The following is a 57,671-nucleotide window of genomic DNA, read 5'->3' as shown; positions in this document are numbered from 1 at the left end:
AGTGCGCCGTCCGGCCCTCGGCCGTCGCGGAAGATGTAGCGAGACCGCTGCGGACTCCCCGGCGGCGCGGCCAAAGCCTCGATGAACCAAGGATGTTCGCTACTGGTGTGGTTCGGCACCAGGTCCATGGTCACCTTGATGCCGCGGTCGTGCGCCTCGGCGATCAACTCGTCCAGCGCGGTCAATCCGCCGAACATGGGGTCGATATCGCGCGGGTCCGCCACGTCGTAACCGCCATCGGCCATCGGCGACCGCATGACCGGGCAGATCCACAGCGCGTCGACACCGAGCAGCTCGAGATAGCCGAGCTTGTCACGCACGCCGCCGAGATCGCCGATCCCATCACCGTTCGAATCGGCGAACGATCTGGGATAGACCTGATAGAACACGGCCGACCGCCACCACGACTGTGCTTGGCGATCCACCGGCGCCGGCACGGCAGATGTCTGTGTCACAGTCGTTATATTGCCAGGGCGCACCGACAAATTCCCGCATCGTCAGCAAACTTGTCCGGTTTCCGCAAATAACCAGCATTCCCGGGTGTCAAGCCGAAAACCCTAGGGGCATCGGGTTACTCGGCCGAAACGGCACCGCGCGACACCGCCAGCAAATTCATGATCGCTCGGCGCGTCGCCAGCAAACAAGTCCCTCCGCGACCGGAATCCGCCCCGCACAGGCGGATCGGCACAGTCAGAAGGGCGAGTTGACCAACGAGTTGGCCGCCATCTCCAGGTAATCGAGCAGCGCCCGGCGATGCTGATCGTCCAGTACATCCGGCTCGATCTCGGCGACCGCGATCCGCATACAGCGCAGCCAGGCATCCCGCTCGAGCGGACCGATCTTGAACGGCATATGCCGCATGCGCAGGCGCGGATGGCCGCGCTCATCGGAATAGGTGCGCGGACCGCCCCAATACTGTTCCAGGAACATCCGCAACCGCCGCTCGGCCGGACCCAGATCCTGCTCCGGATACAGCGGGCGCAGCAGCTCGTCGGCCTTCACCTCGCGATAGAACGCCGCGACGAGCCGCCGGAACGTATCCGCACCGCCGACCGCGTCATAGAACGACGTAGCCGTTTGTTCACCCGAAGTCATTAGGCCCTTTCTGTTTGGCCGTTCTGTTTTGGCCGCGCTTCGCGCGGCGTGTTCGCCGCCCCGGGGAGTCTCGCGTCTCAGCGGTCGAGACTCGCGCCTTCGGCGCATGCGCTTCGACCGCTGAGACGCGAGACGGGCGGCGAACGTCGCTCGTAAGACTCGCTCCCGAGCTGGTTGCGTCGGATTCGAACCTCGCCCCTGTTCATTGTGCTCTGTTCAATTGGTTGGGCTCGAGTGGCCGCCTGGTGAACGTCACGCGGGCCGATTGAATGTGGGCGAGACCACAGCGGTCGGCGGTACAGTCGGAGGGGTCGGCAACACTCTCGCGATTGCCTGCGGAGCGGGGTCGGCCGGTCAGTAGGGGATTCGGGATTACGAACCAGCGGCTCTTCAACCAAGGTTCACCGGACATTGCGCGAAATCACCGTGCATTCCCCGCCGTTCCATGGTCAACTGGGTGGCAGTCTCTGCCCGAATACCACATGATCCTGCCAATCATGAAACTGAGGTCCAGATGAAGCAGCGGCACGGCGCCAAGTCACATGAGGCGCGCACGCATCGACAACTCCAGCCCGCCGACGTCCACAATCGTGGGTCGGGGGCTACTCCGCTGCACATCTTGTCCGATCATTATCCCGGCGCCCAACACGGGCAGCCCGAACATCGCACCACCCCGCAGGCCGGAACGACGCACACCAGTTGGTTGAAGCGCCGGGTGCTGCTGTTGAACGCCACCTACGAGCCGCTCACCGCTCTCTCCGCCCGTCGCGCGGTAGTCCTGCTCATCTGCGACAAGGCCGACGCCGTCCACCACGACCCCGAGGGTTCCGTGGTCCACTCGGCCGGGTCCACCGTCGCGATTCCGTCCGTGATCCGGCTGCGCACCTACGTGCGCGTCCCCTATCGGGCCCGGGTTCCGATGACCCGCGCCGCCCTCATGCATCGCGATCGCTACCGCTGCGGATACTGCGGCGGAAAGGCCGAAACCATCGACCACGTCATCCCCCGCAGCCGCGGCGGCGAACACTCCTGGGAAAACTGCGTCGCCAGCTGCGCGCCCTGCAACCACCGCAAGGCCGACAAACTGCTCAGCGAGCTGGGCTGGACCCTGCATTCGCCGCTGGTGTCCCCGAAGGGCCCGCACTGGCGGCTGCTGTCCACCACATCCGAGCTCGACCCCGTCTGGTTGCAGTACCTCGGCGAGGGCGCGGCCTGACGTAGACTCCGTCCCCAAGTCTTGTCAGCAAGGGGGGCGCGGTGCGCTGGTACGTCAAGCTCGGGATGATCGGTGCGGTCGTCCTACTTCTGGCGCTCATCCCATTGGGGTTCTATGTGCGCGAGGCCGTTCGTGGCGAACATTGCCCCGCGGACAGCTCCGGCCTCATGTGCTATCACGGCGAGCTTGTCACCTATCGAGAACTCCGCATGAAGCAGCACACCGAACGTCGACTCCTCCGGGTGTCGGCGGCCGCGGGCGGAATCGGCGTCGCGATGATCGGCATCGCGGGCTTCGAGTCGTATCGCGCTCGGCGGCGCGGCAGTGCGTCGGCGACCGGGCTCACGGGTATTCGTTGACCAGGACCGCCCAGGTGCCGGGTTCGAGTGCTTCGAATACGTGCGGGACGTCGGCCGGATACAGGATGTAGTCGCCGGGGCCCAGCTCCACCGGGTCATCCATCAGGCCGACCAGGGCGCGGCCCGCGGCGACCATCACATGTTCGAGCACCCCTGGCATATGCGGCTGGGAGCGGCGGGCATGTCCGGGTTCGGCGGTGATCCGGAAGATATCCCGGCGCGAGTTCGACATACCGGCCGCCAGCAGCGTCGCCTGGTAATCGGCGTGTTCGGCGGCCACCACGCGGCCCTCGCCCGAGCGGATCACCTGAACGCTGGGGCGCGGTGGATCCAGCAGCCGGGAGAACGGGATGTCGAGTGCGACGCAGAGCGCCCACAGCGTCTCGATACTCGGGTTGCCCGTACCCGATTCCAGTTGGGACAGCGTGGATTTCGCAATACCGGCGCGATTGGCCAGTTCGGTGAGCGAGATACCGGCGCGGACGCGTTCGCGCCGCAGCGAGGTGGCGATGACCGCCTGTGGGCTCTGCTGCGCGGTCTCCGGTTCGAACCGGGCCACCGGGGCATAGCGATCCGCCGGAACCCATTCGTCGTCGCCCACATACCCTCCCGCCACGGTGTGAATCGCTCAACAGGAAACCATATTGACGAATCCGATCGCCATGTTCACTATAAACAACATGCGTTCGATATGGCGAACACTCGGCCGCGACGCCGTCACCGGTATCGGGGGCGTCCTGCTCGCGGTCGGTGTGATGGGAGTTTCCTACGGAGCGACGGTGGTCGCGTCCGGACTACCCGTCTGGCTACCTATCGTCCTCAGCTACATCGTGCTCGCGGGCGGCGCCGAATTCCTGTTCACCGGGATCATCGCATCCGGCGGCAATCCCATTGCCGCTATGTTCGCCGGGCTCCTGGTCAATGCCCGGCACCTGCCGTACGGATTGTCGGTGCCCGATGTCGTCGGTACCGGCTGGCGGCGGCTGATCGGCATCCACGTGATGAACGACGAAGCCGTGGCGGTGGCGCTGGCGCAGCCGGATCCGGAACGCAAGCGCGCGGCGTATTGGCTGTGCGGGTTGGGGGTCGGCGTGGTCTGGCCCGGCGGCGCCGCGATCGGCGCGCTCATCGGAGCGCTGGTGCCCGATACCGGGGCGCTCGGACTGGACGCGGTATTCCCCGCGATACTGCTGGCCCTGGTGATACCCGCGTTCCGCGATCGAATCACGTTGCGCGCGGCGCTGTTCGGCGCGGTCGTCGCCGTCGCGGCGGCGCCTTTCGTACCCGCCGGGCTGCCGGTGTTGCTAGCCCTGTCCGGCCTGCTGGTCGCGGCATGGGAGCTCACCCGCCCGAGCCGTATCGCGGAAAAGGTGGCGGCACAATGATGTTGGCGATCGGCATGGTCGCGCTGAGCCTCGGCACCTATGCGTTCCGCTGGGCCGGTCCGGCGCTGCGCGACCGGATCCGCTTTCCGGAGCGCGCGGTGCGGCTGCTGGAGATCGGCGCCATGGTGCTCCTCACCGCGCTGGTCGCGGTGACGACAATTCCCACCGGCACAGGCAAATTCGGCTTCGCGCTACCGGCGGGCGTCATCGTCGCGGGCGTGCTGGCGGTGCGGAAGGCGCCGATGCTCGCGGTGATCGTCGCGGCGGCGGCAACGACGGCGGCGCTGCGCCTGTGCGGCGTTTCCTGACAGCGCCACCGTAAACCGCTGCCGCCCAGCATCTTTGCGGACTCAGTCGAAGGTGTTGAAGGTGTCGCAGCTGTCGGGGTCCGGTTGCGGCGACACCGCCGCCAGCCAGCAGGTGATGCCGTGGATGAAGCCGGAACTGCCGGTGCCGAGGTTCGTCAGCAGATCGCCGCTACCCGAGGAACTGCCCGACGCCGAACCGCTGGCCGCATCGGCCAATGGGGCGGTCGGAACTACGAAAGCGGCCGCCACCAGCGCGGTAGCGGCCGCCGAACGAATGCGCATATCACTTGCCTCCCTCTGGATTCCGGCCGTGCCGCGCGGTAGACCAGCGGCCGGGATCCAGCCAGGGAGTCTAGCGTCCCGAACGTTTGGGGGGCCGAATACACGCGCAACTGGGGAAATCAGCCCCAGTTGCCGCAGGGTGCCGAATCCGGCTGCGACATAATGTTTTTCAATAGGCAGATAATGCTCTTGCTGAAAGTGGCACTACCGGAGGCGGATCCGGTAGCGAATTGGGCGCTGCCCGAGGCACTTCCAGAGGACGAACCGGTGCCCGCATTCGCCATCGGCGCCACCGCGATCAGGCACGCCACGGCCATCGCCGTACCGGCGACAGACCTGCTGAACTTCATGAAAACCTAACCCTTTCACTGCATTCCGCCCCCGTCGCAGCGAGGTTAGTTGCGGACCATGCCGCCACCCAGCCCTGGTTTCCGATGCCCCGAATTCAATGGGCACGCGGTGCGGATTTCGTTGCGCAGCTTGGTAACCGGAGGCTCAGCTCGGAAACAGCGGAATGGCGCCGCCGCGGCGGCGGGCCACCGAACCGTAGCGGGCGTCCAGGCGCAGCCAGGTCTTGGTGGCGCGCACCCGCACGATCTCGTCGGCCGGAATGCGCCGCGCCACCGCCCGCTCCCCCGCATGCGGGATGAAATCCATCGCGGTGAGCGCGAATACCACCCGCATCGGCACCCCGACCTCCATGCCCGCACCGGAGACGGTCAGCACGGTCTGCTCGAGCAGCGAGGCGGGCGGACCGTGCCCGCTGCCGTGCTCCTTGGCCAGCCGCGCACCCTGCTCGGCCAGTTCGACCAGGGTGCGCGCCGGCACATCGTCGACGTGCACGAAGCCGTCGACCGGCGGCAGCGCGCCCCGCCACGCCGAATCCATCGAATACCCGAGATCGATCGGGCTGCCCGAACCCAAACCGGCCAGCACCAGGTCGGCCCCGACGGTGACATCGTCGACGCCGAGTTCGGCGACCACGGTGCGCACCGCGAGCGCCTCGAAACCCGTTGCCACCCAGGCCGATACGTACCGATCCCCGCGGCGGCGCAACCGGATCACCGCCGCGGGATCCAGCCGGACGGCCCTGGTCAGAAAGGTGGCCAGATTCTCCCGTTCGGCCGGATCGGACACATGCAGCACCCGCTGCTCTGCCATCACGAACGCGCAGTGATCAGTCGGGCATCCACTCGCTCAGATATTCACGTTCCGGACCGGTCAGCCTGCGCAACCGCTGCGTCTCGATATCGAACGCGGCCATCTGCGTCGACGCGATCACCGCCGGCGGCGAATCCGGTGCCGCGCCATTGGCCCGCACCTCGTAGCCGACGGTGAAGTCGACCGCCCGCAGCTGCTCGATCCACATCGCGATATCGAGCGGGGTGTCCTCGTGGCGGAGCTGGCCGCGGTAGCGCACGCGCAGATCGGCCAGCACACATCCGTTTCGCAGTGCGGCGGTCGGGCGTCCGTCGTCGAACAGCCACGGGATCCGCGCCTCCTCCAGCAGCGTCACCATGCGGGCGTGATTGACGTGCTGGAACACGTCCATATCCGACCACCTGATTTCCACCTTGGCGTGAAACCGCTTGGGTAGCACGATGCTGCCACCCTGTGCCTTCCCGTGACCGTTCAGCGAACCGACATCCGTCAACGTGGTACCTCCGACTGGGCGCCCACCCCGCTCACCATGCTCCGCACCTGCCGCGCCGCAACGGACAGCGTGGCGAGATCGTGGGTTCCGGACTCGAACAACTCCGACAGCGCGGCCCTGGCACGCCCGAGCCGAGACTGGTTCTTCGACTCCCAGTATGCAATCTTCTCGTCGGCGGTCTCCTCCGGGTCTCCCGCGGAGAGCACGTCGAGGGTGAGCGAGCGCAGCGAACCGTACATATCGTCGCGCAGCGCGAGCCGGGCCAGCGAATGCCAGCGGTCGCCGCGCTCCAGGTGGCTGACCGCCTGCAACAGCCAGTCGATCTTGAGGTGCTCGTTCAGCGCGTAGTACAGCGCGCCGACCTCGTCGCCGGAGCGATCGGTGATATCCGCGATATCCAGCACATCCAGCAGCGGGAACAGGTTGAGCAGCCCGAACACCTCGGTGGCGAGGTCGGTCGGCGCACCGCGAGCGATCAGCTCGGCCGACTGGGCGGTCAGCGTCGACACATGGTGTCCGCGCAGCCAACCCGGCACCTTGGGCGCCAATTCGCGCACGCCGCGGCTGTACCGGTTGATCTCCGCGCCCACCGCGATGGGCTGCGGCCGGTTGGACAGCAGCCATCGCGAGGCCCGGTCCAGCGTCCGCTTGGTCTCCAGCTCCAGCGAATCGCGCACCCCGGTGGAGGTGTCGGCGGCGCGGATGCGGGCCCACATATCCTGCAGATCGAAGATCTCGCTGGCCGCGGCGAAGGCGCGCACCGCATCGGTGGTCGTCGCGCCGATCTCCTCGCTGAGCCGGAAGGCGTAGGTGATGCCGCCGTAGTCGACCATCTCGTTCACCAGCATGGTGGTGACGATCTCGCGGCGCAGCCGATGCCGTTTGATCGCATTGCTGAACCGATCCCGCAGCGGTGTCGGGAAGTACTGCGGCAGCCGGTTGGCGAAATACGCGCTGTCCGGCAGGTCGGCGGCGAGCAGATCCGCCTTCAGCGAAAGCTTCACGTGCGCCATGAGATTGGACAGTTCCGGCGAGGCCAGCCCGGAGCCCTCCGCCATCCGGCGCTGCATCTCCGACTCCGACGGCAGCGCCTCCAGCTCGCGATCCAGGCCGCGCCGCGCCTCCAGATCGTCGATCAGGCGCATGTGCACGTTCAGCATATCCGGTGCGTCGGTGCGCGAGATGCCCATCAGGAAGTTCTGATTGACGTTGTCCTGCAACACCATTGCTGCGACCTCGTCGGTCATCGAGGCCAGCAGCGGGTTGCGCTCCTCCTGCGGCAGCAGACCGCTGGAGACGACACCGTCGAGCAGGACCTTGATATTGACCTCGTGGTCGGAGCAATCGACACCGGCCGAGTTGTCCAGCGCGTCGGTGTTCATCTTGCCGCCGCTGCGGCAGAACTCGATCCGGCCGAGCGCGGTGGCGCCGAGGTTACCGCCCTCACCGATCACCTTGACCCGCAGCTGATTCCCGTTCACCCGGACCATATCGTTGGACTTGTCGCCGACATCGGCGTTGGATTCGGTGGACGCCTTGATGTAGGTGCCGATACCGCCGTTCCACAGCAACTGCACCGGAGCCAGCAGGATCGCGCGCACCAGCTCGGGCGGTGCGAGCGCGGTGACATCGTCGGCCAGCCCCAACGCTTTTCGCGCCTGCGGGCTGATCGGCACGGATTTGACGGTGCGATCCCAGACGCCGCCGCCCTCGGAGATCAGCGACAGGTCGTAATCCGCCCACGACGACCGGGCCAACCCGAACATCCGCTGCCGCTCCCGGAACGACACCGCCGCATCGGGATTCGGATCCAGGAAGATGTGCCGATGATCGAACGCGGCCACCAGCCGAATGTGCTCGGACAACAACATTCCGTTGCCGAATACGTCACCGGACATATCGCCGATGCCGACCACCGTGAAATCCGTGGTCTGCGTGTCGATATCCATCTCCAGGAAGTGCCGCTTCACCGACTCCCACGCACCCTTGGCGGTGATGCCCATCGCCTTGTGGTCGTAGCCCGCCGAGCCGCCCGAGGCGAACGCGTCGCCGAGCCAGAACCCGTACCGCTTGGCCACCTCGTTGGCGATATCGGAGAACGTCGCGGTGCCCTTGTCGGCGGCGACCACCAGGTAGGTGTCGTCGCCGTCGTGCCGCACCACCCGCGCCGGCGGCAACACCCGGCCCGTCGCGTGATCGACGTTATCGGTGATATCCAGCAGACCGGAGATGAAGGTGCGATAGCAGTCGACGCCCTCGGCCCCCAACGCCTGGCGGTCGGCCACCGGATCGCCCGTCGCGGCCGGTGGCTGCTTCACCACGAATCCGCCCTTGGCGCCGACCGGCACGATCACCGCGTTCTTCACCGCCTGCGCCTTGACCAAACCCAGGATCTCCGTACGGAAATCCTCGAGCCGGTCCGACCAGCGCAACCCGCCACGCGCCACCGGACCGAATCGCAGATGCACGCCCTCCACCCGCGGCGAATACACGAAGATCTCGAACTGCGGCCTGGGCTTGGGCAATTCGGCGATTGCGTGCGGTTCCACCTTCACCGAGACGTAGCCGCGGGATGTGCCGTCGGCGTCGGTGATGTAGTAGTTGGTGCGCAGCGTCGCCTTGATCAGGCCGAGGATGGCGCGCAGGATGCGGTCGGCGTCGAGGCTGACCACCTCGTCGATGCGGGCCCGCACCCGGGTCTCGAGTTCGGCGGCGTGATCGGCCGAATAGGTATCCGGATCGAACCGGGCCGCGAACAGGTCGACGAAGAGCCGCGCGACATCCGGATAGGTGAGCAGCACCCGCGAGATGTTGTACTGGCTGTACGGAAAGTCGGCCTGCTGCAGGTATTTCGCGTATGTGCGCAGGATCGACACCGCGCGCCACGGCAGCCGGGCCCGCAGCACCAGCTCGTTCAGCCCATCCGCCTCGGCCCGCCCGTACCAGACCGCCTCGAACGCCTCGATGAACCGCTCACGCAGCCCGCGCACCTCGGCCTCCAGGGCGTCGGCGCGGGCGGATGCTTCGAGTAGTTCGGCGTCCAGATCGCGATCCAGCGCGCTGCGCAGCAGCTCCGGTCGCGCCAGCAGGCCGAAATCGTAGATCCAGCGTTCGACGGTCTGATCACTGCCGGGCAGCGGATCCAGCTTCAGCTGGTACGGCCGTTCGTCCACTACCTCGACGCCGAGGCTCTGCAGCACCGGAAGCACCTGGCTCAGCGATACTCCGGTGCCGCCGATGTAGAGGCTGAACCGCCATGAGCCGGGCGCGGAATCCGGTCTGCGGTACAGGTATTGGTCGATCGAGCCCTCGGCCAGCCGCTCCAGCCGGACGATGTCGACCAGTGCGCGGCCGGGTTCGAAATCCTGTTTGTAGCCCTCCGGGAACGCGCCCGCGTACCGCTCGACAACGCTCGGGTCGAGCACGGTCGAGGTGCTCACCTCGTCGGACAGGTGGTCGTCCCAGGTGCGGCTGGCCTCGGCCAGCAACTCCTGAATGCGCAGCCGGTTCACCTCGGAGGTATCCGCGGTCGGGGCGGCGAACCGCGGCGTGCCGTATTCGGCCTCCGGCATCCGAACCGTGAAATACACGCTGGCGAGCTCGCTTTCGCTGACCCGCGCCGAGTAGTCGATGGAGACGCCGCCGAGCTCGCGCACCAAAATGTCCTGCATCTCGAGCCGCACCCGCGTGGTGTAGCGGTCGCGGGGCAGATACACCATGCATGCGACGAAACGCCCGTAGCTGTCCGAGCGCATGAACAGCCGAACCTGGCGGCGCAGGCCGACATTGAGCACCGCGGCCGCGGTGCGGCGCATGGTCTCGACATCGGAGGAGAACAGTTCGGTGCGCGGGAACGACTGGATGATCTCCAACATCGCCTGCCCGGAGAAGGATTCGAGATCGAAGCCGCTCTCCTCGATCACCGAGCGCACCCGCCGCTCGATCACCGGAATGTCGAGCACGTTCTCGTGCACCGCCGTCACGGTGAAGACGCCGATGAACAGGTGCTCGCCGATGATCGCGCCGGAATCGTCGACATCTGCGACACCGACGAAGTACGGGTACACCGAGCGGTGCACGGTGGCGGGCACCAGGCCCTGGGTGAGCATCAGCAGCGGACGGTCACCACTGTTGACCGGCACCCGGAAATCGGTGCCGACACCGGGACGCAGCACGCCGAGGCAGGTGCCCGGCATCGCGTTCGAGGTCTCTTGGCCCAGTTCGGTGGTCAGCCGGTAGCGGGCGTAGCCGAGTACGGTGAAGTTGCCACTTGCCAACCAGCGCAACAGATTCGCCGTATCGAGCAGATCGGTCTCGTCGAACGGCGAGGTGCCGGATTTCGCGCTCTCCTCCAGGTCCGCGGCCAGTTGGCTCTGCACCGCCGTGATGGCCTCGGTGTCGTCGATGACCTGGCGGACGTCGGCGACCACGTCCGGCATGGCCGCGGCGACCCGGTCGAGCAGCGCCCGGCTGGTGGACGGATGCAACTGCAGATGCATCCAGGACTCGCGCAAACCGCCGTTGCCGTTGCCGTCGACCTCGTGGGCCGCGGCGTGGATCAGCTGTCCGGCCGCATCGCGCTCGACCTCGAAGATCGGATGGATCACCTCGCTGACGCTGACGCCCATCCGGCTCAGCGACGAGGTGATCGACTCCACCAGCAGCGGCATATCGTCGGTGACCAGTTGCACGGCGGCGCCGAGGCCGGAGCCGTCATCCGGGTGGTACACCCGGACCAGCGACTTGCTCGCCTGCCTGGTCATGGCCAGCTCCAGGTGCCGCCGGAAGATCTGGGTGATCCCGGTGATCGCGCAGTCCACATCGCCCGCGTCGACGTGGCGGAAATACGCCTCTTCGAGCGTCGCGAGCTCGCCGCGCAGCACCTGCGGCAAGCTCGCGGCCCACGCCGCGCTGGACAATTCGGACGAGACCGTCATTTTTTCGCCTACTCCTCGGATATCGGTTCCGCAACAAAGTGACGCCGGTCCGAGAGTAGCTGTGTGCCGGTGGCGCGGGGGTGAAAACCCTTCTAATCCTGGGTTGTTCACGCGACCGCACGGTTCGCCCACGGGTAGCCGTGATCACGGAATGATCTCGGCGCCACAGCGATCGGACCGCCGGATGTCAGGTGAGTGCGTCTGGGCGCCCGGGCGGCGGCAACGGCGCCGATCCGGCCTCCGGAATCAGCTCCGTGACGATGGGTAAAGCAATGACCTCACCGGACACGGCTGATTGCTCGGACTGCGCCTTCGCATTCACCTCTCCACCCTAACGAGATCTACGGAGAAGTGTGGCCGTCTCGTGACATGAACTGTCTTGCCTACGGGACGGTTCGGCGATCGATGCGGCGGAGCGCACGGGGCGCTCCGCCGGTCCGACGGATCAGTCGCGGGTCAGCTTGCGATGCGTAACCCGGTGCGGCCGAGCCGCTTCCGGGCCCAGACGCTCGACCTTGTTGGCCTCGTACGCCTCGAAGTTGCCCTCGAACCAGAACCACTTGGCATCGTTGTCCGAATCGCCCTCCCACGCCAGGATGTGCGTGCAGGTGCGGTCCAGGAACCAGCGGTCGTGCGAGATGACCACGGCACAGCCCGGGAAGTTCTCCAGCGCATTCTCCAGCGAGGAAAGGGTTTCCACGTCGAGGTCGTTGGTCGGCTCGTCGAGCAGGATCAGGTTGCCGCCCTGCTTGAGGGTCAGCGCCAGGTTCAGCCGGTTGCGCTCACCACCGGAGAGCACGCCCGCCGGCTTCTGCTGGTCCGGGCCCTTGAAACCGAATGCGCTCACGTAGGCGCGCGACGGCATCTCCTGCTGACCGACCTCGATGAAGTCCAGACCGTCCGAAACCACCTGCCACACCGTCTTCTTCGGGTCGATGCCCGCGCGGTTCTGGTCGACGTAGCTCAGCTTGACCGTCTCACCGATCTTCACCGTGCCGCTGTCCGCCTGCTCCAGGCCGACGATGGTCTTGAACAGCGTGGTCTTACCGACACCGTTCGGCCCGATGACGCCGACGATGCCATTGCGCGGCAAGGTGAACGACAGATCCTTGATGAGCTGACGGTCGCCGAAACCCTTGTCCAGGTGCTCGACCTCGACCACCACACTGCCCAGGCGCGGGCCCGCCGGAATCTGGATCTCCTCGAAATCCAACTTCCGCATCTTCTCGGCCTCGGCGGCCATCTCCTCGTAGCGGCCGAGACGGGCCTTGTTCTTGGCCTGGCGGGCCTTGGCGCCGGAACGCACCCAGGCCAGCTCGTCCTTGAGCCGCTTCTGCAGCTTCTGGTCCTTCTTGCCCTGCACCTCGAGGCGCTCGGCCTTCTTCTCCAGGTAGGTGGAGTAGTTGCCCTCATACGGGTAGGTGCGGCCGCGGTCCAGCTCGAGGATCCAGCCCGCGACATTGTCCAGGAAGTACCTGTCGTGGGTGACCGCGAGGACGGCGCCCTGGTACTGGGCCAGATGCTGTTCGAGCCAGTTGACGCTCTCCGCGTCGAGATGGTTGGTCGGCTCGTCGAGCAGCAGCAGGTCGGGCTTGCTGAGCAGCAGCTTGCACAGCGCGACCCGGCGGCGCTCACCACCGGAGAGCTTGTTGACCGGCTCGTCCGGCGGCGGGCAGCGCAGCGCGTCCATGGCCTGCTCGAGCTGGGAGTCGATATCCCACGCGTCGGCGTGGTCCAACTCCTCCGACAGCTTGCCCATCTCCTCCATCAGCTCATCGGAGTAGTCGGTCTCCATCAGCTTGGCGACCTCGTTGAAGCGGTCCAGCTTCACCTTGATCTCGCCGAGGCCCTCCTCGACATTGCCGCGGACCGTCTTCTCCTCGTTCAGCGGCGGCTCCTGCTGCAGGATGCCGACGGTGGCACCGGGGGCGAGCCAGGCGTCACCGTTGTTCGGCTGGTCCAGTCCCGCCATGATCCGCAGCACGCTCGACTTACCGGCGCCGTTCGGACCGACGACGCCGATCTTGGCGCCGGGAAGGAAGTTCAGGTTGACATCGTCGAGCACGACCTTGTCGCCGTGCGCCTTACGAACTTTCCTCATTTGGTAGATGAACTCAGCCATATCCTCACCCTATCCATTCCGCGCCGTGCGGACGCATCCGGGCAGGGTGCATCCGTCCAGCTACGCAGCCGTTTTCAGTCATTGGTCACCGTCTCCCCCACGCTCGTTGTCTCCCGCACCGCGCTCGCCGGAATCCGCGTCGGGCCGTGGCGGTTTCCGCCGGGCCGAACATTGCGTCCGTCGCGGCATGGGATCGTTCGTCGCTCGACGGGATCAAGTGAGTGTAGATACGCGACGCGGGTGCCGGATCAGCGTGCCCCACGAACTCCGCCAACTCCCGAAACGGACCGCACCGGCAAGTTGGTTCGACATATAAATATGCCGGATCCGACGCCGCGCGTACCTGATTGCGGACGGGCTCAGGCCTCGACGGGTGCGGGAGTGTCGGCGGGTTCGGGCTCGGTGTCCGGCGGCGCGATATTCGCCGACTCCCCCTGCGCGACGCCGTTGACGCCCGCCCGGTAATCGGCGCCCGCACCGTCATGGGGATTGCGCCGGGTGACCTGGGCGGTGCAGCGGGACAGGTCCGGGCCGACCGCGTATGCGCGCAGTTCCAGGTCGCGGCGGGAGCCGCCATCCCTGGTGGTGTATTCGTAGCTGCGCAGCTGGCCGTACGCGATGACCGGATCGCCGCGCCGCAGCGACGGCTCGACTCCGGCGCCGAGCCTGCGCCAGCAGGTGACCGTCACGAACATCGCGCCGTGCTCCAGCCACTCCCCCGTGCCGTAATCGAGGCGGCGCGGGTTGCTGGCGATCCGCATGGTCACCACGTGCTCGCCATTGCCGATGTCACGCCGGACCGGCGTTGTCACCACGTTGCCGACGATCGTCACAAATGTCTCGTACACGGTTATGCCCCTTCCCATTTCGGTCCGAGCCCGCATCCCTTCGGCGGGGACCGCTCCAGCCTGCGGCACGCGGCGGCCGATTGGACCGGTCGATTCGGAAATGGGGATAACTTTCGTGTTTGTGGACATCTTGCGCTTCAGACGTCCACATGCCGGATCAGACGGTGATGTCGGCGGCGCGCGGCAATTCCGCCACACTGGTGCCGACGTGCACCGTGAACGTGCCCGGCTCCACCCGCCAGCCGCCGTCCCAGTGCGCGAAGGCTCGCCGCGGCACCGTGATCAGCACCTCCCGCGCGGCGCCGGCGGGCAGTGTGACCGTCGCGAATCCGGCCAGCCAGCGCACCGGACGGTCCACCGCGGAATCCGATCGCGAAAGATACGCCTGCACCACCTGCTTGCCCTCGCGAATTCCGGTGTTGCGCAGCAGTACTCGAATATCGAATGCCCCGTCGGTACCTGGCGTGACGGTGATATCGCCCAATTCCCAAGAGGTATAGCCGAGCCCGTGCCCGAAGGGGTACGCGGGCAACCGATTCGATTTCAGCCAGGCGCGATAACCGATGTGAATGCCCTCGGCGTAACGCAGCACGCCGTCGACCGGTGTGGTGGACAGCACCGGAACATCGGCCTCGGCGGCGGGCCAGGTGGTCGGCAACCGTCCGCCCGGCTCGCGCCGCCCGAGCAGCACATCGGCCAGCGCATTGCCGAGCTGCTGTCCGCCGAACCAGGTGAGCAGCACGGCGGCGACTTCATCACGCCACGGCATCAGTACCGGCCCACCGGAATTCACCACCACCACGGTGCGCGGATTCGCGGCGGCGACCGCACGCACCAACTCATCCTGTGCGCCGGGCAGCGCGAGGGTAGTCCGGTCGAACCCCTCGCTCTCGGTCTGCGCGGAGGTGCCGACCACCACGACCGCTACATCGGCGGCCCGCGCCATGGCCGCGGCATCGGCGAGCGCGGCGGCCGGGTCGGTGACGGCGGTCTCGGTTCCCAGCGTGACGACGACCAAACCCATTGTCGCGCTGCTATTTTCGATTTCCTGATGAACCACGACGGCGAGCGGGCGGCCGCTGTCGGTGATCACCGGCGCCGATGCGACGCCGGGCGTGAACAGCGCGGCGCCGAGCGCCTCCCCGGTACTGGTGAGCACGGTGTCGAATACGATTTCGCCGTCGACGGTGAGCTCGGTGCGGCCGATGCCCGCGACGCCGAGCCGCACCGCCGCCGGATCATCCGGTCCCGGAAGGTAATTCGTGGACAATTCGATCGCCGCGGCTCCTGCGGGAACCTGCCCGAGGTACACCAGTTGCGCGGCGCGGCGATGTTCGGTGCGCAGTTCCGCACCATCGGCGTCGAGGAACCGCGCCCGCAACCCCGGCTCTCCCGTCACCGGATCGGTCATGGTCGACAGCGGCAGCGGGTGGATGCCCGTCTGCACCGGAACGCCCGGATGCACCGTGATTTCGGTATCCGGCAGTGCGGCGCGCAGCCCGTCGACCGGGCCGATCACCTCGTCGGGTACCACGGTCGCGCTGCCGCCGCCCTGCGTCCGCGGATAGACGGCGGCCTCGCCGATGATCGCGATCGAACCGGGCGCCGAACCCGCCCAAGGCAATTCGCCATCGTTGCGGAGCAGCACCATACCCGCCGCCGCCACCTCGCGGGCCACCGCGAGACCGTCGACCGCCGGTTCCGGACGCGGCTCGACCGGATCGAGCGCACCCACCCGCACGGCCAAACGCAGCAGCCGCAACACCTTCCGGTCGATCGCCGCCTCGGGCACCGAACCATCCCGCACCGCCGCAACGAGCTTCGCGCCCCACGGACCCTCCGGGCCCGGCATGGCCAGATCCTGATCGGCATTGGCCGCGGCCGCGGTGCTGCGCACCGCCGTCCAATCCGAAACCACCACACCGTCGAAGCCCCATTCGGTGCGCAACGGCGTTGTCAGCAGCGGATTTTCGGACATGGTCACGCCGTGCACCGAGTTGTAGGCCGACATCACCAGCCAGGCGCCCGCGCGCACCGCGGCCTCGAACGGGGCCAGATACAGTTCGCGCAGCGCCCGCTCATCCAGGTCGACGTCGACGGTGAAGCGGTCGGTCTCGGAATCGTTGGCCACGTAGTGTTTCGGCGTCGCCGCGACGCCATGCCGTTGCACGGCGGCCACATACGCGGCCGCGAGTTCGCCGGTGAGCAGCGGATCCTCGGAATACGCCTCGAAATGCCTGCCGCCCAACGGGGTTCGATGCAGGTTGATGGTCGGGCCGAGCACGACGTGCACACCCTTGCGGCGGGCCTCGGCGGCCGATGCGGCACCGTAGCGGGCGGCGAGGCCCAGATCCCAGGTGGCGGCGAGCGCGGTGGCCGACGGCAGGTTGAGCGAGGGATCGCGCTCGTCCCACACCGGGCCGCGCACCCCGGACGGCCCGTCGGACAACGTCATCGAGCGCAGGCCGATGGCCGGTTCGGCCGCGGTGGACCAGATATCGGCGCCGGTCAGCAACCGCACCTTCTGTTCCAGCGTGAGCTTGCCGACCAGCGCGCCCAGCGCCGGATCCGTCGTCTCGGGCATCGGTGCCACTCCTCGGATCGTCGAACGATGACGGCGCGGACCGCCGCCAGCAGCCAATCTACGCCCGAGCTATCGGTCAGCGACCCTTAGCAGACGGCACAGCAGACGCTAAAGTACGCCTACTTCGGTGTTGGCTCCGCAGAGCACGATCACCGGCCGCTCGCCCTCGGCAGGCACGTACACCCCGCTCTGTATCGCCGCGAGCGCGGCCGCGCCGGAGTATTCGACGACGATCCGGAACTCGCGCCACAGGTAATCGCGCGCGGCGGCGATCGCGTCATCGGTCACCAGCAGTGAGCGAACCCCGTAGCGCCGTGCGACATCCAACGCGATCTCCCCGATCCTGTTGGCTCCCAACGTATCCGATGTGATGCCCGATACGCCGACCTCGACCGGGCGGTCCGCCGACAGCGCCGCGTGCAGCGTCGGAATCCCTTCCGGCTCAACGCCGATCACCTGTTGACGCCGGCCAAGCGCCGCCGCGACCCCCGCCAGCAAACCACCACCGCCGACCGCGAGCAGCACCGGCGGCCGCCCCCGCACCTGCTCCTCCAGTTCCAGCCCGATCACACCGACGCCCGCGACCACTGCGGGCAGGTCATAGGCATGCAGCTGCAACGCTTTTCGCTGCACCGCCAGCTCGTCGGCGTAACGCGACGCCTCGGCGTAGGTGGTGCCGTACCACAGCACCTCGGCCCCGTGCGACCACATCGCGGCCACCTTGGTGTGCGGCGCGGACTCGGGGACGACCACCGTGCAGGCCTTGCCGAGGACGGCGGCGGCCAGCGCGGCCGCGATACCCGCGTTGCCATCGGAGGCGATCACCACCTGGTCGGCGCGATCAGCGGATTCGAGCAGCGCGTTCAGACTGCCCCTGACCTTGAAAGTGCCGCCGTGCTGGAGGTATTCGAGTTTCAGCGTCACCGGGACCGGACCGTATGGCCCGCGCACGGTGGTGTGGAATACGGGTGTTTTGCGGATGTGTCCGGCCAGCCGTTTGCGGGCCGCGCGCACATCGGATCGATACACCCTGGCCGGGCGCGCGATCGTGCTGTTCACGGTGTCCGTGATCCCTCCCTGGTTACCCAAGCCGCCCGACCCTGGTCAGAACCGGCGCCTCAATTGCGCACCTCGCGGTCCCGCTTGGCGAGTTCGGCGAACATCGCGTTGTGCGCGGCGAGTGCCGCGTCGTTGTCGCGGTCGGCGGCCCGGTCGGTGCGGTCGGCCAGGCGTTTGTCGCTGCGCGACCATTGGATGAGCAGCGCCAACATCACGACGACGAGTGGCACCTCGCCGCTGGCCCAGGCCAGGCTGCCGCCGGTGCGCTGATCGCCGAGCAGGTCACCGTTCCAGCCGAGCCCGAGACCGCGGAAGAACCAGTCGCCCATCACCGTGGTCATGCTCATCAGCGCGATACCGAAGAAGGCGTGGAACGGCAGCGAGCCGAATACCATGCCGAGCCTGGTGAGCGGTTCCACCTGACGCGGCTTCGGATCGACGCCGATCACCACCCAGTAGAAGAGGTAGCCGCTGAGCAGGAAGTGCAGGTTCATCAGCAGATGCGCCGCATGCGAATTCACGAACTGGCCGTAGATCCCGCCCAGATATAGCGCATAGAAACCGCCGACGAAGATGACGGCGGCCACGATCGGATGGGTGAGGAAACGCGAATACGGGTTGTGCACCATGGCCAGCAGCCATTCGCGCGAGCCCGGCACGCCGTCCCGTCCCGCCGCGGGCAGCGCCCGCAGCGCCAGGGTCAGGCCGCCGCCGAGCGCGAAGAGGATCGGCGCGAGCATCGACAGCGCCATGTGCTGACCCATGTGCACGCTGAACATCGCGGGCGAGTACCGGCCAACACCGGAGGACGTCGCGAAAAGCAGTACCGCACAGGCAGACAACCACGCGATGGTCCGGCCGACGGGCCATGCGTCGCCACGCAATCGCAGGCGGCGGACCCCGAGCAGGTAGAGCACCGCGAGCACGATCGACAGCGTGCCGAAGATCAGATCGAACCGCCAGTCGAACAGGATGCGCGCGACCGTCGGCGGGCCGTCCAGGTTGTAGCCGAGTTCGACCTCGGTGGGCGTCGGTATCGACTTCGGCGGCGGAGGCGGGGTGCGACCGAGGCCGACCGCGAGCCCCATGGTTGCCGCGAAGATCAATACCTCGACGCCGCCGAACCGGATGAGCGCGCCGCGGTCGGTGGGGTCGGCGGCCAGCGCGGGCAGCGAGGCGCGGCGCTGCTGGTAGCCGATCAGGCCGAGGATCACCAGCGCCGTGGCCTTGGCCAGCACCAATCGGCCGTATGTCGTGGTGAACAGGTCGTCGAGCGGCACTCGGACCCACGAATTGATCACACCGCTGATCGCGATGGTGACGAAGGCGACGGTGGCGACGCGGGAGAAGCGGCGCGCCGCGATATCGGTGTGTTTGCCGCCACGCATCGCGTAGGCGAGCACGGCGAACAGTCCGCCCACCCAGACCGCGGCCGAAATCAGGTGCAGGATCAGGCTGTTCGTCGCGACGTCGTGGGATCCGCCCGAGGAGGAATGGCCCGTCAAGGCCAGTGGCATCATCGTGATGATCGCACCGCCGAACAGCACCGGGGTCCAGCCCCAGCGCAGCGCCAACCGGCAGCCGACCGCGACGACCAGCGCGAAAACAGCTGTGGTGCGCCAGGCTTCGGCCAGCGCCACCTGGTTCACGGCCCGCCACAACTGTTCCGGCCGCCAGATCTGACTCACCGGTTGTCCTGTGGTGTCGGACACGGTGAGCGGGACGAGCAGAGCCGCGCAACACGCCCACAGCAGTGCGGTATTACCCGCTCTGCGCACGGCGCGATATCCGCCCACGTCGAGCAGCCCGTCCCGCTGCGGGGGCGCCAAAAACGCGGCGAAAAGCAGTGATCCGACGGTGAGCGCGCCGGACAGGTCGGCGAGCGCGCGCATCGCGGGCAGCCCATATGTGGTGAGCGAGCCGGGGTCCGGAATGCCGAGCAGAGTCAGCGCCTGAGCCGCCGAAAGCCCGACGACCAGCGCGGCCACCACCCCCGCGATGGCCAGTGCCAGCACCGAGAGGACGGCGAACGCCGACGCGGAACCCGGCCGCGCCGCCGCGGCATCCTGTTCTACTGGCGGGTCCTGCGCTGACGACATGGGATCGAGCCTAGTTCGGCCGATATTCCATAGCCCGGCCGGGTTTGGGCCGATAGTCTGGGATGCGATCGAGGCCCGACGGAGGCCAACGAGGTGGCTGGAATGTTGCTAACGCGAAGAACCTGACAATCTGGACGGTCGCTATAATTGCCTTGCTGGACAGCACGGCCGAACTCGGTCATGGTGGAACGCGTTGCCTCCGTAGCTCAGTTGGATAGAGCAAGGGCCTTCTAATCCCTAGGTCGCAGGTTCGATTCCTGCCGGGGGCACTCCATTCCGCGGGCGAGCTCTGCTCGCGGAGGGCGCTCGCCCTACGCTCCATTTCGTCATGTTTTGTGGGGGTGCAACCCCCACGCCCCGCCCGGCGGGCTGCGCCCCCGGACCCCCGCTGGTTGTGGTTGCGTTGGGTGGGTGAGTGGGCGCGTTTGTTGTGGTGGTCTGTAGGGTTGCTGGGCTCCGGTGGTATGGATGGGGCCGTGGGTCGATGTACCTCGCGAGGGTAGTTACCCGAGGGTGGGGGTGGCTAAACACAGGTGTCCCCGCGAGAACCTCGGTGTCTATATCCAGGACACCCTGACCGGGTCGACCGGCGCACCGGTAAGGCGGCGGACCCTGTGTACGGCATCGGCGGTCCAGAGCGCGCTCAACACAATCTCTTTCCTTTTCCTCTTCTCTGGCGCCGTCGATCGGACTGGGGCGGATCGACGGTGTGGTGATGTCATTGAGCCCTGATGCCGATGGTCACTGCTCGTCTGGGCTTTCGGTGATCCCGAGCCGGAAGGTCCACAGGTGCTGGGGGTTTTTCGTTGCGAACGCGTAATACCGCAGCTGTCTGGGTGAATCGGCCGCTGTTCGGACGGCGGCCATCGTGATCTCGGCGATTTGCTCTGTGCCGGCGCGGCCCGGTGGATAGTCGCGGAACACGATGTCGCCGTGCTCGATGACCTCGACCCGGTTGCGTCGAGCGGAGAACCAGCCTTGGGCGACGAAGCCGGTTATGCCCTCGGCCATGATCACCCACACGATCGTGTTCGTGAACCGGCTCAGCAGCGGCAGGTCCGCGCCGATAGAGGCGAACAGACGTGACAGGTTCGAGTCGAAGCTGTCCCATTCGGTGACTGTCGGCGTGGGAGCGTGCCACATACCGTCGATATCGTCGCGACCGATTGTGACGTCGGGGCGGACGCTCCAATACTGCGCAGGCTCCCAACCGTCATCCCATTCGCAGTCCGAGGCATCCTCGTTCTCTGTCGCCTCGGTCGGCCGGACCTCGAACATCACCCATGCCTGGCTTCGCGACAGTGTCAACGTGTTGGCTGTGCGCCGCCAGGTGGTGAACGCGTCCGGGCCGCCGACCAGCGACGGTGTGCCCAGCAACCGGATGCAGATCTCCAGCGCCGCGGTGTAGGCAATGTCGATCATCTTCTGCGGCAGGCGATTCCGCAATCTCAGGTTCCGGAAATCGCCGAAACCGAATCGGCGTTGATATGGCGTGCTGGGGGTCGCGTCGACCGATATTGCGCCGGACTCCGCAGTCCGGACACCGAATTCGTCCGCCCGCGTGCCTGTCCATCCGAGCTCGGTGAAGACATCATCGACATCGTCAGCCGACCAGGTACCCGGATCTGCCTGTGCCAGAACCGCAATCGCGGCGGCGCAGGTCTGCCAGGAGGTGGAAGCGGCGAACGTGGTGACGGCGTGGCGCTCATACTCGATGATCCGTTCCTGCGCGGCCGGGCAGATCAGCCACAGGTCGACCGAGCGCGCCCCCAGGGTCAATCCGACGACGAGGTTCGGAAATGTCCAGCTGAACCCGGACTCGTCGGATACCCGGACGCCGGTGGGTTCGCCCCACAAACTCCACAGCCCGGTCGAAACCTGCTGCAGGGCAACGGCCAAATCCGGCCCGACATCCCGACCGTCGCCCTCACCCGTGTCCGCGACCGTGACGACGATGTGATCGATCCGCTGGTCGTCCCCGGAAAACCTCGCCAGCGGCGACTCGACATCGAGACCGGTCCACGACTCGAACGCACTCGCAGTCGAATTCGATGGCAGCGGGTCGCTCCAACCGACCCGGACGATGAAGTCCGCAAGATCGGACCGCGTCCACGTCCAATCGAATTCCATTGCGGCTTTGGCTATCTCGACCGCGCCCGAGCGATCCACCCGCACCGTCTCTCGCACAACGCAAGCCTAACTCTCTCGGATTCCGCTGTGGCTCAGTCGGATGCGCGGTCTGCACCGAAGGTGAAAGTTCAGTCGGTCCACAAGCGGGTGTCGTGTCCCTCGACGAGTGCTCGGATACGGGTGACTGCGTTGTCGATGGGTTGGGCTGGTAGGCGGCGTCCGTCTCGCAGTCGCAGGGCCACATCGCCGTTGGCGGTCTCGGTCGGGCCGAGGATGAAATGGTAGGGCACCAGCCGGGTTTCGCGGACGCGTGCCGCGAGGCTTCCGGATTCGGCGCCGATCAGCTGTGCGCGTAGGCCGACGGCGAGGCAGCGGTCGCGAAGCCGGTGTGCGGCGGGTTCCTCGGCCTCTGATATCGGCAGCACGGCGATCTGTACCGGGGCCAGCCAGGCGGGGAAGGCGCCGCCGTGGTGTTCGATCAGGTGGGCGACGGCGCGTTCGATGCTGCCGATGATGCTGCGGTGCACCATGACCGGACGATGCTTACCGCCGTCGGCGCCGATGTAGTGCAGGTCGAATTGTTCGGGTTGATAGAAGTCGACCTGTACGGTGGACAAGGTGGATTCGCGGCCTGCGTGATCGGCCACTTGGATGTCGATCTTCGGGCCGTAGAACGCGGCCTCTCCCTCGACTGCCTCGTAGGCTACTCCGGACCGGTCGAGCACCTCGCTCAACACCTTGCTCGCCCGCTGCCACATATCCTGTGCCGCAACATATTTCCCGCCGCTGCCGGGCAGCGACAGCCGGTAGCGGGCGGCGCTGATCCCCATGGCTCGATACGCTTCGCCGATCAGCGCCAATGCGTTGGCTGCTTCGTCGGCGACCTGGTCCAGGGTGCAGAAGATGTGTGCGTCGTTGAGCTGGATACACCGCACTCGGGTCAAACCGCCCAGCACTCCGGATAATTCGGATCGGTGCATCGCGCCGAGCTCGGCCATCCGCAGCGGAAGTTCGCGGTAGCTGTGCGAGCGGGATCGGTACATCACCGCATGATGCGGACACAGGCTGGGTCGCAGCACCACCTGCTCGCCGCCGATGTCCATCGGTGGGTACATCTCGTCGCTGTAATGCGACCAGTGCCCGGAGATTTCGTACAGTTCCCGTTTGGCGAGCACCGGCGAGTACACGTGCTGGTAGCCCGCTTGTCGTTCCGCGGTACGTATGTATTCCTCGAGGCTGTGGCGCACGATGGCTCCGTCGGGTAGCCAGTACGGCAATCCGGCCCCGATCAGCGGGTCGGTGTCGAACAAGCCGAGCTCCCGGCCCAGCTTCCGGTGGTCGTACATGTGGGTGTCCTCCCAGTCGAGGGCGGATGACCACATGGAAAAGCCCCGGGCATCCGCCCGGGGCTTCCTTCAGAACAGGGTTCAGCGCGCCGGGACGTCGTCCGGCGTCGTGGTGAACTCAGCGCGCTGCACGCCCAGGACGCTACACCCGTTGCGCTCTACGAAACAACAACATTGTCTGACCGCAAACGTTGCATCCGAACTTCCGGCACCGCTCATCGCTCTGACTGAACCGGCGCGAGACTCCGGATGATCAACGGGGCCAGGCCATCTGGCTTCGGCCGAACGCACGATCATGCTGATTATGTTGCGCGTCAAGTAGATTGGGGACGTGAAAGCCTATGCGGAGTTCCCGGCAAGTCTTTTGACCGAGCGACTCCGGTTGCGGGCATGGCTTCCATCGGATGCGGAGGCATACCATGCGCTGTGGACAGAGCGAGATGCGCGCTCCGTCCGCAGCTTCGACGCGGCCGGGCGCCCGACGGTCGAGGAGGTACGCGGCCGGTTGCTGACCAACCCTCCCGGCGCGGAGCACGGGCTCGGGCTGCTTCCTATCGAGCGCAGGGACAACGGCGAGTTCATCGGCTATTGCGGACTGATCGTCGGCCAGGGGTCCTACGACGAACCGGAAATCGCGTTCGAGCTCGCTCGGCGGGCTCACGGTTACGGGTACGCCACCGAGGCGGGCCGGGCCGTCGTCGAGGCGGCCGCACACACGGGGCGGCAGCGGTTGTGGGCGACGGTGCGGGAATGGAACACCGCCTCCTTCCGTGTACTGGAGAAGCTCGGCTTCTACGACAGCGGACGCGTCACCCCGGATCCCGTTCGTGGCGACTCGATCTGGATGACACGCGAACTCGATCGGTCGTCGGCGTAGCGGCGGAATGGGCGGACAGTTCCGCGAGTCGGAATGAATGTCCGCCCTCCGCCGGAGCGGGAATAAGAAAGGCTGGGACTGTTACCAGTCCCAGCCTTTCTATTCATGAGCGGAGGGGGCAGGATTCGAACCTGCGTGGGTGGTGAAACCCAGCCTGTGAAAAATCACAGGTACCGAAACCGCATCGGATTTCCCCTCCATGTTGTTGATTAAATAGTATCAGGTTCGGCGGTTTGAAGAAAGAGGGTATTTTATGTGGCCTGCGTCACAGTTCATTTCGGGCAGAAAGGTGCGTGCGACACGGATGGTTTCGAAAATAATACTCATGGTTGTTCTGTCGTGAGGGCACACTTCGAGAATCCTTCGGCGATTACGGTCAGATGCTGTTGGTGACTCGGAACAGGTTTACGACCGACCTCAGTGATGGTCTTCCTGGGAAGGCGATATATTCCGGGAGGATGACCGTCGGTTCCCACTTGAGTTTGTAGTCCAATTGGCTGCGGGCCGGGTAGATCTTATCGCCGTATTTGGCCAAGCCGTGTACGAACAGGCTCATTGAGCGACGGGCCGAGGGCATTTCGTGCTCTTCGTTCAACCCGGTGAACGGGGTGAAGCCGAAATGCAGCCAGGTCGCGCCGTCCTTCTTGAATTTCTGACAGGCGTCGACATTGATGGTTTCCATCACGCCGGGTGGCGCGTCGCTCACCCGGCGAGTGAGATCGTGCAGCCAACCGGGCCGCTGGCCGTAGACCGGCGAATACGAGATATATCCGATCGGGCGATCGTCGATGGTGCCGAGGAAGAATCGCCGCAACGGCTGATACGGCCCGCCGATCTCGCCGACCAGGAACTCGAGTTCCTTGACGTGGCTGCCCTTACCGCTCAGCCACGATCGGTCGATCGTCGCGATCGCGTCGGCATGCTCATCCGCCGATACCTCGCTGACCTGCAATCCGGCCCGCCGTGCGCGAGAGATTTTGTTCCGCAGCCGGACGAACTTCTTACCGCGCAACTTCATCTGCTCGAGTTCGACGGCGTAGGAGGCACCGAGTTGGTTCACCGACCAACCGGCCTCGGTGTACACCTGCGCATCCGCATGCTGCAACTGGACCGCCAGCAATCGACGACGCGCCTTCTTCGCGCTGAAACGGAACCGCTCCAACAGCTCCCGCTGCTGATCCCGATCGGCGAATGCGCCGCCGAACTGGATCCATGATCTGCCGATACCGCGGTAACAGATGAAGCCGTCGATACCGGATGCCGTGAACAATTCGTTTTCGACATTCAGCGCCAGGAATGCGCTCGGGTTATCCGAGAAACGCTCCAGAACATGCGCGGGAGCGACGCCGTCCGCGGTGCGCGGCCAGTCACCTTGCTCATTCACCCGGCGGTTGCCGGTGTCGATCGGCCGCGCCATCACACTACCGCCGATTTCATCGAATCCTCCCGGATATTGCCGAATTATCGCTCATCGGGCACCGCCGACGGCGGCGATTTCCCGATAGGCGCGGTCATGCCAGATCAGCGGTGCGCCCGCACCGACCTCCGCGGCGAACAAATGGCCGTAAACCACCATTCGGTCCCCGATTTCGTGTAGCGCGTGCACTTCGCACCAGCCGACCGCCAGCGCGTTTTCCAATACCGGCGCGCCATGCGACTCCCGGAACCGGCCGTCGAGTCCGGCGAATCTGGCCGTCTCACCGGCGGGACGGGCGAACCGGTCCGCAATTTCCGATTGATCGGCGGCGAGCAGATTCACCGCGAAGCGCCGCGAATGCCGGATCGCCGCCACGGTGCTCGATGTGAGCGACATACAGCACAGCACGATCGGCGGCGTCACCGAAACGCTCGTCACCGAACTCACCGTGGTGCCGGCCCAACCGGCGGCACCGTTCGAGGTCACCAGGGTTACCCCGGACGAAAGCTTCCGGCAGTAGGCGCGAAACAGCGCATCACCGATATCAACGTTTCCGGCCGCGCCGATATCCGGTGCGATTGCCGAAAGTTGTTGTGACGGCACGTTCATACGATGTCCTTACGTTCACCGCAAATTTAGGCGGACGGGACCGGTCCGGCAATTGGTCGTGACTTCGGGTCGACCACGATAGGCTCACTGGTGCGATTCCGAGGTCATCGGACCGTCGGGAAGCCGAGTGGCACCAGCGGAACGCCGCGACAGGTGCGGATTTCCGCAGTCGTCCGGCCGCGTGACCGGAGCGGAAGTAGGCACGGCATGGAAATCAGCCCCATGACCATCTCGCACGCGTACCGGATCCGGCCCGAGAAAATTCCGGATCGGCGCGGCACATTTCACGAGGCGGTGCGGGCCGAGACGCTGTCCGAGGCGATCGGCCACCCCTTCACCGTGGCACAGGTGAATTATTCGGTTTCGCACCGCAATACGCTGCGTGGCATTCACGGCACCGCATTGCCGCCCGGCCAGGCGAAGCTGGTCACCTGCGTGCGCGGCGCGGCGCTGGATATCGTCGTCGATCTGCGGGTCGGCTCCCCGACCTTCGGCGAATTCGACACGACCTACCAGGACGCGGAATCCGGGATAGGGGTGTACCTGTCCGATGGGTTGGGGCACGCCTTCCTGGCGCTCACCGATGACGTCTGTATGAGCTATCTCTGTTCGACGGAATACGTGCCGGGCACGATGATCGATATCGATGCGCTGGATCCGGAGCTCGGCCTGCCGTGGAATTTGACGGAGGAACCGATCCGCTCGGATAAGGACGCGGCCGCGCCGACTTTGCACGCGGCCGCCGCGGCCGGACTGCTACCCACTTATCAGCAGTGTCTGGCCGCCTATCAGCATGAGATGCGATGCGCCCGCTCGTAAATGTCGTCGAGTAGGCGCGCCAGCCGCATCGTGAACGCGCGATACGGTTCGGTGTCGACCTCACCCCGCACGGCACGCGCGAAATACCTTACGGCTTCGGCGAATTGGTGAGCGGCGGGCAGGGTGAACTCCTCATCGTGATCCTGGCGGCGCATCCGGATCACCGGTTGCCAGGTTTCCGGTGGTGTGTAGGCGCGGTCGAGCCGCAACGATCCGGCGCTTCCGAACAATTCGTATTCGGCACGGTAGGCATGCTCCATACCGAAGGTGGCCTGAACGGTGACACCCGCCGGGGTGTGCAGCAGCACGCTGCCGCCGAGGGTGATATCCCGGTTTCGCTCGTGCCGTAATACGGCTCCGGCGATCTCCAGGTCCGGGCCGAGGAAATGCAGTGCCGCCCCGATCGGATAGGCGCCGATATCGCGGAACGCGCCACCGGAGAGATCCGGACGATACCGGATATCGGTATCCGGCTTCGGTGGAATGGTGAAGGCGGCCGACATGCCGCGCAAGTCACCGAGGACACCGTCATCGAGCAATCGGCGCACCTCCGCATGCTGTGGATGGTGCAGGTAGGCGTAATTTTCCAGCAGCACCAGCCCCGCTTTGTCCGCCAGTCGCAGTAGATCCGCGGTGCTTCGAGCGTCGGTGGTCATGGGTTTCTCGGCGAAGACGTGTTTGCCTGCCGCGAGCGCGGATTCGATCCAGCGGGCGTGCAGCATCTCCGGCAGCGGCAGGTAGATCGCCTCGATATCCGGCCGCTCCAGCAATTCTTGGTAGCCGGTGACGGCGGCGCAGCCGAACCGATCGGCGAATCGGCCCGCTCGTTCCGCCGTGCGGCTGGCCACCGCGACGAGGCGGATACGCGGCTCGGCCAGCATTGCCGGAATGGTCCGCCGCCAAGCGATATCCGCGCATCCGAGCACGCCGAATGTCACCGGATCGGTAACGGGGGTATCGATGGTTCGCACAAGTCACCCTTTTCAGATTTTCGCCGGACTATAGTTCTGCGCGACATGACTCGACGGGTCTGGTCGCCGCGAGAAAATCCCGTAGTTGTGAGGTCACCATATGCCTGCGCCAGGCCAGCGCGACCGGGGCGGGCGGCAGGTCGTGGATCGGGATGACGCGGATGGCGGGCGGCGCGATATCGGCCAGCGAGGCGACCGATAGGTGCAACGCCTCGGTGCGCGCGACCAATTCCAGCATCTCCCTGACGGATTCGGCGCGATACGCCCGGCGCAGCGCCCGGCCCGATGGCGTTGTCCGCGGCACGACCTGATCCCAGACGGATTCCGGCATGGCGCCGGGCCGCTGGAAGAGCGGATATCCGGCGACGTCCTCGATGGACAGGTCGGCCCGGCCCGCCAACGGGTGCCGGGCGGACAGCACGGCGGCCCTGGCATCGGTCGCGAGTACCGGGCCGATATCGAGATCCGGTTCGGCGACGGTGAATTTGACGATCATGACATCGAGCTCGCCGCGGCGCAGGCGGCGGAACGGGTCGGACGGATCGTACTGGGAGAGTTCGAAGCGGGCCGGGTCGTGGCCCGCCGCCGCGATGATGCGCTGTGCGAGCACTCCGGATCCGTGGAAACCGAAGCGGATGGGCCGGTGTGTCACGGGTTTTCACCATATCCGAGTTCGGCGACGACCGGTCCGGTCAGACATGCCTGTGCTCGCAATCGGCCGGGATCGTCGGCGTCGGGCAGCACTCGGATCGCGGTGAACGGACCCGGCATTCCGGCCAGCGACGGTGTCCGGTGCAGCGACAGCCTATCGCCGGGCAGCAGGACCCCATCCGAAATTGCCTCGGCGAGAAGGTGATTGAGTGCGATGAGGCCGTCGATCAGACGCATGCCCGCGGTGGCGAGGTATGCGTCGTACCGTCTGCCGGTGCGGGCACGTCCTGGCACGACGACGGATAGCGAAGGGGAAGAAAGTAATTCGACCGCACCGTCGAATCCGGTGAGCAACCGCCGCAGCGCCATCGTCGCCGCGGGCGGCGCGGGCGCCAGCCACGCCATCGATTCGTCGGCGGCGATGTGGTCGAAGCCGAAGCGGTGCACCAGATTCCGGGGATTTCCGGACAGGAAGACGGTACGGGTGAGGCCTGCGCGCCACCGCGCCGCGAGCTCCGGATCGAGACCGAATGCGAATGCGCAGGTGCCTGCCAGCCACGCGGCCGGGTCGAACCGGCGCAACACCACAACGGCCGACAGGGCGTCGCCCGCCGCGGCGGTCTGGTACGCGGCCCGCAGGTGAACTGGATCGTGCAGGTCGTAGCGGTCGGCGAGATCCGGGCGCGCGGACCGCAGCCGCCGCGCGGCCTCGGCGCGCAGCACGCCCTGGGACAGGATCCCGATGGGTTGTGTCGTAATCACAGGTACACCGCCTCCAGCAGGGACCGCCGGGCCGCGGGCCGGTATCGCGCCAATAGCCGCGACGTCAGCCGGTAGGGGTCGACGTACGCCGCCTGCCCGCGCGCGGCCCGCTGCTCGGCGACGAATTCGGCTGGCGTTGCGGGATCTTCGGCGCGATCGCCGGACAGCAGCCTGCGCGCGCGGTCCAGGCAGGTGGTCAGCAGATCCCACCGGAAGGACTGACCGCTACCGGGCCCGAGGGTCGCGATGAAATACAGCCGCATCCCGAGGCGAACCTCGGCGTCGTCGCGCGCGGACAGCCGGTCCAGCAGGGCGGCGGCGTGCACCTCGCGCCAGTCACCCGCGCGCGCCGACCTGATCTGCCCGTCGATCGGCACCCGCCCGATGGTGACGCGATGCACCGTCGGTCCCATCGATTGCAGGATCCGTTGCAGCAGTGCGTAATCCGCTGCCAGCTCGGTATCGCAGAGCAGCACGATTTCGTCGTAATCGGGTGCGAGCGGCAGTAATTCGCGCAACGCGCAGGCCAGATAATTGGGGCGTCCGTCCGCCGCGACAAGCCGCCGCAGCGGCATGCCGAACCGGGTCGGGTCGGCCCAGACCGCGCCGCCCTGTGCGCGCAGATCCAGGCACATGCCGAGCGCGTCCAGCGCGCCGATCATCAGCTCCTGGCTCAACCTCGCCGGTTGGTGCCGGGTCAGGCCCGGGTCGTGCATGCCGAGCCGCGCGTAGTGGCCCGACCACCGTTCGAGCAGGCGGATCGACGCCGGATGCGCCCAACCCGATTCGGCGGCCTCGCGGTACGGGCGTAGCGCGGCGGCCGACGGCGGCTCCGGCAGCGCCCGGAACCGGACGTACAGCTCGCCGATCTCGGTTTCCGGCATGGCCGCGTAGTCGATATCACCGCATGTCCGGTCCAGGAACTCCCAGAATCCGAGCGTCTGCTCGGTGGAGTGATAGACCGACGGGCTGTAGCGGTAATCGACCTCGGCGATCTGTGCGGTGGCACGGTACATGACATCGGTCCACAACAGCCCCTTGAGATGACTCGGGGTGAGCGGTTTGGTCGGCGTCACGGTCACCGGGGCGAGCAGTACCCGCCGCCGTCGGCCGACGGCGGCGACGGCCGGGTGCTCTGTGGTCAGAACGGGTGCGTACATCTTCATTTCCATCGACCACTCGTTGCGCCGAGTGCGTCGTGCACCAGGCGGATCATCGAATCCCGGTCGGGGACACCGGGACCCGGCGGGTCCGGAATCCGGCATCGGCCCACCCGGTCCCGAAACGCCGCATCGCCGACGATGTCGCGGCGCGGTGTCAGTGTCATCAGGTAGCGGATCAGTCCGCGCCACACCAGCCCGTCTGTCTGTGCGGCGGCGGCGATTTCGGCCAGCGAGAGTCCAGTGTCGGCCTCGCCTCCCGCCGCCGGGCGCGGAGCCGCGCGAACAATGCGCTGCCACTGCGCGATTCGCTCGGCGTCGGACCATGCGGTGTCCACGTACCACGGGCGCAGCAGCCGATCGGCCAATTGTGCCGCGGCACTGGACTGTTCCCGATCCACATCCGGCCGCTCTGCGATGAGATCGGCGAGCGCGTACGCGTGCACGAAGGCCAGCGACATCCCGCGTCCGTACATCGGATTGGTGACGCAGGCGGCGTCGCCCACCGGATACAGCCCGGCCAACGGCGGCCGCTCGGCGACTGCGGCGGCTCGTAAAGCGTTCGGCGGACAGGTAATCGCCCGCACCGGTGAGATCGGCTCGGCGATATCCTCGGCCAACCACGGCGCGATGGGTGCGACGGCACGAGCCACCGCGGTGAAAGCGGGCTCATGGCGCAGATGGCGCAGCTCGGTATCCTCCGGCAGCACCGCGAGCACGACCGAGAAGGTGTAGTTGTCACCCGGATGGACAACGGCCACATAGTGATCCGCGATGACGCCGACCGCGTTGCCGCGGTTCAGCGGACCGGGCCAATTCGGACCTTTCAGCCGGTAGAAGCGGGTGAAGCCGCGAAAACCGGTCGGCGCGATGAGATCCGCGTGGTCGAGCGGAATTCCCGCGTCCGCCAACCAGGTTCGCGCGGCGCCACGCCTGCCGGTGGCGTCGAGGACGATATCCGCCGGGAGGTGGGAGCCGTCGTCGAGGATGACGCCGGTGACGCGGCGGCGCGCCCCGTCCACCGTGATGCCGCGGACGGTGGCGCCGTGCCGCACGGTGACGCCGGGCAGCGCCCGAACCCGCCGGTACAGCACCAGATCCAGCGTCATCCGGCGGCAGGCGAGCGCGACGAGCGCGTCGTCACCGGGTTCGCGGTCGCGGTGGCTGGCGTGCGGCGGCAGCGCGGCGAGCAGGTCGAGCGGGACGGCGCCCGCCGCGAGCAGGTCGCGCCACAGCGCGGCCGCCCGCGTCCGGAGCACACCGACGCCCGCCGAGGTCAGGGTGTGCGAGTGTTCGGCCTGCGGCACCGTCGGACGGCGCCACCGGCTGCCGACCTCGAGTACGGGCCCATCGTCCGGCCGCGCGGCCCGCTCGAGCAGCAGTACCCGGTGGCCGTATTCGGCCATGGCGAGCGCGGCCGCCGAACCGGCGAGGCTGCCGCCGACGATCGCCACCGTCGAAGTGCCCCGCGTCCCAACGGAATCGGCGGTCATACCGCATCGCGCCTGCCGTGCACGAAGAACACCCGCCGCACACCGGTCCGTTCACGCGGCGGGACCGGGTCGGGCCAGCGGCCGAAATCGGCGCCCGGATCGCCGGGTTGCACCGCCTCGGCCGTGATGTCGTGCCGGGCGAACAATTCCTCGGGGGTATTGCTGCCGAACACCCACGGACAGCCCCATCCGGCGAATACGTCGAGCAGATCACGCATATTCGGGAGTTCCAGCGTGTCGGCGTTGATCAGATCCGCGGCGATCAGGCTGCCGGGCGCGGTCGCCGCGGCCACCGCGCCGAGGATGCGGTGGACCGCCGACTCGGGAATGTAGTAGAGCAATCCCTCCAGCAACCACACCGACGGACGCCGCGGATCGTAGCCCGCCGCAATCAACGCATCGGTCCAGCCCGCGGTGACCATATCGACGGCGACGGTGCGCCGCTCGACTCGCGGGACGGCGGCGCCGAGCAGTTCCTCCTTGGCCGCCAGCACGGCGGGCTTGTCGACCTCGAATACCGTGGCGTCCGCGGGCCACGGCAGGCGGAACGCCCTGGAGTCCAGACCCGCGGGCGCGATGACGATCTGAACGGGCATCAGCGACCCCGCCGCGGTCAGCAGCCACTCGTCGAAGAATCGGGTGCGGATGGCGTTGTAGTCCGGCGTACTCGGCACCGAGCGCGGGCGGCCCTCGGGGAAGGTCACCTCCCGGATCTCGGCCAGCAAGCCGGGACCGATATCACCGGCCAGCATTTCAGCGAACGGGTCCTGGTAAAGCCGGTCCGGGCTGCTGGTTTCGGCGGCGCGCAGGGCGGCGGTCAGGAAGGCCGTGCGCTCGACGGCGTCCAGGTTGCTCATCTGGTGCTCCTCGAAATCAACTGTGTCCCATCGCTTTCGGGTTCGATACCGGCCCCGGTGAGGCGCTGCCACTGCCACGGGTCCTGGCGGAAGAGCCGGTCCTTCACCTGGGTCGGGCGTACGCCCGCAGCCACATCCGCATGCCAGACCTGTAGGAACGCGTCGGGGTCGATCGGCGTCACCGTCGGCTGCCGCAGCCGCCCGCCGGATCGCGCGCCCAGATAGGTCGACGATTCGTGTGCGAGCTCGGCATCGAGCCGATTCGTCAGCCTGGCCAGTTCGTCGGCGCTCCAAACCTGGTGCGTGCCAAGGGCAAACCGGTAGAAAGGCGCCGGACCGGTATCCACCCGGCACGCGGCGTTGGTGACCGAGAGCCCGCACGCGGCCAGTGCGGTCGCGAGCGCGCGCACCACCTGGGCGTCGCGCAGCCGCTCGCCCACCTGATCGGAGCGCACCGAGCGTCCGGCGTATTCGACGCGCGGCACTCCGTCCACCCGATCGACCACCCGAACCACATCCCCCGCGCTGTACCGGTAAAGACCGCCGACATGGCTGAGGATGACGTGATAGTCGCTGCCGCAATCGAGTTCGCGCGCCCCGATGGTCGCGACATCCGGGGTCAGCTCCTCGTCGGCGGGCACGAATTCGTGGATCGCGGCGGTGACCACCAGGCTGCCCGCGCGCGGATGCCGATCCAGCGTGACACCGGTCGGCCCCTCGGATGCGGCCACCGGTGCGGGCAGCACCGTCACCGACGGGCCGAACCGGGCGCGCAGCGCGGGGAGATACAGTTCGGCCAAACCCGTTGTCCAGCAGAAGATCACCCGTAGACGCGGCCAGATGTGCGCCGGTTCGATCGCACCGAACCAGTCGGCGAGCCGGTCGAGTTCGCGGGCCCGCTCCGGATTGCCCTCGCCGAACGGCTCCCCGCCGATGGTGCCGTCGTGGATCTCGCGGACCAGTCGCGGCCACCACATCCGCAGCTGATAGGGCACGGCCGCGACCATCGCCGGATTGATACCGATGATGCACCGGATATCGCTTTCGACCGCTATTCGCAGGCGCAGGTACATCTTTCGCAGGTGATCGTCCGGGTCCACCGCGATCGGCAGCGTGCTCCACGGCGCCCGGGTGCCGGGTTCGGCCGAGAGCGGCTCACCGAACCGCGCACCGAAATCCACCTGGCTCGCACCGACGTGCGGCAGGCCCGAGGCGGTCATCGGAAGTGCGGACAGCGGATCGTGTTTGAGATTGAGCACCGCGTCGCCCCGGATCAGCACCTCCGGGAAGTGCTCGGCCAGCGGCGCCCACGCGGCGTAGAAGAAGGGCAGGAAGGTGGTCCGGACGAAGCGCGGCGTGACCGGAATCTTCTTGCGGCTGCCGGTGGTTCCGCTGCTGGTGAAGAACACCGCCGGATCTTCGGCGGTGAGCACGTTGTGCTCACCGCCCGCCATGCGCTCGATCCACGGCTCATATGCCGCGTAGTCCTGCACCGGCACCGCCCTGCGGAAGTCCGCGAGGGTGCGAATTCGCCCGAATTCGAACAGCCTTCCGTATTCGGTGTCCGCGTTCCAGGCGAGCAGATCCGCCAGCACCCGGTCCGGCCAGAGATCGGCCTCGATGAATGCCCGGCGCAGTTTGGCCCGCTCCGCGAAAACCCGGGAACGGTAGGCGGCGATATGGTCGCTGGAGAATCCGGATTCGAGCCGATCAGCAATCGTCATTGTCGCGTAACACCTTTCGTATCGCCGCGGCCGTCGCCCCGATTCCGGACCGCTGACGCACCACATGCACCGGGAGCGCGCCGATTTCGTCGAACATCGCCTCGCGCAGCGCGCGCTGATACGACACGAAGCTGGAGTAGCGGTGGTCGGGTATCGAATCGCGGTGGTACTCCAGCGGATTCAGCTGCGTACCGCGGCCGGACCGATGCCACGCTGTCTCCGGATCGACGTCGAGGTAGATCACCTGACGCGGCTGCGGTAGCGAGCGCCACCAGGCGAGCAGCGGGTGATCGTCGGCGACCCCGACGACCCGCCATTTGGCAAGCATCTTGTAGTAGTACGAGTCGACGAGTACGCGCGTCCCGGGCTCGACCTCGGCGATCCGGTCGCGCAGGTAGACGACCGCGCACTGCATCAGCCCGATGGCGAATTCCCGGGAATACGTTCCCGGTTCGGCCGCGAGCACATCGTCGACCAGGTGACGGCGCAGCGTGGCCAGCAGGCGGTGGCGCGCGTCGAGGAATTGTTCGTCGACCGAGACGACGCGCCAACCGGATTCGGCGGCGAGCACCGAAAGCGCCGTCGACTTGCCCGCGTAATCCGGCCCGAGCACAACCCGGAAATCGATCATCTACCCACCCCATTCGCGCCGTCGGATCCGATGCCGCGCAACGAGCCTCAGAAAATGGTCTCGTCCAGCTCCATGATGTCGTTGTCGAGATTGGTCAGTACGGTGCGCACCGCGGTCAGTTCCGGCAGCACATTGCGCGCGAAGTATTGCGCGACAACGATTTTGCCTTCGTAGAACGCGTCGGTGGCGCCGTTGTCGAGGGCCTTGATGGCGACCTCGGCGGCGACGAGCAGTCGCCAGCCGATGAGCAGGTCGCCGACGGCCAGCAGGAACCGCACCGAGCCCAGGCCGACCTTGTACAGCTCCTTCGGATCCTGCTTGGCGTCCATCAGGTGTCCGGTCAGGCCGGCGACCATGGCCTGTACGTCCTGGAGCGCGGTGGCCAGCAATTGCCGCTCATTCTTCAATCGCCCGTTGCCCGCTTCGGATTCGATGAACTTCTGCACCTGCCCGGCCACGTGGGCCAGGGCGACGCCGCGGTCGCGGGCGATCTTGCGGAAGAAGAAGTCCTGCGCCTGGATGGCGGTGGTGCCCTCGTAGAGCGAGTCGATCTTCGCGTCGCGGATGTACTGCTCGATCGGGTAGTCCTGCAGGAACCCCGAACCACCCAGGGTTTGCAGGGATTCGGTCAGGTACTGATACGCCCGCTCGGAGCCGACACCCTTCACGATCGGCAGCAGCAGATCGTTGACCCGCGCCGCCAGATCGGCATCGGCGCCCGAAACCAGCTGTGCCACATCGGCGTTCTGGTGCGCGGCGGTGTAGAGGTACACCGCGCGCAGGCCCTCGGCGTATGCCTTCTGCATAGTCAGCGAGCGACGCACATCCGGGTGGCGGATCACCGCGACCCTGGGCGCCGTCTCGTCCATACCACTGGTCAGGTCGTGGCCCTGAACGCGAGTTCGTACGTACGCCAACGCATTCAGGTATCCGGTCGACAGCGTGGCGGCCGCCTTGACGCCGACCATCATCCTGGCCTGCTCGATGACCTCGAACATCTGCGCGATGCCGTTGTGCACCTCGCCGACCAGCCAGCCCTTGGCCGGGATACCGTGCCCGCCGAAGGTGACCTCGCAGGTAGCCGAGACCTTCAAACCCATCTTGTGCTCGACGTTGGTGACGAAAACGCCGTTGCGCTCACCCAATTCACCGGTCCGGTGATCGAAATGGAACTTCGGCACGAAGAACAGCGACAGGCCCTTGGTGCCCGGGCCCGCGCCCTCGGGGCGGGCCAGCACCAGATGCATGATGTTCGGGAACAGGTCATCGGAATCGGCCGAGGTGATGAACCGCTTCACACCCTCGATATGCCACGAGCCATCCGCCTGCGCCACCGCCCGCGTGCGAACGGCACCCACATCCGAACCGGCATCCGGCTCGGTGAGCACCATGGTGGCGCCCCAACCCTGCTCGACGGCGATCCTCGTCCAGCCCCGCTGCTCCTCGGTTGCGTTGCCGTAGAAGATATTCGCGAAGCCCGCGCCCGCCATCTCGTAGAAGAACGCGGCGGGTTGGGCGCCGAGGATCAGCTCCCCCACCGCCCACAGCACCGCCCGCGGCGCATCGATACCGCCGAGTTCCTTCCCGAGGAAGAGCCGGCCCCAGCCGCCGTCGCGGAGGGTGCGGTGGCTTTGTTTGAAGGAGTCGGGCAGTGTCACGGCATGCGTGCGCACATCGAACACCGGCGGATTGCGGTCCGCGTCGGCGAACGACGCACCCAGCGGACCCTCGGCCAGGCGGCACACCTCGGCGAGCATCGCACCGACCGTCGCGGAGTCCAGTTCACCGTAGGCGCCGGAGTCGAGAACCGAACCGAGGCCGAGCACCTCGAACAGGTTGAACTCCAGGTCGCGAACGTTGCCAATGTAATGCCCCATGCTGCCAACTCTCTGAAATGCGCCGCCGCCGGTTCACCGAGGCGCGATGGCGACCAACGCGTTGCCGATCACGTCGGCCACCTTCGCGAGGTCGTCCGGACTGTGCGCGGCCGTGACGCACACCCGAAGCAGCGCCCGGTCGCGCGGGACCGCCGGATGCAGCGCGAGCCCGACATACGCTCCGCCGCGCAGGATTTCGTTCCACACCGTGATCGCGCGGTCGTCGCTGCCGATGACGATCGGCAGAATCGGCGACCAGCGTCCCGGCGTGCCCTCGACTCGCACGCCCCGGTCCTCGAGGAGGGTGGCGAGGGTGCGCGACGCCGCCTCCAGCCGCGTTGCCAGCATTTTTCCCTCATCGCTCATCACGATGCGGATGGCCGCGTTGGCGGCCGCGACGCTGGCCGGGGTGGCCGACGTGCTGAAAATCAGGCTGCGCGAGGATCCGCGCAAACCCGCGATGAGTTCTTCGGAACCGACGATGAACCCGCCCGTGCTGCCCAGGCCCTTCGACAGGGAACCCATCAGCACGTCGACACCGTCCAGCACACCGCACTCCTCGGCCCAACCGCGGCGGCGCGCACCGTATATGCCGAGCGAATGCGCCTCGTCGACCATGAGGCAGGCGCCGAAATCCCGGCAGAGCGAAGCGATGTCGGCGAGCGGCGAGAGGCTGCCCTCCATGGAGTAGAGCCCGTCGACAATGACCAGCACATCCCCCGGGTCGGCGGCGGTCTCGGCGAGTGCGGCACGCAGGCTGTCGACGCTGTTGTGCTCGAACCACCGCAGCTGCGCGCCCGCCAGACGTACGCCATCGATAATCGATGCGTGCGCGTACGCGTCGACGATCACCGTATTCCCGCGACCGACCAGCGCGGAGATCGTCCCGACATTGGCGGTGTACCCGGAGGTGAAAACCAGTGCGCCGCCGGCGCCGTACCAGTCGGCCAGCCGCTGCTCGATATCGACGTGCAGGCGCATGGAACCGTTCAGCAGCCTGCTGCCGGTGGTGGCGTTGCCGAATTCCAGAATTCCGGTCTTCGCCGAATGCAGCACCCGCTGGTCGGCGGCGAGTCCGAGATAATTGTTGGACCCGAACATCAGCACCCGCTGATCCTCCAGCTGCACGGAGGGTCCGACCGCCGACTGCATTGTCCGGAAGAAGGGTGAGACAGATTTCTGTTCGAGCCGGGTGATCAGCTTCGGCACATCGTTGGCCGCAAGCTTTTCGATCAGTTTATGTGTCATTTCAATTCATGCTTTCACTCTGTAACGGCGGCACTTGGTTTATACGAAACGGAATTCGTGTTCGTTGCGCAGCCAGGCGACCAGATTGGCGCCGGAATCGCGCATCGACGGCGGGTGGAAGCGGTGCACGGTGCACACCTCCGCCAGATATCCGATATCCGGATTACGCATATAGGTGATGCCGCCCGCGGCGAACTTCACCTTTCCGACGAGCAGATCGATGCATTCGTCGAAGGCCTCGCGCAGCGCGAGCAGTTCGGCGGCGGCATCCGCCGTCACCTCTTTGGCGTCGAGCTCCGCGGCCAGGCCGAGCAGCGCGTTCTCCACCGCGGGCAGGAAACCCGCCATGGGAACGACGCCCTTGGGATCGATGGCGCCGTCCTTGGCCAGCGCGTAATCGAGCAGCGCGTACGCCGCGCCGAGGTAGGTGCCCAGGATGAGCAGTCCGAACCACTGGTAGCCGAGCATTTCGGTGGCCCCGGTCGGATCGTCGAGCAGGCTCGGCACCACCAGGCTCTCCGGGCAGAACGTGCCGTCGAGCTCGAGCATGTTCGACTCCGCGCCGCGCAGCGTGTGGGCACGCCAGAACGGGCGCACCGTCATATTCTCCGATTTCGCGGGCACCAGGGCGACGGCGCGCTCGCCCGAATCGAGTTCGACGCTCGCGGTGAGCACATCCATCGAATCCGAGAGCGAACACGGCGCCTTCCGGCCGGTCAACAGGTAACCGCCCTCGCATTTCGTGGCCCGCATGGTCGGGTGGAAGATCGAGCCGCCCGGTCTGCCCTCGGAGAATCCGGAGGCGACCACGGCCCGGGCGAGGATCAGCTGCCGGATCTGTTCGCGCTCGGACTCGCCGGCGTGATCGGCGAAGACGGCCAGCGTCGCCACCGAAAGGTAGTGCATGGTGATCGCCGCGCCGAGTGCGGGCGTCGTGGCGCCGATGGCGATCATCACCCGCACCGCGTCCACCGCCGAGGCGCCGAGGCCGCCCAGCTCCCGGGGTGCGACCAGCCGGGGGCCCTCGTGGCGTACCCACAGTGGGATGAGGCTGTGCTCATCGCGCTCGGAAATGGTTTCGGCGCTGGCGATCAGTTCATCCAGTAATCCCGGAAGCAGGCGTTCGGCCGTTTCCCGAGCCGCGATCAGACTGGACTTGGCAGCCATTCCTCGTTCCCTTCTTTTCTATGAAAAGTATTTTCAAAACGCCCGCCGGTCAGCAGGGCGATAAATCCACGCGGGCGCGCGGCGTATCGGGAACATCGAAATTATCGAGTCCCGTTCTCGGCGAGGTCGAAGGTAAATTATTCGCGCCGAACTCCGCCGCTGTGGCGGTACCTGGTATCAGCGTAGTCGAATCTGTTTACAAGGCAATATATTCACGCGCCCGCGGGCGATCCGGGAACGATTATTTCGCAGAGAAAATAGCGGCGGGGCCGACTCGGCATATTCCGAGAGGCCCCGCCGAAATAATACGAACGACGGTCAGCGATGCGAATTCACCGGGAGTTCGTCGGCCGCGGCCCGCCGCGCCAACCAGGGCACCACGACGGCCAAACCGACCATGACCAGCCCCCCGGCCACCGCGGCGCAGGCGAATCCGGCGGCGAAGGCCGCACGCGCATTGTCGAGCAGCGGACCCCCGATCTCCGCGGGCAGGCTTCCGGCGACCTGACGCGCCCCGGCCAGGGTTTGCCGGGCCGCGTCGGCGGCGTCGGCGGACAGCCCGGACGGAACGCTCACCCGCAGCCGGTAGGCGATCGTCCCGATCGAGCCCAGGATCGCGATGCCGAGCGCCGCGCCGAGCTGGGAGCCGGTCTCCGAAATCGCCGAGGCCGCACCGGCCCGGTCCTCCGGCACCTGCGACACCACGGCCTCGGTGGCGAGGGTGACCACGATCGCGCCGCCCGTGCCGAGCAGCATGCCGCCGAGCAGCAGAATCCACACACCGTCGGTGGCCCGGCTGAAGGCGACGATCACCAGCGAGACGGCCGTGATCAGGAAGCCGACGGCCAGCGCCCGCCCCAGCCCGGCGGCCTTCAGCAGCGGTGGCGCGGCCGAGGCGCCGATGGCCGCGGTGAACGTCATCGGCAGCATCCACAGTGCCGACACCAGCGGACCGTTACCCAGCACAAGCTGCAGATACTGGGCGAAGAAAAGGTTCTGGCCCATCATGGCGAGCATCCCCATGGTCACGGCGACGACACCGGCAAGGAACGTCGGGTGCCGGAACAACCGCGCGTCGATCAGCGGTTCGGCGGCGCGGCGCTGCCGCAGCGCGAAGGCGGCGACGAGCCCGAGCGCGGCGGCGAGCGCTAGCGCGCTCCTACCGTCGAAACCCGTGATCTCGGCGCTGTGTTGGAGGGCGTAGACGCCCGACAGGATCGTCGCGAGCAGCAGAACCGAGCCGATGATGTCGAAGCGGGCGGGCACCGGGTTCCGGTATTCGGGAACCAGCAGCGGTGCGAGCACCAGCAGCACGACGATCACCGGCACGTTGATCAGGAATACCGAACCCCAGCTGAAGTAGTTCAGCAGCACACCGCCGACGACCGGGCCGAGCGCACCGCCGCCGGCGAAGGAGGCCGTCCAGATGCCGATCGCGCGGGCGCGTTCGGCGGGGTCGGCGAAGATGGTCCGGATCAGCGCCAAGGTCGACGGCATCAGGGTGGCGCCGCCGATGCCCATGACGGCGCGGGCCGCGATCAGCACCGCGGGGTTCGGCGCGAACGCGGCGAGCGCCGATGCCGCGCCGAACAGTGCCGCGCCGATGAGCAGCAGCCTGCGCCTACCGATCCGGTCCCCCACATTGCCCATCACGATCAGCAGGCTGGCCAGCACGAATCCATATGTGTCGACGATCCACAGCAGCTGGCTGCTGCTCGGCTCCAGATCCGCACCGATCGACGGTATGGCCAGGTGGAGCACCGACATATCCATCGAAACGAGCACCACGGGCAGGACCAGGATCGCCAGCGCCGACCACGGGGAGACGGCGGCCCCCGTCGCTGGCGATCCGTCTCGTTGCGTCGAACCGAGCATGCTCCAGGCTCCAATCCGTTCGGAAAAGCAGTAAATTAGATCACTGTTACAATTTACTGGAGTCCGACGGTAAAGGCCACCGCTGTTTCGGTCATGCAGCTGAGCAGGCAGCGGGCGCCCACGTTGACATGGTTGCCGTAGCGGATGAAACCGGTCAGTTGCTCGGGGGTCATCCAGCAGTAGTCGCGCGGGACGTCGGCGGGCAGGTCGTCGCCGACGTCCACCACGAGATAGCGGTTCTCCGCGTGATAGAAGCGGCCGCCCTCCTCCGAATGCACGACATCGACCAGAATCCGCGCACCGGCCGCCGCCAGGACGAGATCCAGATAGCGCGGCCGGTGGCCGTCCGGCACGCCGACATAGTTGTCCGGGATGCACGACACCGTCGGCGCCATCTCGACGACATCGCCGGTCCCCGCCTCGGTGCGCGCGTACACCAGCACATGGAAGACGCCGTCGAAATGCCTACCGAGAAAGGCGATCACGCCACGCCCGGCCGGCCGCAGCATCGGCTGGGACCACTGCCGCACCTCGCGATTGCTGGCGTGCACGTCGACACCGAGCACCGAGAAGAACCGGCGATCGGGGCGGTGGATCATCCCACCCGAACGCTCCCAGTCCGGCAGCGAGTTCAGCGGCACCACCGTCCGCTCCAACTGGTGCTGCGCCTTGACCTCGGTAAACCAGCTGAGAATATGGCTCAGCGAATGTTTCGCCGCCCGCCATCCCCGATCGCGCGGATCGCCGAGCAGGAAGGGAATCCCCGAGAGCACGGTGCGGGAATCCATGCTCACCAGGTTCGGGACGCGGATCAGCTCCGCCAGCTGCCGCACACTCAACCAGCAGAAGTCCGCCAGCACCGGTATGTCCTCGTCGACCTCGACGATCATGTTGCGGTTGCGTTTGCCGAGGAACCACGAACCCTGTTCGGATTGCAGCGAATCGAAGACGGGCCGTCCGCGCCGCGGTGTCAGGAAGTACTCCAGATACGGCACCGGGCTGCCCTGATGCACCCGGGTGTAATTGCTCCGCGTCGCCTGCACCGTCGGCGACAACTGGATCAGGTTGACATTTCCCGGCTCCATCTTCGCCTGCATCAGGCAGTAGAGCGTGCCGCCCACGCGTTTGGCGATGATGCCGAGTATGCCGATCTCCGGCTGCCGGATGATCGGCTGCGACCAGGTCCCCGGCGTGCGGCTCTCGGTCGCGACCCGCAGCCCGATGACGGAGAAGAATCGGCCGCTGCGATGGTGGATATCGCCGGAGCGCGGATCGGTCTGCCAACCGTTCAGCGCGTCCAGCGATACGACACTCACCTTGTAGTCGTTGGCGCATTCACGATCGGCGAACCAGTCGTGAAATTCCGTCAGATCCTCGAACACGGTGCCGCCCCAACCATCTCGTCACCGCGCCGGATCGACGGCGAGCGCGGATTCCAGCTCGTCCAGCGCCGCCCCGGTGTTGGCGGCGATCAGTTCGATATCGGGCACGGTGTCCGGGCAGCAATGGAATCCGATGCCGAAGGCGCCCGAAATGGTCAGGGCCGCGACGATGAGCCCGCTGCCGTGATACAGCGGTCCGATCGGGAACATCGCGTCCAGATGGGCGCCGGCGAAATAGCGGTCGGTGTCCGGGCCGGGAATGCACGAAACAATCGCGCTGAACGGCGGCGCGACCAGCCCGGCGAGCCCGTTCAGCTGGTTGATCATGAATTTCCCGCCGATGAGCGGCGAGTACATCACCGCGACTTCCGGTGTGCGGCTTCGGATGTCGTTCTTGGCGATGGTGCTCGACCGGGCCACCGCCCGCAGCCGCTCGACCGGATCGGCGATATCGGTGAACATCGTGATCAGGATCGTGCTGTAGGCGTTGAGGGTCGCGTCGTCGCCGGGCATCCGGATGTTGTACGGAACGCTGGCGATCAGCGGTTTTCCGGGCAGTTCACCCCGCAGTTCGAGGTAGCGGCGCAATCCGCCCGCGACGCTGCTGACCAGGACGTCGTTGACGGTGACACCCGCGATCCTGGAGATATCCCGGATGCGATCGAATGGATAGCTGACCGTGGTGGCGCGGCGGCGGTGCGTGAGCCGTCCGTTGAGCACCGTCTTCGGGGCCAGATATGGCGCGGCGACCTCAGGAATCGCCTGTTTCGTGTTGCGCCGCATGTACTTTCGCGCCGCGAGCACATCACGCAGCGGCGCGGGCTTCGGTGCGGCGGTAGGCGCAGCGGTGGGGCCTACCGTCCAGACCGGGCGCAGCTCGTCCGATTCGGGATCCTCGGTGACCGATTGCCCGAAGCGCTGATTCCAGCCGACACCGTCCATCACGGCGTGATGGAATTTCATATAGGCCGCGAATCGGCCGCCCGCGAGCCCGTCGATCAGGTGGTACTCCCACAGCGGCCTGCCGAAATCCAGTCGGGGCGTATGCAATTCGGCCACCAGATCATCCAGTTCGCGCTGGCCGCCCGGTGCGGGCAGCCGGTGGTAGCGCAGGTGGTGATCCAGGTCGACGGCATCGTCGCCGAGGACGCTCATGGACGCCGCGATCCGGCGCAGCGCGGGACGGTCGAGCACATAGTTGAACGGTGGTGCGAAGGTGCGGATTTTCCGCAGCCGTCCGAACAGTCGCGTCGCGAAATCGGCGGGCGCGCCCGTCGGCGGAGTGAACACCGCGAGCATCGCGACATGCTGCCCCGCGGTGGCGGAATCGACTACGAGAAAGAACTTTTCACTCATGGCCAGCGCCGGACGCGCTGGGGTATCGATATCATTCATTGCGGCAGTTCACCTTTCGCATATGGCTGCCGTTGCTCTTGCTGCGCCGCCCTCGCGGCGCCCGGTCGATGACGCGCCTCAGCCCCACAGCACCGTCGCCACGCTGCGCTCGAAATGCGCTGTGGGAACGGCGATCGTCGTCCCGTATGTCGCGCGCAGCGCGCGGAATCCGCCGACGAGGCTCATCACCCCCGGCAGCCCGCGGCCACGCAGACCGGTCGCGATGGCGTCGGCGGCGGCCCCGGACGAACACACCAGAATCCAGGCGCCGGTGTGCTCGCGCGCCAAGGCCAGGCATCCCGGGCCCGCCGGATCCAGCCGCTCCTCCACGACCTCCGCCCCGATCGCCAGCGCGCCCAGCAGCGCGCCCTCGCGGGTGCGCTGCGGCTGCGAACGGATGTCGACGACGACGCTGCCCAGCGCCACCGCATTCGGCAATTCGCCGATCGTCACGCGGTGGTCGAGTATCAGTTGATCCAGCATGATCCGGACTTGTCTCAAACCGCGGTGTTCTTGAACGGGTTGAAGTCGCGGCCGAATCGGTACATGGTGTGCACCGTCATCGGTCGCGTCATATAGGCGAAGAATTTGTTGGCCGCGCCGGGGATGCACACCGGCCGCCCCCGCGAGACGGCCCGCCAGCCCGCGGCGGCCACCGAATCGGCGTCCTGCCAAAGGAATCCGGGCATCTTGTCGGCGATCTCGCGCACGCCCATCACATCGTGGAATTCGCTGCGGGTCTGCCCTGGGCACAGCGCCGTGACATGTATCCCCTGCGGCTTCAGCTCCATGTCCAGCGACTGGGACATATGCAGCACATAGCTTTTGAAGCCGGTGTAGAGCAGACTCGCGCCGGGCGGCCCGAACGCGGACACCGATGACAGGTTGACTATCCGCCCCCAGCCGCGCTCTCGCATATGCGGCAGCACCCGGTGGCTGAGTTCGGTGACGGCCGTCATCATCAGTTGGATCTCACCGGCGACGCTGTCCCACGACGCGTTGGCGAAGGTGTGGTTGGCGCACAGCCCGGCATTGTTGATCAGCACATCGGTCTCGTGCCCGAGTTCCCTGGCCTGCGTCAGAATCCATTCCGGCGCTTTGGGTTCGGTGAGGTCCGCGGTGATCACCGCGCAGCGCGCGCCGGTGCGCTCGCGCAGTTCACCCGCCAGCTCGGTCAGGCGGTCGGTGCGCCTGGCGACCAGGACCAGCCCGTAGCCCTGCGCGGCGAGCAGGCGCGCGAACGCCGCACCGATTCCGGACGACGCGCCGGTGATCAGCGCGGATTTCGTCGTCGACATTCTGATACCTCGATTTCGACAGGGGTGGTTGAGTGAATCCGGCCCGGCGTCAACGCGACGCCGCCATTCCGCCGTCGACGGATATGACCGTGCCGGTGACATACGCGGATGCGCGCGAACCGAGGAACCGGACGATTCCCGCGATATCGTCGATGCCGCCGTATCGGCTCATCGGTGTGCGCGAACCGATTTCGAGTGCCAGATCGCGGTCGAGCATGCCGGAGACGAACGGCCCGAGCGCGATGACGTTGACCGTGATCCGCGGGGCCAGCCGGGTCGCCAGATGGCGCGAAAGATGGTGCATCGCAGCCTTACTCGCGCCGTAGGAGTAGGTCTCGGCCGCGGGGACGCGCAGCCCGTCGATCGAACCGACATTCACGACACGGGCCGGATCGTCCGGTGTCGATGCCGAAAGCAGCTGCGGCCGCAGCAATTTCGTCAGGTGAAAGACCGCCTCCAGGTTGATCGCGATGGTATCGCGCCAGCCGGATTCGTCGAATTCGTCGAGCGGCGCCGCGTGCAATACGCCCGCGTTGTTCACCAGCAGATGCAGTGCCTGCTGGCCGAAATCCGCTGCCAGCGCCCGGCATCCGGCCTCCGACGATACGTCGGCCGTCAGCGGATGACAGTCGCCGAGCAGCGACAGTTCGGCGGCGGCCTTCTCCGCGGCGACGCCGTCGCGGGAGGTCAGGTAGACCTGCGCACCCGCCTCGACGAGCGCCTGCGCGATGAGCGCGCCGACGCCGCGGGCGCCGCCGGTGACCAGCGCGGTCTTGCCCCGCACCGAGAACAGGTCATCGATCATCGTATTTCTCCTGCGTGCGCAGCATCTTCTTGTCGACCTTGCCCACGGCGGTGAGCGGGAATTCGGTGACGAATTCGAATCCATCGGGGATCTTGTAGGCGGCGACGCCGCGCCCGCGCAGAAATTCCGCGAGTTCGCCGGGGCGCAGCGGCCCGCGCGGGATCACAAATGCGCCGATCCGTTCACCGAGCACCGGATCGGGCCTGCCGACGACGGCCGCATCGCGCACCAGCGGATGTTCCAGCAGGAGTTCCTCGATCTCCTCGCAGGCCACCTTCTCACCGCCCCGGTTGACGATGTCCTTGGCCCGGTCGACGACGACGAGATGACCCGACGGCAGCCGCCGCACGATATCGCCGGTGCGGTAGAACCCGGCGGCGGTGAACGCGCGCTCGTTGTGCTCGTCGGCCCGGTAGTAGCCGCGAATCGTGTACGGGCCGCGGGTGAGCAGATGGCCCGGCGCGCCGTCGGGCACCGGCCGGTCCGCGTCGTCGACCACCCGGATCTCGTCGGCCGGTGACATCGGCGTGCCCTGGGTTTGCGCGATCAGCTCGGCCGAATCGTCCAGGCGGGTATAGCAGATCAGGCCCTCGGCCATCCCGAACACCTGCTGCAGTGTGCAGCCGAGCACCGGACCGACGCGCCGGGCCGCCGACGGCTTGAACCGCGCACCGCCGACCTGCAGGACCCGCAGGCTGGACAGGTCGTCCGTGCTGGTGGCGGCCGCGTCGAGCCAGCGCATGGCCACCGCGGGCACGACCGCCGCGACCGTGACGCCATGGCGTTCGATGAGCGGAAAAGCGTTGTCGGGGTTGGGCGTCGGCGACATGACGACGGTGGCGCCCGCGGTCAGCGCGCCGAGGATGCCGGGCGCGCACAGGGTGAAGTTGTGCGCGGCCCGCAATGCGGCCAGGTACACGTCGTCCGGTCCGAGCGGGCATGCGGTCAGGCTGGCGCGGGCGTTGTAGACATAGTCGTCGTGGGTGCGCGGGATCAGCTTCGGCAGCGCGGTCGACCCGCCCGACAGCTGCAGCAGCGCGATATCGCCCGGCTCCGGCGCGGGATGCGCGCGCGGCTCCCGGTACAGATCGGCCAGCGCCACATGCGAACCCGGATCGCCGTGCACGATCGTGCCGCGCAGGCTCGGGCAGGCCAGCGCGACCCGCTCCGACATCGCGCAATAGTCGAATCCGGCGTAATAGTCCGCGACGATGTGCGCGACCGCCTCGCTCTGCGCGCACAGCCGGGTGATCTCGTATTCGCGATGGGCGGGCTGGGTGAGCACCGGGATCGCGCCGAGCCGGAACAGTGCGAAGCACACCACCACGAATTCGCCGACGTTCGGCAGCTGCACCACGACCCGGTCGCCGCGCCCGATGCCGATATCGGCGAATCCGGCCGCGAGCCGGTCGGCGTCCGCGTCGAGCTGCCGGTATGTCCACGTGCGTACCGCGTCGATCACCGCGATCCGGTCGCCGTGCGCGCGGGCGGACCGGGTGAGCAGCTCGCCCAGCGTTGTGCCGGTCCAATAACCGGCCGCCCGATATCCGGCGGCCACCTCCTCGGGCCACGGAGTGAGATCACGCGGCGCCACCTGCACCGGCCCATCCGGCCGCGAATCGAATGACGATGCCGCGATCATCGGGACGCACCGGCGACGCTCGGATCCAGTGCGGCGGCCTCGTCCAGACCGATCGCGGACAGGAAGGTGCGGAACTTCGCGCTCGTTTCGGCGAGTTCGCTCGCCGGATCCGAACCCTCGACCACACCGGCCCCGGCGTAGAGGCGCAGCCGGGTGTCCGCGATTTCCGCACACCGCAGCGCGAGCACCCATTCGCCGTCACCGGATTCGTCCATCCAGCCGGCCAACCCGGTGTAGTACTGCCGGTCGAACGCCTCCGATTCCGCGATCACCCGCCGCGCGAGCGCGGGCGGCCAGCCGCAGACGGCCGGGGTCGGATGTAGCGCGGCGGCGAGTTCCAGCGCGGTCGGCCGCGGATCGGCGAGCACGCCGCGCACCCGCGTCGACAGATGCCACATCGTCCTGGTGTGGATCACCGACGGCTGGTCGGGCACCTCGAGCGCCGCGCAGAACGGGCGCAGCGCCTCGGCGACCGCGTCGACGACGATGCGGTGCTCGCGCAGATCCTTCGCCGAGCGCCGCAATTCCCATGCGCGCCTGCGGTCCTCGACCGGATCGTCGCTGCGCGGCGCGGACCCGGCCAGCGGATTCGACACGACGCTGCGGCCGATCCGGCGCACCACCAGTTCGGGGCTGGCGCCGACCAGCATCCGGCGCGCACCGTTGCGAACCGTACCGACCGGAACCGCGAACACATACGCGTCCGGTTCACCCAGCGCCAGGGCGCGCACGAGATCGCGGGCCCGCACCGGTTCGGCGGTGATCACATCGATCGCCCGGGACAGCACCACCTTGTTCTGTCCGGATCCGGCGAGGCGGGCCAGCGCACGCTCGACGCTGTCGAGGTAGCGGTCCGGCCACGGCACCAGATCCACCCGCACCGCGCGCGGAATCTCCGGCGCCGCACCGGAATACGGCTGCGTGGCGGCGGGCTCCCGGCGGATGTCGCGGACCACCCGCAGCCGCGCGGGCGACTTCGCCGCGAACGGTACGGCGCCCACCAGCAGCGGCCCGCCGCTCGCCAACTCCTTCGCGCTCATGTTCCCGGCGCATTCGGCCAGCAGTTCGGCGCCGTGCCGGGCGGCCTCGGCGAGCGGGGTGGTGTCGCCCGCGGCGATCACGTCACCGGCGACCAGGGTGCCGGCCGGCGAGCGGAGGAACAGCTCGCAGTCGTCGGCCAGCGCGGTCGGGTCGAAGGTATCGGGTTCGCGGGCATCGATCGCTTCGGCAGTCATCGCGCCCTCCTTTCTGAAGTTGTCACGGCGTCGAGGGCCAGAGCAGGTGGGAGGTCATCAGCAGCGCCGACAGCCATCCGATGAACGCGTCCGCGCGCTCCACGATCTGGAAGTGACCGCCCGGCACGGTGTGCAGTTCGAAACCGGATACGGTGTGGTCCCGCCAGGCCCCCGCCTCATCCGCGTCGACCTCGGGATCGGCGTCACCGATCACCGCGACCACCGGAATATCAAGCGGCGCAGGTGAATTCGGGCGGTATGTTTCGATGAGGCGATAGTCGGAGCGGATCATCGGCAGCATGAGCTCCCGAATCTCGGGATGGTCGAGCAGGGTCGTCGCGCCGCCGAGCCCGCGCAGTTCGTCCACCAGCCCGGCGTCGTCGCGCAGGTGTACATCGTTGGGGCGCTGGCGATTCGGGGCGGGCTGGCCGGAGACGATCAGCTGCTCGGGCCGATGCGCCGCGCGGCGGGCGACCTCGTAGGCGACGGCCGCGCCCATGCTGTGCCCGTACAGGACGAGCGGAATCCCTTGTGGCAGTGCGCAGGCGAAGCCGGCGGCCAGCTCCTCGAGGGTGTCGGGGTGGCTGTCGAACAGCCGGTCCTCCCGGCCCGGATACATCGCGATCGCCAATTCGACGCTCTCGGGCAGGTATTCGGCCCAGCCGCGATAGAAGCTGGCCGATCCGCCCGCGTGCGGGAAGAACACCAGCCGCAGCCGCGCGGCCGGTTGTGGGCGGTACACCCGGAAAAGCGACGGATCGGTGGCAGTCATATCGCTCCTTCGTCGAGTTCGACGAGTTCGTCGAGCCCGATCTCGTGTTCGGACAACTGGACGACCGCGGGGTCGGCGCCCAACTCGGCGACGGACCGGCCCGGGGGGACGACATCGGCCGCGAAATGCACGCCGGATTCGATCCGGCCGTCGGCCACCGCGCCGATCACCGATACCGCCGCCGCGGCGGTGAGCGCCGCGGCGCGGTCCGCGCGCAACACCAGCGACCGGGTGATCGCCTGCCCGGCGCGACGACCGACCAGTTCGAACAGGAGGATGGCGTGCGGCGTCCGGCCGAGCACATCGAGTTCGGCTGCGCGCCGGACCTTTTCGGCCATCTCCGCGACGGCCGATGCCGGCGTGCCAGGAATCCCCTGCAGCACCAACGGAAGTCGTTCGCCTTGCAGGATGGAGAACCAGGTGCCCGACCCGAGCCCGAGCCACCGCGCGGTGCGGCAGGCCTCCCGCGACAGATACGGCAGCGCGGTCACCGGCTCCGGAAAGTTCGGCAGCCGAATATCGTTGCGCCGCACCACGACACCGTCGCGGATACCGTCCCGCCAGGCGGCGAGCGGCATATCGTCGCCGTCCAGCACACCGACGACGTAGTCGTATGCGGTCGCGGCGCCGAAGGTGTCGAAGATGCCGTGGTACACCGTGAGCGCGTCCACCGTGTCGAAATCCCGCGCGAGATACCGCGGCAGCAGCCCGGTCAGGCCCGGAATCATGCCCGCCGAGAGCACCGCGCACCAGTCGTCGGTATCGGAAAGCCGGTTGTGCACCGGCTCGTCGCCGCCGATATCGACATACCGCGCGCCCGCCCGCCGCGCGGCGCGCGCGACCCGGTCCAGGATCCGCCGCGACGGTCCCGCGCAGTTCACCACGATGGCGCAGCGCGCGCAGAACTGTGCCAGCGCATCGTCGTCGGCGAGGTCTACCCGCAGGAAATCGCCCGCACCACGGAGCTTTTCGGCGATCAGACGCCGCCCCGCGATCGGGTCGCGCCCCGCGATCAGCACCTCGCCCGCACCGCGCGCCACCAACCGCTCGGCGACGCCCGTGCCGACCGAGCCGTAGCCGCCCAGTATCCCGATCCGCTCGGTCATGCCGCGGGGCCGTTCAGGAGCGCGGCGAGCGCCGCCGATCCGGTGCCACCGGATGGGCGCACCGTCACGTCGGATACCCCGCCCGCGCGCAATTCCTCCGCCAGGCCCGCCAATTCGGGTTCCGGTGCCGTGCCGAGGATTACGACCGGACCGTCGTAGGGCCGGACCCGATATCCGCGCAGCGCTTCGATCGTCGTGCGGAAGATGTCGTAGCGCCGCGCCACGGTGATATCCGCGCCGATCACCACTGCCGCCGCCACCGCGGCGATCCGCTCGGCCTGCGAGGTGGTGTACTGCCGCGCCGCCGCCTGAGCGAGGGTGGCCGGATAACCCACCTGCTCCGGCGCGACGCCGATCTCCCTGGCGAACAGGTATTCCACCGCGACGTCGGCACGCGCCTGATCGACGACGTGGTACGGATTGACCAGCACCACCTGCTCGACCCGCGTTCCCGCGGCGGCGAGTTCGCGCGCCACCTCGACGGTGAGCAGTGCGGTCGCGCCGTAACCGACCAGTCGCACCGCGCCGGGCCGCTCCGTGCGCAACAGCCGGGCGTACGCGGACACCCGCCGGGTCAGCAGCTGGTCCGGGGTGGCCCGCAGATAGGTGTCGGGGTCACCGGCGGTGAGCCCCAAGACCTTTCGCGACCGATCGAGCAGGTTCGGCAGGTCGGCGAAGTTGTAGAACTTGCCGGTGCCGTCGTGCACCAGCACCACCACCGGGTCGGCCGTCCCCTTGCCGAGCCGGACCAGCGGTGAGACGATCTGACGCCGCGCGGGCTCGACCCGTGCCGGTCGCGCCGCACCCGACAGATAGCGGGCCATCGCGGCAACCGTCGGCTCCGGGAGCAATTCGCGCACCAGCGTGTCGAAGAACATATTCGCCGCCTGCGGCACCCGCTCCCGCAGCTTCGCGACCAGCTGGGTGGACAGCAGCGAATTGCCGCCGAGCGCGAAGAAGTTGTCGTGCCTGCCGACCCGGTCGCGCTTCAACACCTCGGCCCACAGTCGCGCCAGTGTGCGCTCCAGGTCGTCGACGGGTTCGTCACCGCCGTCCGCCGCCGTCGCCGTGAGATCGCGCAACCGGCTCGCCAAGGCGGCGCGGTCCACCTTTCCATTGGCGGTGACCGGGATCGACGGCAGCGCGTGGACCGCCGCCGGGCACATATAGCCCGGAAGTAGGTCGCGCAGATGGGTTTCCAGCTGCTGCTGACCGAAATCGTCCGCACCCCCGTCGGTTTCGATGAAGGCGACGAGGCGGCGGCGCAGCGCGTCGTCCCCGTCCACCAGCACCACCGCGGCGCGCACCGCGGGATGACTGAGCACCGCCGCCTCCACCTCGGCGATCTCGATCCGGTGTCCGCGGATCTTGACCTGGAAGTCGTCGCGGCCGAGGAATTCGATCGCCCCGGATGGCAGGTACCGGCCGAAATCACCGGTGCGATAGATCCGTTCGCCCGTCACCGGGTGCCGCACGAAACGTGCGCCGGTCCGCTCGGCATCGTTCAGGTAGCCGAGCGCCAAACCCGCGCCGCCGATATACAACTCGCCCGCCACCCAGTCCGGACGGTCGCGCAGCGCATGGTCGTAGACGTGGAAGGTCTGGTTGCGCAACGGGTAACCGTACGGGATGCTCGCCGCGTCGGCGGCGACCGATTCGATCGGATAGTGGATCGACCAGATGGCCGCCTCGGTCGCACCGCCCAGGCTGATCAACCGCAGATCGGGTATCCGGCCCCGGATTTCGTCGAACAGCGTGACGGGTATCCAGTCGCCGGACAGCAGCGCCAGGCGCAGCGACGGCAATTCCGGCCCGGTGTGCCCCGACAGGTAGTTGCTCAGCATCTGCAGTTGCGCGGGCACCGAGTTCCACACCGTGATGCCGTGGCGCGCAACGAGTTCGGCCCAGTGCGCGGGCTCGCCGCGCCGCACCGGATCGGGCAGCACCAGCGTGCCGCCCGCGCCGAGCGCACCGAAGATGTCGTAGACCGAGAGATCGAATCCCAGGTTCGCCAGCCCGAGCACGCGATCCTCGGCCCCGACGCCGAAGCGTTCGGAGATATCGGCGATCGTATTGGCCGCCGCGCGATGGCTGATCATCACACCCTTCGGCGTTCCGGTCGAACCGGAGGTGTAGATGACGTAGGCCAGGTCGTCGGGTTCGCGGCACGGCGCCGGGAGGTCGAAAGCGTCTGGGTGCGGCGCGATTTCGTCGGCCGCGAGCACCAGTACCGGCGCTGGCACCGAATCGTCGGCGCGCGCGGACAGCACGAATCCGGCGCCGGAGTCGCGCAGGATGCCGTCGCGCCGGGCCGCGGGCTGACCGGGATCGATGGGCAGATATACCGCGCCGGCAGCCAGCGTGCCGAGTACGGCCGCGATCTGGGCCAGTCCCTTGTCCAGCGTGATCGCGACGATATCCCCCGGCGCCGCACCGGCCTTCTCGAGAGCCGCAGCGAAAGCCGCTGCGGTGGACCATAATTCGCGATAGGTGTGCTCGCCCGCGGTATCGACGACCGCGACCCGGTCGGGGTGCCGCCGGGCCGCCGCGAGCACGGGCTCGTACAGCAGGGTGGCGGGCAGCGGGCCCGCGGTCGAGTTGACCACGGTGCGGCGCCGCGCCTGTGCCGTGGACAGCGAGACAGGCGAGTCCGCGCGCCACACCTGCGGATCGTCCGAAAGCCCTTCGAGCAGCTGCTCGAACGCGCCGAACATATCGTAGATCAGCCCGTCGGGGAAAACCTCGGTGCGGTAGTCCCAGTTCAGCAGCAATTCCCCGTTGCGTTCCAAGGCTTGGCAGTCGATCCACACCTGCGGCGTCTGGGTGATGCCGTAGCCGAACCGGCCCGCCGACTCGGCGTCGCCGCCGCCCTCGATGCCGATCGAGCTGGTGAACACCACCGGCATCAACGCATCGGCTTGGCTGCGCCGCCGGGCGATCTCGCGGATCACCTCCACCCCGGAGAACAGCCGATGATCCATATCGCCGAACAGCTGCCTGCCCAATCGCTGTGCCCGCTCCACGAATGTCGCGCAACCACGCGGGTCGACGGCGAGCAGCGTCACCGAGGTGAAGTCACCGACCAGCGCGGGCACCTGCGGATGCAGCGGCAGCCGGTTGAGCAGGGTGAGGTTCAAGGTGAATTCCGGTCGCCGCGCCCACATCCCGATCACCTCGGCGTATGCGGCGAGCACCGCACCGGAGGCGGTCAGCCCGGCTTCGCCCGCCCGCCGCTTGAAGGCGAGCCAGGCGGCGGGCGACAGCCGCAGCGTCTTGCGGGCGAATACGGGCAGCCCGTCGTCGCGCGAGGAGGTCGGCAGTTCGGGTGCGGCGGGCAATTCGTCGATGCGGCCGTACCAGTAGTCGCGGTCGAGCCGGTAGCGCGCCGAATCCCGCATGCCGCGCTCGGCGAGCACATAATCCCGGAACGACACATCCGTCTGCGGCAGTGGGCAATCCGGATCGTCGTGCAGCTGCTCCAGCTGGTCCAGCAGGATCTGCACGCTCGCCCAATCGGCGAGCAGGAAGTCCAGCGAGACGTGCAGCACGGCCCGGTCCGGCGCGAGCGTCAGACACAGCTCGAACAGCGGCCATTCCTCGGTGCCGAGCGTCTGATGACCCAATTCGTCGCGGACCTTCGCCAACCGCGCGTCGACCGCGTCCAGCGATTCACCGCGCAGGTTGGCCACCGGAATCCGGTAGTGCGGAACCTCCGGCAACACCTGCTGGGAGCCGTCGTCGTGGATGACGGCGCGCAGCATGTCGTGCCGCGCGATCAACCGGTTCCACGCGCGTTCCAGCCGCGCCGGATCCAGCTCGTCGTACTCCACCTCGAGGTAGAGGTGGCAGGCGACGCCGCCGTACGCGTAGTCGCGACGGCGGCCGAGCAGGTAGGCGGTCTGCACGTCGGTGAGCGGGAACGGGGCGTGCGCGTTGGCCGGATCCGCGACGACGGTGGGCAGCCCGGCACTGCGGAGCAGATCGAGGATCGTGTCCTTCCGCTCCCGCAGCGCGACAACCCGTTCGGGGGTCATCACACCTTTGGGAGCGCGGAATCGGAGCTGCCCCGATTCCTCCCACAGGTGCGCACCCGCCTTCTCCAGATCGTCGAGGAGCTGAAGGGTGCTCGTTTGCTCGCTCATATCGTGCCGTCCTCCATCGATTCGTCGAGCTGGGCCGCGACCGCCTCGGCGACCGCCGCCAGGGTCGGTTCGGCGAACATCTGCCGCAGCCGCAGTTCGACACCGAATCCGCGGCGCACCGCCTCGACGAAATGGGTCGCGGTCAGGCTGTCGCCACCGAGGGCGAAAAAGTTTGCGTACCTATCAATTTCGGCCGTCGGCAGCAGTTCGGCCCACAGCCGCGCGATGGCGCGTTCGGTATCGGTGCGCGGCGGTTCGCCGGTCCGGTCGCCGTCGCCGAGCGCACCGAGCAGTTCCGTGACGCGCTTGCGGTCGACCTTGCCGTTGGCGCTCAACGGCAATCGCGGCAGCACGGTGGCCCGCCGCGGCACCATATGCGCGGGCAGTTCGCGCGCCAGCCCGGCCAGCACGTCGTCCACCCGCAGCACCGGGCGGTCGGCCGCCGAGCGCGCGGTGAGCAAAAGCAGTGTGCCGCCGTCGCATTGGGCGATCTCGAGCTCGGTCAGGTCGGCATCGGTCAGCACCTCCGCCCAACCGGATCCGTCCAGCATGGGGCTGCGCCGCGCACCGCCGAATCCGCGTTCCAGCAGGGCGGCGGTGAGCAACCCGATCGGCGACAGCTCGCGATGTTCGATGCCGATCAGCAGGCCACGCGGGACCAGCAGGTCGACCGCGGTCGCGGCCCCGTCGACGGGATCGGGATAGCGGTGCAGCGCGTCGACCATCAGCACCACATCGAATGCGCCGCGCAGCTCTTCGGGTATCACGATCCCGGTTATCGCTTGTGTCCGCACCTGATGCGGCAGGCCGTCCAGCCGCCGCGCGGCCAGGTCGAGCAGCCGGGGCGACGAGTCGAGCAGCGTCAGCTCGACGTGGCCGGGATCGAGGTCCGTGAGCAGGCGCAGGGCCGCCCTACCGGTCCTGGCACCCAATTCGGCGACGCGGACCGGGCGACCGAGCCGGGCGGCGAGCCCGGCGACGGTCGCGGCGATGCGGCCAAGTGCCGCAACGACATCCGGATGCTCGGTGAGCAACGCCTCCGGTGCGAGCACCGGATCCTCCAGCAGGGTCAGCGCCGACCGCTGCCCGCGCAGCATCTGCGCGAGCTCATCGGTGACGGCCGCCAGCCGTTCGGCGACGGCGTGCATCGGACCACCAGCCTCGACCAGCGCAACCGAGGTCGCCGGGTCGCGGACCTCGGCCCAGCGCCGTCCGGCGCTGAACCGTCCGGAGCGCGCGGCGAGCACATCCCGTTCGACGAGCCAGTCCAACCAGAGCCGGAGCAGGTCGCGGTAGTCGTCGGCCAGTGCGAGCGCGGTACCGATCTCATCCGCCGATGCGGACCGGTCGCCGATGCCGTCGGAAAGCAATGCGGCGATGTGGATTTCGACGATCGCCGCCTCGACCGGATCCGCGGCGACCGCGGTGCCGACGACCTCGACCCGCGCGTCGAGTGCCGCCATGCCGTCGACCGCCGGGGCCGCTGCGCCGCGCGCCGCGGTGAGCGCCACCGCCAGCGCCCGGTGCACCCCGGAGCCGACGGTGGTCACGATCGCCCGCCCGATATGCGGGTCGGCCTCCAGCGCGGTTTCGATCTCGCCGGGCTCGATCCGGTGCCCGAGCACCTTGACCTGATGATCGAGCCGCCCGAGGAATTCCAGCGTCCCATCCGGCCGGAACCGCGCCAGATCACCGGTGCGGTACCACCGCTGGCCCTGCCAGGTGACGAATTTCTCCGCGGTCTTCACCGGATCGCCCCGGTACCCCTCCGCGACGCCGACGCCGCCGATCCAGAGCTCGCCGGGCACCCAGTCCGGGCAGTCCCGCCCGGCCGCGTTCACCACCCGGTGACACTGGTTGCGCAGTGCGAAACCGTAAGGGATGGAAGGCCATTCGGGATCCACCCGGGTGACTTCGAAGGCGTTGGACCAGATCGCCGCCTCGGTCGCGCCGCCGAGGGCGACGAACCGGCCGTGCGGACTGCGCGCCCGGTACCGGCCCGGCAGATCCAAGCCGACCCAGTCACCGGACAGCAGCACCAACCGGATTTCGTCGGCCGATCCGTCGGCCTCGGCCGCCGTCAGGTACATGTCGAACAGGGCGGGCACACTGTTCCAAACCGTCACGCGGTGCCTGCGGCACAGCTCCACCCAGCGGCGGGCCTCCCTGCGGTCCTCCTCGTCGATCAGCACCAGCACACCGCCGACGCCGAGCAGCCCGAACAGGTCGTACACCGACAGATCGAAATCCGCCGCCGACACCGCCAGCACCCGGTCCTCGGCGCCGACCTCGAACTGTTCGCCGATGTCCTCCACCGTATTCACCGCGGCGC

General features: G+C 67.5%; 46 protein-coding genes and 2 tRNA genes (2 of these 48 cut by a window edge). 8 read left to right on the top strand and 40 right to left on the bottom strand.

Translation table 11 applies throughout. The annotated features are described in order from the left end of the window. On the bottom strand, positions 1 to 455 hold the 5' portion of the coding sequence (locus LGY53_RS13070) for a glycoside hydrolase family 13 protein (protein WP_374111171.1). The gene continues 1,150 nt to the left of window position 1, outside the view; 455 of the gene's 1,605 nt are visible here — the first part of the coding sequence; it begins with the start codon at positions 453 to 455; its stop codon lies beyond the left edge, outside the window. A 235-nt stretch (positions 456 to 690) separates the two neighbouring features. Beyond that, positions 691 to 1,095 carry a globin gene (locus LGY53_RS13065; RefSeq protein WP_225726948.1) on the bottom strand — a complete coding sequence of 135 codons (405 nt, stop codon included), beginning with the start codon at positions 1,093 to 1,095 and terminating at the stop codon, positions 691 to 693. A gap of 619 nt (positions 1,096 to 1,714) precedes the next feature. Between LGY53_RS13065 and LGY53_RS13060 the strand changes: the two genes are divergently transcribed. Next, on the top strand, positions 1,715 to 2,311 hold the full coding sequence (locus tag LGY53_RS13060) for an HNH endonuclease (RefSeq protein WP_374111170.1): 597 nt from the start codon (positions 1,715 to 1,717) through the stop codon (positions 2,309 to 2,311). 41 nt (positions 2,312 to 2,352) lie between these two features. After that, a complete protein-coding gene (locus tag LGY53_RS13055; RefSeq protein WP_225726946.1) occupies positions 2,353 to 2,670 on the top strand; it encodes a hypothetical protein in 318 nt (105 codons plus the stop codon). Here LGY53_RS13055 and LGY53_RS13050 read toward each other — a convergent pair. Next, a complete protein-coding gene (locus LGY53_RS13050) occupies positions 2,654 to 3,229 on the bottom strand; it encodes a helix-turn-helix domain-containing protein (RefSeq protein ID WP_225727211.1) in 576 nt (191 codons plus the stop codon). The genes LGY53_RS13055 and LGY53_RS13050 overlap by 17 nt on opposite strands. 121 nt (positions 3,230 to 3,350) lie before the next feature. On the opposite strand from LGY53_RS13050, the gene LGY53_RS13045 reads away from it, so the two are divergent. Both LGY53_RS13045 and LGY53_RS13040 read left to right on the top strand, forming a co-directional pair. Next, positions 3,351 to 4,055, top strand: coding sequence for an AzlC family ABC transporter permease (locus LGY53_RS13045; protein ID WP_225726945.1), 705 nt, complete (start codon positions 3,351 to 3,353; stop codon positions 4,053 to 4,055). After that, a complete protein-coding gene (locus tag LGY53_RS13040) occupies positions 4,052 to 4,363 on the top strand; it encodes an AzlD domain-containing protein (RefSeq protein WP_225726944.1) in 312 nt (103 codons plus the stop codon). Before LGY53_RS13045 ends, LGY53_RS13040 begins: the two co-directional genes overlap by 4 nt. Before the next feature lie 42 nt (positions 4,364 to 4,405). Here LGY53_RS13040 and LGY53_RS13035 read toward each other — a convergent pair whose 3' ends face one another. Next, positions 4,406 to 4,645, bottom strand: a complete 240-nt coding sequence (locus LGY53_RS13035) for a hypothetical protein (RefSeq protein WP_225726943.1) — start codon at positions 4,643 to 4,645, stop codon at positions 4,406 to 4,408. Between the two features lie 183 nt (positions 4,646 to 4,828). On the opposite strand from LGY53_RS13035, the gene LGY53_RS13030 reads away from it, so the two are divergent. Further along, positions 4,829 to 5,005 carry a hypothetical protein gene (locus tag LGY53_RS13030; RefSeq protein ID WP_225726942.1) on the top strand — a complete coding sequence of 59 codons (177 nt, stop codon included), beginning with the start codon at positions 4,829 to 4,831 and terminating at the stop codon, positions 5,003 to 5,005. Positions 5,006 to 5,140: 135 nt separating this feature from the next. On the opposite strand, the gene LGY53_RS13025 is transcribed toward LGY53_RS13030, so the two are convergent. The 8 genes from LGY53_RS13025 to LGY53_RS12990 all read right to left on the bottom strand — a co-directional run bounded on the left by LGY53_RS13025 (position 5,141) and on the right by LGY53_RS12990 (position 19,948). Further along, complete coding sequence (locus LGY53_RS13025; RefSeq protein WP_225727210.1) at positions 5,141 to 5,806, bottom strand: hypothetical protein; 666 nt, start codon at positions 5,804 to 5,806, stop codon at positions 5,141 to 5,143. Positions 5,807 to 5,822: 16 nt separating this feature from the next. Next, entirely contained in the window at positions 5,823 to 6,281 is a 459-nt protein-coding gene (locus LGY53_RS13020) for an acyl-CoA thioesterase (protein ID WP_374111178.1), read from the bottom strand. Positions 6,282 to 6,295: 14 nt separating this feature from the next. Continuing rightward, positions 6,296 to 11,236, bottom strand: a complete 4,941-nt coding sequence (locus tag LGY53_RS13015) for an NAD-glutamate dehydrogenase (RefSeq protein ID WP_225726941.1) — start codon at positions 11,234 to 11,236, stop codon at positions 6,296 to 6,298. A 445-nt stretch (positions 11,237 to 11,681) separates the two neighbouring features. Then, positions 11,682 to 13,358, bottom strand: a complete 1,677-nt coding sequence (gene ettA, locus LGY53_RS13010; RefSeq protein WP_225726940.1) for an energy-dependent translational throttle protein EttA — start codon at positions 13,356 to 13,358, stop codon at positions 11,682 to 11,684. A gap of 359 nt (positions 13,359 to 13,717) precedes the next feature. After that, positions 13,718 to 14,206 (bottom strand): single-stranded DNA-binding protein, encoded by a 489-nt coding sequence (locus LGY53_RS13005; RefSeq protein ID WP_225726939.1) that lies wholly within the window; start codon positions 14,204 to 14,206, stop codon positions 13,718 to 13,720. 157 nt (positions 14,207 to 14,363) lie between these two features. Then, positions 14,364 to 16,790, bottom strand: a complete 2,427-nt coding sequence (locus LGY53_RS13000) for a beta-glucosidase (protein WP_225726938.1) — start codon at positions 16,788 to 16,790, stop codon at positions 14,364 to 14,366. 108 nt (positions 16,791 to 16,898) lie between these two features. Then, positions 16,899 to 17,849 (bottom strand): threonine/serine dehydratase, encoded by a 951-nt coding sequence (locus LGY53_RS12995; protein ID WP_225726937.1) that lies wholly within the window; start codon positions 17,847 to 17,849, stop codon positions 16,899 to 16,901. A gap of 59 nt (positions 17,850 to 17,908) precedes the next feature. Further along, the gene (locus LGY53_RS12990; protein WP_225726936.1) at positions 17,909 to 19,948 is read right to left on the bottom strand and encodes a cytochrome c oxidase assembly protein; all 2,040 of its coding nucleotides are present in this window, start codon (positions 19,946 to 19,948) and stop codon (positions 17,909 to 17,911) included. A gap of 195 nt (positions 19,949 to 20,143) precedes the next feature. On the opposite strand from LGY53_RS12990, the gene LGY53_RS12985 reads away from it, so the two are divergent. Further along, a tRNA-Arg gene (locus LGY53_RS12985) sits at positions 20,144 to 20,217 on the top strand. Positions 20,218 to 20,689: 472 nt separating this feature from the next. Here the strand turns inward: LGY53_RS12985 and LGY53_RS12980 are convergent. Next, positions 20,690 to 22,135: a DUF6301 family protein gene (locus LGY53_RS12980; RefSeq protein ID WP_225726935.1), complete on the bottom strand. Its 1,446-nt coding sequence runs from the start codon at positions 22,133 to 22,135 to the stop codon at positions 20,690 to 20,692. A gap of 71 nt (positions 22,136 to 22,206) precedes the next feature. Further along, positions 22,207 to 23,460 carry a threonine--tRNA ligase gene (gene thrS, locus LGY53_RS12975; protein ID WP_225726934.1) on the bottom strand — a complete coding sequence of 418 codons (1,254 nt, stop codon included), beginning with the start codon at positions 23,458 to 23,460 and terminating at the stop codon, positions 22,207 to 22,209. Positions 23,461 to 23,755: 295 nt separating this feature from the next. Between thrS and LGY53_RS12970 the strand changes: the two genes are divergently transcribed. Beyond that, positions 23,756 to 24,301, top strand: coding sequence for a GNAT family N-acetyltransferase (locus LGY53_RS12970; protein WP_225726933.1), 546 nt, complete (start codon positions 23,756 to 23,758; stop codon positions 24,299 to 24,301). Between the two features lie 110 nt (positions 24,302 to 24,411). Here the strand turns inward: LGY53_RS12970 and LGY53_RS12965 are convergent. The 3 genes from LGY53_RS12965 to LGY53_RS12955 all read right to left on the bottom strand — a co-directional run bounded on the left by LGY53_RS12965 (position 24,412) and on the right by LGY53_RS12955 (position 26,327). Continuing rightward, positions 24,412 to 24,500: transfer RNA gene (locus LGY53_RS12965), tRNA-OTHER, on the bottom strand. A gap of 177 nt (positions 24,501 to 24,677) precedes the next feature. Further along, complete coding sequence (locus LGY53_RS12960; RefSeq protein WP_225726932.1) at positions 24,678 to 25,718, bottom strand: bifunctional lysylphosphatidylglycerol flippase/synthetase MprF; 1,041 nt, start codon at positions 25,716 to 25,718, stop codon at positions 24,678 to 24,680. 51 nt (positions 25,719 to 25,769) lie between these two features. Then, positions 25,770 to 26,327 (bottom strand): flavin reductase family protein, encoded by a 558-nt coding sequence (locus tag LGY53_RS12955; protein ID WP_225726931.1) that lies wholly within the window; start codon positions 26,325 to 26,327, stop codon positions 25,770 to 25,772. Positions 26,328 to 26,534: 207 nt separating this feature from the next. Between LGY53_RS12955 and LGY53_RS12950 the strand changes: the two genes are divergently transcribed. After that, entirely contained in the window at positions 26,535 to 27,146 is a 612-nt protein-coding gene (locus LGY53_RS12950) for a dTDP-4-dehydrorhamnose 3,5-epimerase family protein (protein WP_225726930.1), read from the top strand. Here the strand turns inward: LGY53_RS12950 and LGY53_RS12945 are convergent. The 23 genes from LGY53_RS12945 to LGY53_RS12835 form a co-directional block, all read right to left on the bottom strand. Then, positions 27,116 to 28,117: a Gfo/Idh/MocA family protein gene (locus tag LGY53_RS12945; RefSeq protein WP_225726929.1), complete on the bottom strand. Its 1,002-nt coding sequence runs from the start codon at positions 28,115 to 28,117 to the stop codon at positions 27,116 to 27,118. The two genes, LGY53_RS12950 and LGY53_RS12945, sit on opposite strands and share 31 nt — an antisense overlap. A gap of 28 nt (positions 28,118 to 28,145) precedes the next feature. Then, entirely contained in the window at positions 28,146 to 28,769 is a 624-nt protein-coding gene (locus tag LGY53_RS12940) for a LysR substrate-binding domain-containing protein (RefSeq protein ID WP_225726928.1), read from the bottom strand. Then, on the bottom strand, positions 28,766 to 29,530 hold the full coding sequence (locus tag LGY53_RS12935) for a DUF6182 family protein (RefSeq protein ID WP_225726927.1): 765 nt from the start codon (positions 29,528 to 29,530) through the stop codon (positions 28,766 to 28,768). Before LGY53_RS12935 ends, LGY53_RS12940 begins: the two co-directional genes overlap by 4 nt. Continuing rightward, positions 29,527 to 30,690 carry a hypothetical protein gene (locus LGY53_RS12930; RefSeq protein ID WP_225726926.1) on the bottom strand — a complete coding sequence of 388 codons (1,164 nt, stop codon included), beginning with the start codon at positions 30,688 to 30,690 and terminating at the stop codon, positions 29,527 to 29,529. Before LGY53_RS12930 ends, LGY53_RS12935 begins: the two co-directional genes overlap by 4 nt. Positions 30,691 to 30,692: 2 nt before the next feature. Beyond that, a complete protein-coding gene (locus tag LGY53_RS12925) occupies positions 30,693 to 32,183 on the bottom strand; it encodes an NAD(P)/FAD-dependent oxidoreductase (RefSeq protein ID WP_225726925.1) in 1,491 nt (496 codons plus the stop codon). Beyond that, positions 32,180 to 33,040 (bottom strand): SAM-dependent methyltransferase, encoded by an 861-nt coding sequence (locus LGY53_RS12920; protein ID WP_225726924.1) that lies wholly within the window; start codon positions 33,038 to 33,040, stop codon positions 32,180 to 32,182. Before LGY53_RS12920 ends, LGY53_RS12925 begins: the two co-directional genes overlap by 4 nt. Beyond that, entirely contained in the window at positions 33,037 to 34,764 is a 1,728-nt protein-coding gene (locus LGY53_RS12915) for a GH3 auxin-responsive promoter family protein (RefSeq protein ID WP_225726923.1), read from the bottom strand. Before LGY53_RS12915 ends, LGY53_RS12920 begins: the two co-directional genes overlap by 4 nt. Further along, positions 34,751 to 35,395, bottom strand: coding sequence for a hypothetical protein (locus LGY53_RS12910; RefSeq protein ID WP_225726922.1), 645 nt, complete (start codon positions 35,393 to 35,395; stop codon positions 34,751 to 34,753). The genes LGY53_RS12915 and LGY53_RS12910 overlap by 14 nt, the downstream gene beginning before the upstream one ends. A 47-nt stretch (positions 35,396 to 35,442) precedes the next feature. Further along, entirely contained in the window at positions 35,443 to 37,272 is a 1,830-nt protein-coding gene (locus tag LGY53_RS12905) for an acyl-CoA dehydrogenase (protein ID WP_225726921.1), read from the bottom strand. Positions 37,273 to 37,305: 33 nt separating this feature from the next. Next, positions 37,306 to 38,520: a pyridoxal phosphate-dependent aminotransferase family protein gene (locus tag LGY53_RS12900; protein WP_225726920.1), complete on the bottom strand. Its 1,215-nt coding sequence runs from the start codon at positions 38,518 to 38,520 to the stop codon at positions 37,306 to 37,308. A 39-nt stretch (positions 38,521 to 38,559) separates the two neighbouring features. After that, a complete protein-coding gene (locus tag LGY53_RS12895; RefSeq protein WP_225726919.1) occupies positions 38,560 to 39,687 on the bottom strand; it encodes an acyl-CoA dehydrogenase family protein in 1,128 nt (375 codons plus the stop codon). Positions 39,688 to 40,005: 318 nt separating this feature from the next. Then, on the bottom strand, positions 40,006 to 41,562 hold the full coding sequence (locus LGY53_RS12890; RefSeq protein ID WP_225726918.1) for an MFS transporter: 1,557 nt from the start codon (positions 41,560 to 41,562) through the stop codon (positions 40,006 to 40,008). Between the two features lie 53 nt (positions 41,563 to 41,615). Beyond that, positions 41,616 to 42,944, bottom strand: coding sequence for an NDP-hexose 2,3-dehydratase family protein (locus tag LGY53_RS12885; protein ID WP_225726917.1), 1,329 nt, complete (start codon positions 42,942 to 42,944; stop codon positions 41,616 to 41,618). 21 nt (positions 42,945 to 42,965) lie between these two features. Continuing rightward, positions 42,966 to 44,339, bottom strand: a complete 1,374-nt coding sequence (locus LGY53_RS12880; RefSeq protein WP_225726916.1) for a wax ester/triacylglycerol synthase family O-acyltransferase — start codon at positions 44,337 to 44,339, stop codon at positions 42,966 to 42,968. Positions 44,340 to 44,417: 78 nt separating this feature from the next. Beyond that, on the bottom strand, positions 44,418 to 44,822 hold the full coding sequence (locus LGY53_RS12875) for a sulfurtransferase (protein ID WP_225726915.1): 405 nt from the start codon (positions 44,820 to 44,822) through the stop codon (positions 44,418 to 44,420). A 14-nt stretch (positions 44,823 to 44,836) separates the two neighbouring features. Next, positions 44,837 to 45,637 carry an SDR family oxidoreductase gene (locus LGY53_RS12870; protein ID WP_225726914.1) on the bottom strand — a complete coding sequence of 267 codons (801 nt, stop codon included), beginning with the start codon at positions 45,635 to 45,637 and terminating at the stop codon, positions 44,837 to 44,839. A gap of 49 nt (positions 45,638 to 45,686) precedes the next feature. Then, positions 45,687 to 46,442 (bottom strand): SDR family oxidoreductase, encoded by a 756-nt coding sequence (locus LGY53_RS12865; RefSeq protein ID WP_225726913.1) that lies wholly within the window; start codon positions 46,440 to 46,442, stop codon positions 45,687 to 45,689. Continuing rightward, positions 46,432 to 48,084 carry a (2,3-dihydroxybenzoyl)adenylate synthase gene (locus LGY53_RS12860; RefSeq protein WP_225726912.1) on the bottom strand — a complete coding sequence of 551 codons (1,653 nt, stop codon included), beginning with the start codon at positions 48,082 to 48,084 and terminating at the stop codon, positions 46,432 to 46,434. Before LGY53_RS12860 ends, LGY53_RS12865 begins: the two co-directional genes overlap by 11 nt. Beyond that, a complete protein-coding gene (locus tag LGY53_RS12855; protein ID WP_225726911.1) occupies positions 48,081 to 49,319 on the bottom strand; it encodes an isochorismate synthase in 1,239 nt (412 codons plus the stop codon). The genes LGY53_RS12860 and LGY53_RS12855 overlap by 4 nt, the downstream gene beginning before the upstream one ends. Before the next feature lie 22 nt (positions 49,320 to 49,341). After that, positions 49,342 to 50,091 carry a thioesterase II family protein gene (locus LGY53_RS12850; RefSeq protein ID WP_225726910.1) on the bottom strand — a complete coding sequence of 250 codons (750 nt, stop codon included), beginning with the start codon at positions 50,089 to 50,091 and terminating at the stop codon, positions 49,342 to 49,344. Beyond that, on the bottom strand, positions 50,088 to 51,197 hold the full coding sequence (locus LGY53_RS12845; RefSeq protein WP_225726909.1) for a saccharopine dehydrogenase NADP-binding domain-containing protein: 1,110 nt from the start codon (positions 51,195 to 51,197) through the stop codon (positions 50,088 to 50,090). Before LGY53_RS12845 ends, LGY53_RS12850 begins: the two co-directional genes overlap by 4 nt. Further along, a complete protein-coding gene (locus LGY53_RS12840; RefSeq protein WP_225726908.1) occupies positions 51,194 to 55,339 on the bottom strand; it encodes a non-ribosomal peptide synthetase in 4,146 nt (1,381 codons plus the stop codon). The genes LGY53_RS12845 and LGY53_RS12840 overlap by 4 nt, the downstream gene beginning before the upstream one ends. Continuing rightward, positions 55,336 to 57,671, bottom strand: partial view of a non-ribosomal peptide synthetase gene (locus tag LGY53_RS12835; protein WP_225726907.1) — the end only. Its footprint extends 5,269 nt past the window's final position; 2,336 of the gene's 7,605 nt are visible here — the last part of the coding sequence; the start codon falls outside the window, past its right edge; it ends in the stop codon at positions 55,336 to 55,338. The genes LGY53_RS12840 and LGY53_RS12835 overlap by 4 nt, the downstream gene beginning before the upstream one ends.

Origin of the sequence: Nocardia sp. JCM 34519.1 (assembly GCF_020361265.1) — a bacterium.
In the GTDB taxonomy this organism is placed as follows: domain Bacteria; phylum Actinomycetota; class Actinomycetes; order Mycobacteriales; family Mycobacteriaceae; genus Nocardia; species Nocardia arthritidis_A.
This window is presented reverse-complemented; position numbering and strand designations above follow the sequence as displayed.

Excerpts from the sequence above, each read along its gene's own strand:
- LGY53_RS13065 (WP_225726948.1), bottom strand. The coding sequence starts at position 1,095 with ATGACTTCGGGTGAACAAACGGCTACGTCGTTCTATGACGCGGTCGGC.
- LGY53_RS13045 (WP_225726945.1), top strand. The coding sequence starts at position 3,351 with ATGCGTTCGATATGGCGAACACTCGGCCGCGACGCCGTCACCGGTATC.
- LGY53_RS13040 (WP_225726944.1), top strand. The coding sequence starts at position 4,052 with ATGATGTTGGCGATCGGCATGGTCGCGCTGAGCCTCGGCACCTATGCG.
- LGY53_RS13035 (WP_225726943.1), bottom strand. The coding sequence starts at position 4,645 with ATGCGCATTCGTTCGGCGGCCGCTACCGCGCTGGTGGCGGCCGCTTTC.
- LGY53_RS13030 (WP_225726942.1), top strand. The coding sequence starts at position 4,829 with ATGCTCTTGCTGAAAGTGGCACTACCGGAGGCGGATCCGGTAGCGAAT.
- LGY53_RS13025 (WP_225727210.1), bottom strand. The coding sequence starts at position 5,806 with ATGGCAGAGCAGCGGGTGCTGCATGTGTCCGATCCGGCCGAACGGGAG.
- LGY53_RS13015 (WP_225726941.1), bottom strand. The coding sequence starts at position 11,236 with ATGACGGTCTCGTCCGAATTGTCCAGCGCGGCGTGGGCCGCGAGCTTG.
- ettA (WP_225726940.1), bottom strand. The coding sequence starts at position 13,358 with ATGGCTGAGTTCATCTACCAAATGAGGAAAGTTCGTAAGGCGCACGGC.
- LGY53_RS13000 (WP_225726938.1), bottom strand. The coding sequence starts at position 16,790 with ATGCCCGAGACGACGGATCCGGCGCTGGGCGCGCTGGTCGGCAAGCTC.
- LGY53_RS12990 (WP_225726936.1), bottom strand. The coding sequence starts at position 19,948 with ATGTCGTCAGCGCAGGACCCGCCAGTAGAACAGGATGCCGCGGCGGCG.
- thrS (WP_225726934.1), bottom strand. The coding sequence starts at position 23,460 with ATGTGGTCATCCGCCCTCGACTGGGAGGACACCCACATGTACGACCAC.
- LGY53_RS12960 (WP_225726932.1), bottom strand. The coding sequence starts at position 25,718 with ATGGCGCGGCCGATCGACACCGGCAACCGCCGGGTGAATGAGCAAGGT.
- LGY53_RS12955 (WP_225726931.1), bottom strand. The coding sequence starts at position 26,327 with ATGAACGTGCCGTCACAACAACTTTCGGCAATCGCACCGGATATCGGC.
- LGY53_RS12950 (WP_225726930.1), top strand. The coding sequence starts at position 26,535 with ATGGAAATCAGCCCCATGACCATCTCGCACGCGTACCGGATCCGGCCC.
- LGY53_RS12930 (WP_225726926.1), bottom strand. The coding sequence starts at position 30,690 with ATGTACGCACCCGTTCTGACCACAGAGCACCCGGCCGTCGCCGCCGTC.
- LGY53_RS12925 (WP_225726925.1), bottom strand. The coding sequence starts at position 32,183 with ATGACCGCCGATTCCGTTGGGACGCGGGGCACTTCGACGGTGGCGATC.
- LGY53_RS12920 (WP_225726924.1), bottom strand. The coding sequence starts at position 33,040 with ATGAGCAACCTGGACGCCGTCGAGCGCACGGCCTTCCTGACCGCCGCC.
- LGY53_RS12915 (WP_225726923.1), bottom strand. The coding sequence starts at position 34,764 with ATGACGATTGCTGATCGGCTCGAATCCGGATTCTCCAGCGACCATATC.
- LGY53_RS12910 (WP_225726922.1), bottom strand. The coding sequence starts at position 35,395 with ATGATCGATTTCCGGGTTGTGCTCGGGCCGGATTACGCGGGCAAGTCG.
- LGY53_RS12905 (WP_225726921.1), bottom strand. The coding sequence starts at position 37,272 with ATGGGGCATTACATTGGCAACGTTCGCGACCTGGAGTTCAACCTGTTC.
- LGY53_RS12900 (WP_225726920.1), bottom strand. The coding sequence starts at position 38,520 with ATGACACATAAACTGATCGAAAAGCTTGCGGCCAACGATGTGCCGAAG.
- LGY53_RS12895 (WP_225726919.1), bottom strand. The coding sequence starts at position 39,687 with ATGGCTGCCAAGTCCAGTCTGATCGCGGCTCGGGAAACGGCCGAACGC.
- LGY53_RS12890 (WP_225726918.1), bottom strand. The coding sequence starts at position 41,562 with ATGCTCGGTTCGACGCAACGAGACGGATCGCCAGCGACGGGGGCCGCC.
- LGY53_RS12880 (WP_225726916.1), bottom strand. The coding sequence starts at position 44,339 with ATGAATGATATCGATACCCCAGCGCGTCCGGCGCTGGCCATGAGTGAA.
- LGY53_RS12875 (WP_225726915.1), bottom strand. The coding sequence starts at position 44,822 with ATGCTGGATCAACTGATACTCGACCACCGCGTGACGATCGGCGAATTG.
- LGY53_RS12870 (WP_225726914.1), bottom strand. The coding sequence starts at position 45,637 with ATGTCGACGACGAAATCCGCGCTGATCACCGGCGCGTCGTCCGGAATC.
- LGY53_RS12865 (WP_225726913.1), bottom strand. The coding sequence starts at position 46,442 with ATGATCGATGACCTGTTCTCGGTGCGGGGCAAGACCGCGCTGGTCACC.
- LGY53_RS12860 (WP_225726912.1), bottom strand. The coding sequence starts at position 48,084 with ATGATCGCGGCATCGTCATTCGATTCGCGGCCGGATGGGCCGGTGCAG.
- LGY53_RS12855 (WP_225726911.1), bottom strand. The coding sequence starts at position 49,319 with ATGACTGCCGAAGCGATCGATGCCCGCGAACCCGATACCTTCGACCCG.
- LGY53_RS12850 (WP_225726910.1), bottom strand. The coding sequence starts at position 50,091 with ATGACTGCCACCGATCCGTCGCTTTTCCGGGTGTACCGCCCACAACCG.
- LGY53_RS12845 (WP_225726909.1), bottom strand. The coding sequence starts at position 51,197 with ATGACCGAGCGGATCGGGATACTGGGCGGCTACGGCTCGGTCGGCACG.
- LGY53_RS12840 (WP_225726908.1), bottom strand. The coding sequence starts at position 55,339 with ATGAGCGAGCAAACGAGCACCCTTCAGCTCCTCGACGATCTGGAGAAG.